Source organism: Geodermatophilus sp. SYSU D00708, assembly GCF_054050115.1.
In genome coordinates this window covers 1-57,525 of record NZ_JBJGYS010000027.1, presented here as the reverse complement: position 1 = coordinate 57,525, position 57,525 = coordinate 1, and the positions used below count along the sequence as shown (strand labels likewise).

The window sequence follows — 57,525 nt, the reverse complement described above, 5'->3', positions numbered from 1 at the left end:
GCGTTGTGCTGGTCGCCGTCGCTGCCCCAGACCACCGGGCCGACCGCCGGCTCGTCCGACGGGCCGAGCACCGCCGCGCCGGCGCCGTCGGCGAAGATCACCGCGGTCGACCGGTCGGTGAGGTCGGTGACGTCGGTGAGGCGCTCGGCCCCGACGACGAGCGCGTGCCGCGCCGACCCGGTGCGGATGGCGTCGGCGGCGACCCCGAGCGCGTAGCAGAAGCCGGCGCACCCGGCGTTGAGGTCGAACGACCCCGGCCGCGGGATGCCCAGCCGGTAGGCGACCTGCGGGCCGATGCCCGGGATCGGCGCCCGCAGGCTGGCGCTGGCGACGATCACCAGGTCGACCTGGTCGGGGGACAGCCCGCTGGCGGCCAGCGCCTTGCCCCCGGCCGCGACGGCCATCTCGACGAGCGACTCGTCCTCCGAGGCCCAGCGGCGCTCGGCGATGCCGACGCGGGTGCGGATCCACTCGTCGTTGGTGTCCATCACCTGGGCGAGCTCGTCGTTGGTCACCCGCCGGCGCGGGCGGTAGGCACCCAGGCCCAGCAGCCGGGCGCCGGGCGCGCCCTCGCGAAGCGTGATGGTCACTCCGACACCTCCGGGTAGAGACGGGCGATCGGGTCGCCTGCGTCGACCAGGTCTCCCTCGTGCACGAGCCACTCGGCGAGTACCCCGTCGTACCCGGCTGAGACGTTGACCTCTTCGCGGCGGCTGCGGATGCGGCCCAGCGGGGTGCCGGCCGGCAGCCGGGTGCCCTCCGCGACGTCGGCGGGGCTGACCGTGCCGCGCACGGGGGAGACGACGACCCGCCAGTCCGGCAGGTGCACGGCCTCGGCCCGGCCGCGCTCGGCCTCGATCAGCTCGCGGGCGCGGTCGAGGTCGGCCGGGCCGCTGATCGCCAGGACGTCGATGCCCGCGCCCTTCCACTCCCGCTTGGCCAGCCCGGCCAGCGCCCCGGCCGGCGGCAGCTCGATCGCAGCGGTGACGCCGAGGTCGCGCAGCGTCGCCAGGCAGGCGTCGAACCGCACCGGGCTGGTGACCTGGCTGACCAGCCGGGACAGCGCCTCGCTGCCGGAGGTCACCGCCGCGCCGTCGGCGTTGGACAGCAGCAGCCGGCTGGGGTCGGCCGGCCGCAGCCCGCCGACCAGGCCCTCGAGCTCGGCGCGGGCGGAGGCCATGTACTCGGTGTGGAAGGCGCCGGCGACCGACAGCGGGACGATCCGCGCCTTGGCCGGCGGGTCGGCCTTGAGGGCGGCCAGCCCGTCGAGCGGGCCGGCGGCGACGACCTGGCCGCCGCCGTTCACGTTGGCCGGGACCAGGCCGTGCACGTCCAGCGCCTTGACGACCTCGTCGGGGTCCCCGCCGAGGACGGCGGACATCCCGGTGGGCGTCTGCGCGCAGGCGGCCGCCATGGCCCGGCCGCGGACGGCGGTCAGCGCGATCGCCGCCTCGACGCTGAGCACCCCGGCCAGGGCCGCGGCGGTCAGCTCCCCGACGCTGTGGCCGGTGATGACGACGTCCCGGCCGGCCTGCGGCGTGTGCGCCACGGGGCCCGGCAGGCCGCCGAGCTCCTGGGCGATGAACAGGCTCATCGCCACCACGAGCGGCTGGGTCACCGCGGTGTCCTTGATCGCCTCCGCGTCGCCGGTCGTGCCCAGCGTGAGGAGGTCGGCGTCGGCGATGGCGCCGGCCCATCGGAAGAAGGACTCGGCGCCTGGGAGCTCGAGCCAGTCGGTGAGCATCCCGGGCTTCTGGGCACCCTGTCCGGGGGCGAGGACGGCCAGCACGTCCCTCACCGTTGCAGACGAGGCCGGGTGACGCGGTGGTGAACGGCACGAAACCACCGGGCTGCTCTTTGGAGGGTTCCTACAACGGAAGCGGGATCCCGGGCGCGTTCTGCGAGAGCCCGTGGTGGGAACCACACTGATCCGGACGGCTCAGTGCCAGAGGGAACGGTCCTCGTCGAGGGCGGCGAGGGCGAGGGCGACCTGCAGCGTCCAACCCCCGCGGGGGTCGGTGGCCGACATCCCGGTGAGCTCGGTGGCCCGCCGGAGCCGGTACCGGACGGTGTTCGGGTGGACGAAGAGGGCCCGCGCGCTGGCCTCGAGGTTGCCGCCGCTGGCCAGCACCGCCCGGACCGTCTCCAGCACCTCGCCGCCGGCGGTCTGCAGGGGCAGCGCGACCCGCTCCCGCAGGGTGGCGCGCGCCGTGGGGTCGCCGTCCAGGGCGCGCTCGGGGAGCAGCGCGTCGGCGGGGACCGGGCGGGGCGCCCCGGGCCAGGCGCGGGCGGCGCGCAGGCCGGCGAGGGCGGCGGCGGCGGAGTCGCCGGCCCGGCCGAGTGCGTCGACCACCGGCCCGGTGACCACCGGTCCGGGGCCGAACTCGTCGCTGACCCGCTCGGCGACCGCCTCCAGGTCCTCGGTCCCCCCGAGGACGACGACCAGCTGGTCGGCGTGCACCCCGACGAGGACCTCGCTGCGCATCTGCCGCGCGGCCCGGCGGGTGGCGGCGTGCGCGTCCCCGTCCGGCGGGGCGGCCCCCACGACGACGGTGACCGGGCTCATCGCCGCCCAGCCCAGGGCCGAGGCCCGCCCGGACAGCTCCTCGGTGCGCTCGCCGCGGACCAGCGCGTCCACCACGAGCGCCTCGAGCCGGGCGTCCCAGGCGCCCCGGCTCTCGGCGAAGGTCGCGTAGACGTGCGCCGTCGCGAAGGCGACCTCCCGGCTGAACTGCAGCACGGCCAGGCGCAGGGCGTCGGCGTCCCCCGGCTCGGCGACGGACTCCACGAAGTCGTCCATCACCTCCACGGTCACCTTGATCAGGTCCACCGTGTGCTTGAGCGGGACGACGCGGGCCAGCTCGCGCGGCGCGGCGCCGAAGACCTCGCCGGTCAGCCGCGGCGGCCGCGTCGGGGTGCGGCACCACTCCACGAGCGAGGCGATGCCGGCCTGCGCCACGAGCATCACCCACGAGCGCTGGTCGGCCGGCATGGTGCGGAACCAGGGGAGGACCTCGTCCATCCGCGCCACGGCGCGGGTGGCGAGGGAGCCGGAGGCACGCTCCAGCCGCCGCAGGGTCGCGGCGGACGGCGGGCGACGGTCGTCCCGGTCGGGCACGGACCCACCTTGTCACGGGGGTCGGACACCCCGGAGGGGAAGGTGGTCACGTCGTCCCCCGGTCGGGGACAGTGGGGGACGTGGCGGTGCTCCGGGCGGACAGGGCGGGGACCGCCCGCCGGTGGGCGCTGGCCGCCGTCGGCGGGTGCGTCGCCGTGGTGGGCGCGCTCGGTGCCGGCGTGCTGGTGGGCTTCGCGCCGCAGGTCCGCCTGGACGAGGCGGTCAGCCGGGCGCTCTACGCCGGCGACGACCGCTCGGCGGCCACCGACCTCCTGCTCGCGGTGCTCACCACGCCCGGCGTGGTCTGGTTCCGGGTGCTGGTCTCCCTACCGCTGCTCTTCTGGCTCGGGGCCCGTCGCGCCTGGTGGACGGCGGCCTTCGTGGTCGCCGCGAACGTGACCGTCAGCCCGCTCACCGTGCTGCTCAAGGACCTCGTCGGCCGGGTGCGGCCGGCGTTCGAGAACGGCGGGCTGCACTACGGCGGCCTGAGCTTCCCCAGCGGGCACTCCTCGGGCATCGCCACGCTCGTGACGGTCGCCGTGCTGCTGGCCTGGCCGCGGCTGTCCGCGCCCGCTCGCCGGTGGGCGCTGGCCGGCGGGGCGGCCCTCGTCGTCCTCGTCGGGCTGACCCGCATGTGGCTCGGGGTGCACTTCCTCTCCGACGTCGTCGGCGGGTGGGCGCTGGGGGTGGCCTGGACCCTCGCGCTCGCCCTGGCCTTCGGCGCGCTGCCCGGCGGCCGCGCCGCCCTGCCGCCCCGGGAGGGGGCGTGAGCCTGGAGTCGCAGGTGCTGCTGGAGCCCGACGACGGCTCGCTGGGGCCGCTGCTGCGGATGGCGCACGACCGGCTGACCGCCGGCGCGGGCTACGGCCGGCACCCGCACCGGGCGGTCGACGTCGTCGCCGTGGTGCTCGAGGGCTCGCTGCGCCACGGCTGGGGCGACGGCGCGGACATGGCCGCCGGCGACGTGGCGGTGCTGCGGGCGGGGACCGGCCTGGAGCACGACGAGGTGGCCGGGGACGCCGGGGCCCGGGTGCTGCAGACCTACCTGCGCAGCGCCGCCCCGTCGTCCGCCCCCGCCCACGTCGTCCACCCGGCAGCCGACGGGTGGGTGGACCTCGCCCGCACCGACGCCCGGCTGTGGGTGGGCCGCGCCCCCACCGAGGTGCCGGCCGGGCTGCTCGTCGTCGTCACCCCCGACGGCGTACGGGCGGAGCGGCAGGACGGGGGAGCGGTCGAGGAGGCGGGCACCGCCCTGGTCTGGCAGCTGGACGCCTCCCGCCCGGCCTGGGCCTCGTAGGAGCACCGCCTCGGGCAGAGTGGGGGCATGCCGACCTCCGCGCCCGAGTTGCTCGCCGCGGCCCGCGCCGACGCCGACCGCACCGTCGACCTGCGCCGTCGGCTGCACCGCCACCCCGAGATCGGGCTGCACCTGCCGACCTCGCAGGCCGCCGTGCTGGCGGAGCTCGCGGAGCTGCCCGTGGAGGTGACGGTCGGGAAGACGACGAGCTCGGCGGTCGCCGTCCTGCGGGGGGCGCGCCCGGGGCCGTCGTACCTGCTGCGCGCCGACATGGACGCCCTCCCCGTCCACGAGGACACCGGCCTGCCGTTCGCCTCCGAGGTGCCCGGGGCGATGCACGCCTGCGGCCACGACCTGCACGTCGCGATGCTCCTGGGTGCCGCCCGGCTGCTGGCCGAGCGCCGCGACGAGCTGGCCGGCCAGGTCGTGCTCATGCTGCAGCCGGGGGAGGAGGGCTTCCACGGGGCGCGGTACATGCTCGAGGAGGGGCTGCTGGACGCCGTCCCCGAGGCTCCGGTGTCCGGCGCGTTCGCGCTGCACGTGTTCGCCACGCAGCCCAGCGGCGTGGTCAGCGTGCGCCCGGGGCCGATGATGGCCGCCGCCGACCACTGGCTGGTGACCGTCCGCGGCCGCGGCGGCCACGCGTCGATGCCGCACGCGGCGGCCGACCCGGTGCCGGTCGCGGCGGAGATCGTGCTGGCGCTGCAGGCGGCGGTGACCCGGCGGGCACCGGTCTTCGACCCGGCGGTGCTGACCGTGGCCCACCTGTCCGCCGGGTCGACCGACAACGTCATCCCCGACACGGCGTTCCTGGAGGGGACGATCCGCACCCTCTCGGGGGAGCGGCGGGCGGACATGGTGGCGTCGGTGCGCCGGGTGGCCGAGCACGTGGCCGCCGCGCACGAGATGACCGTGGACTTCGAGCACCGCCGCGGCTACCCGGTGACCGTGAACGACGCCGCGGTGGCCGAGCGGGTGCGGGCGACGGCAGCGGCGCTGCTCGGCGCCGACCGCAGTGTGCTCGCCCGGGAGCCGCTCATGGGCGCGGAGGACTTCGCCTACGTGCTGGAACGGGTGCCCGGCGCGATGGCCTTCCTCGGCGCCTGCCCGCCCGGGGAGGACCCGGCCACGGTCGCGGGCAACCACTCCAACCTCGTCGTGTTCGACGAGGACGTGCTGCCCGACGGTGCCGCCCTCTACGCCGCGATGGCGCTGGAGGCCCTCCCCGGCTGATCGGAGTGCCACGGCGCGGAGAACGCGCCCGTGCTACTCCGCTCGGACCAGGGCGGCCACGTCGGCGGCACAGCCCCAGGAGAGGGTGACCCCCGAGCCGCCGTGCCCGTAGCAGGCGACCACCGGGCGGCCGTCCACCTCGATCCGCTCGAGCCGCACGGTGGGCCGGCCCGGCCGCAGCCCGACGGCGCGGGAGAGCACCGGCGCGTCGGCCAGCGCGGGGACCAGCGCCCGCGCCCGCGCCAGCAGCGCCGCCTCGACGTCGGGGTCCGGGTCGGTGCCGGTGGCCCCCTCCACCGCGGTGCCGCCGCACACGACGTCCGACCCGCGCGGGATCACGTAGGTGAGGCCGGCGGGGTCGTCCTCGTCCAGCACCCAGCCGGGCAGCCCCGGGTCGGCCAGCCGGACCACCTGCCCCTGCACCGGCGTCAGCGTGTCGTCGCCGGCCAGCTCCCCGGAGGCCAGGCCGGCGGCCAGGACGACGGCGTCCCCGGGGACGTCGGCCAGCCGCTGCACCCGGCCCGGGACGACGTCCACCCCCGCCGCCCGGCAGGCGCCGACCAGCCACGGCAGGTAGCGGCCCATGTCGGCCACCGGCAGGGTGCAGCGGGTGCCGGCCGTCGCTCCCGGCGGGAGCTCCCCGGGACGGGCCGGCCGGTGCCCCGGCACGGCCGGTGCCCACCACAGGTCCGGCTCCGGGGTGCGGTGCACCACCGTCCCGGGCCGCAGCGCGACGCCGGTCGCGGGGTCGTCGGCGAGCCGGGTGAGGACCGCCAGCGTCGCCGCGCCCCAGCGCAGCACGGCGTCCGCTGGGGCGGCCCTATAGGGGAACCACAGGGCCGCGGCCAGCGCCGAGGTGGTCGCCTCCGGCGGGTCCGCGGTGTGCACCCGCACCCGGGAGCCGGCCCGGGCCAGCTCCAGGGCGCAGGTCAGCCCGACCACCCCGCCGCCGACGACGGCCACGTCCCGTGGACCGCCGCCGGCGGGGAGCGAGGGGTCCTCGCTCAGGTCGCCGGGCTGGGGTCGGACCGCTCCTCCTCCGGCGCGGCCTGCACGTCCCGGACCTGGTACTTCTCCACCGCCTGCCGGACGACGTCGCGGTCCACCTCGCCGCGCTTGGCCAGCTCGCCGAGGGTGCGGACGACGATCGACTCGGCGTCCACGTGGAAGTGCCGCCGCAGCGCCGGGCGGGTGTCGGACAGGCCGAACCCGTCGGTGCCCAGCGTCGCCATCCCGCCGGGCACGTACGGCGCGATCAGGTCGGGCACCGCCCGCATCCAGTCCGACACCGCCACGACCGGCCCCGGGGCGTCCTGCAGCTGCTGCGTGACGTAGGGGACCTGCGGCTCCTCCTCCGGGTGCAGGAGGTTGTGCTCGTCGGCCTCGTCGGCCTGCCGGCGCAGCTCGGTCCACGAGGTCACCGACCACACGTCGGCCGAGACGCCCCAGTCGTTGGCCAGCAGCTCCTGCGCCCGCAGCGCCCACGGCACCGCGACGCCGGAGGCGAGCACCTGCGCCTTGGGGCCGTCGCCCTGCCCGGGGGCGTAGCGGTACATGCCCGCGAGCAGGCCCGCCACGTCCAGGCCCTCCGGCTCGGCCGGCTGGCTGTAGGGCTCGTTGTAGACGGTCAGGTAGTAGATGACGTCGGGGCTGCGCGAGCCACCCAGCGGGGCGCCCGGGTCCTCGCCGTACATGCGGGCCAGCGCGTCCTTGGTGATGTGCCCGACCTCGTAGCCGAACGCCGGGTCGTAGGTGACGACGGCGGGGTTGGTGTGCGCCAGCAGGATCGAGTGGCCGTCCTCGTGCTGGAGGCCCTCGCCGTTGAGCGTCGTCCGGCCGGCGGTGGCGCCGAGCAGGAACCCGCGGGTCATCTGGTCGGCGGCGGCCCAGAAGGCGTCGCCGGTGCGCTGGAACCCGAACATCGAGTAGAAGATGTAGATCGGGACCATCGGCTCGCCGTGGGTGGCGTAGGACGTCCCGACGGCGGTGAACGACGCCGCCGAGCCGGCCTCGTTGATGCCCTCGTGCAGGATCTGGCCCTGCTCGGACTCCTTGTACGCCAGCATCAGCTCGCGGTCGACCGCGGTGTAGCGCTGCCCGTGCGGCGAGTAGATCTTCTGCGTCGGGAACAGCGAGTCCATGCCGAAGGTGCGCGCCTCGTCGGGGATGACCGGCACGAACCGCGGGCCGAGCTCCTTGTCCTTGAGCAGCTCCTTGAGCAGGCGGACGAACGCCATCGTCGTCGCCACCTCCTGCTTGCCCGAGCCGCGGCGCAGGACCTCGAACGCCTTCTCCTCCGGCGCCTTGAGCGTCTTGAACTCCGACCGCCGCCGCGGGACCGCCCCGCCCAGGGTCCGGCGCCGCTCGAGCATGTACTGCATCTCGTCGGAGTCCGGCGCGGGCTTGTAGTACGGCGGCAGGGTCTTGTCGAGCGCCTCGTCGGGGATCGGCAGGTAGAGCCGGTCGCGGAAGGCGGCGAGGTCCTCCGCGGTCAGCTTCTTCATCTGGTGGGTGGAGTTGCGGCCCTCGAAGTGGCTGCCCAGCGTCCAGCCCTTGATGGTCTTGGCGAGGATGACGGTCGGCTGCCCCTTGTGCTCCACCGCGGCCTTGTAGGCGGCGTAGAGCTTGCGGTAGTCGTGCCCACCGCGGGAGAGCGCCCAGATCTCCTTGTCGCTCATGCTCTCGACGAGCTTGCGGGTGCGCGGGTCACGGCCAAAGAAGTGCTCGCGCACGAAGGCGCCGTCCTCGGCCTTGTACGTCTGGTAGTCCCCGTCCGGGGTGACGTTCATGAGGTTGACCAGCGCGCCGTCGCGGTCGGCGGCCAGCAGCGGGTCCCACTCACGGCCCCAGATCACCTTGATGACGTTCCAGCCGGCGCCCCGGAAGAACGACTCGAGTTCCTGGATGACCTTGCCGTTGCCGCGCACCGGGCCGTCGAGCCGCTGCAGGTTGCAGTTGATGACGAAGGTGAGGTTGTCCAGCTCCTCGCGGGCGGCCAGGCCGATGGCGCCCAGCGACTCCGGCTCGTCCATCTCGCCGTCGCCGAGGAAGGCCCACACGTGCTGGTCGGAGGTGTCCTTGACGCCCCGCGAGTGCAGGTAGCGGTTGAACCGCGCCTGGTAGATCGCGTTGATCGGGCCCAGGCCCATCGAGACGGTGGGGAACTCCCAGAAGTCCGACATCAGCCGCGGGTGCGGGTAGCTCGACAGTCCGCCGCCGGGGTGGCTGACCTCCTGGCGGAAGCCGTCCATCTGCTGTTCGGAGAGCCGGCCCTCGAGGAAGGCGCGGGCGTAGATGCCGGGGGAGGCGTGCCCCTGGAACCAGATCTGGTCGCCGCCGCCGGGGTGGTCCTTGCCGCGGAAGAAGTGGTTGAAGCCGACCTCGTACAGGGAGGCCGACGACGCGTAGGAGGAGATGTGGCCGCCGACGGCGATCCCCGGCCGCTGGGCGCGGTGCACCATGATCGCGGCGTTCCAGCGGATGTACGCGCGGATGCGCCGCTCCACGTGCTCGTCGCCGGGGAACCACGGCTCGCGCTCGGGCGGGATCGTGTTGATGTAGTCGGTGCTGCGGAGGGACGGGACGCCGACCTGCTGCTCGCGGCTGCGCTCGAGCATGCGGAGCATCAGGTAGCGGGCTCGCCCTCGGCCGCCGTTCTCGATGGCCGCGTCCAGCGACTCCAGCCACTCCTGGGTCTCGTCCGGATCGATGTCGACCAGCTGGCTGGGCAGCCCGTTGGTGATGACCGCTCGGGCCTGGCTGGCATCGCGGGCGGGGTCGCCGTCCGGCTGCTGCGGTGCGCTCATGCGCACATCGTCTCTCTTCGCTTCCCTCCACGTCACGCGGAGGCTCACATGTCGGGACGGCGGGTCGGAACGGCGCCGTCCTTCGAGCGCTTGCACCTGACCAGGCATGCCCTACGCTTCCGCCATCGCCGGCCGGGTACACCGGGCGGTCGAGCGCCCCAGCACCAGGGGCAGGGAGACCGGAACGGACGGAAGGGGTGACATGACCAGGCTGCGGGGACCGTTCCCGCCGGTCGTGTCCGCCGCCCGCCGTCTCCCCGCGCGCACCAGGACTTCCCCAGGAACCCACCGCCGGACAGGGCACGATCGTGCGCACCGGCCACCAGTCTCGAAACCGATGGAGGAACAGCAGGGATGAGCGTCGACTCGGGCAGCGCCAGCATGGCGGCCCGGCTGGGCATCAAGCCGGGCATGGTCGTGCAGGAGCTCGGCTGGGACGAGGACGCCGACGAGGACCTGCGGGACTCCATCGTCGAGGTGTCCGGCGGCGAGATGGTCGACGAGGACACCGACGAGGTGGCCGACGTCGTCCTGCTGTGGTGGCGCGAGGACGACGGCGACCTGTTCGACGCCCTCACCGACGCGCTCGCCTCCCTCGCCGACGACGGCGTGGTGTGGCTGCTGGTCCCCAAGTCGGGGCGGCCCGGGCACGTGGAGCCCAGCGACGTCACCGAGGTCGCGCCCACCGCAGGGCTGACCCAGACCAGCAGCGTCTCCGCGGCCAAGGACTGGTCGGGGATCCGCCTGGTCACCCCGAAGACCGCCCGCTCCCGCCGCTGAAGGACCCTGGTCCCGGAGCGCGCCGCGGGTGCGGCACGATCGGCTCCATGAGCCTCACCGTCGGCGACGTCGCGCCCGAGTTCAGCCTCCCCGACCAGGACAAGCAGGTCGTCTCCCTCGCCGAGCTGCGGGGCACCCCCGTCCTGCTGGTCTTCTACCCCTTCGCCTTCTCCGGCATCTGCACCGGCGAGCTGTGCCAGCTGCGCGACGAGCTGGCCACCTACACCGACGCCGGCGTGCGGGTGTTGGCGATCAGCACCGACCCGGTCTTCAGCCTCAAGGCGTTCAAGGCGCAGGAGGGCTTCGATTTCCCGCTGCTGTCGGACTTCTGGCCGCACGGTGCGGTGGCGCAGGCCTACGGCGTCTTCAACGAGAAGGCCGGCATGGCGGTGCGCGGCACGTTCCTCGTCGACGCCGAGGGCAAGATCGCCTTCGCCGAGGTCAACCAGCCCGGCGACGCCCGCGCGCAGCAGGGGTGGAAGGACGCGGTGGCGGAGCTCGCCGCGTGATCCGACGGGGCGGGGTGGCCGGACGCGCCGGCCGCTCCGCCCCGTCCCGGCGCCCGGGGGCACATACCCTGGGTGAGCGGGGCGCGTAGCTCAGCGGGAGAGCTCTCGCCTTACAAGCGAGCGGTCGCAGGTTCGATCCCTGCCGCGCCCACCCCGTCCCCGCCCAGGGCCGATGGCCCCTGGGCCGCTCCTTCGGGTACTCCCTAGTGTCGCTGGACGCGCCCGCGGTCGCTCACGCCGGGGAGGTCCCCGTGGCCGACGAGTTGCTCAACATGCCCACCTGGGTGGTCTTCGTCCTGCTGGTGGTCGTCCTGCCCGCCGTCGTGCTGCTCATGCAGTGGGGGATCCGCCGCCGGTGGCCGGCTCTGGCGGAGGGCGACCACAACGAGGTGGTCGGGTTCATCATCGCCGTCGTCGGCGTCATCTACGCCGTGCTGCTCGCCTTCGTGGTGATCGTCGCCTGGGAGAACTTCACCTCCGCGGAGCGGATCGTGGGGCAGGAGGCCAGCGCCCTGCGCGGCATCTACCGGCAGAGCCTCGCCTTCCCTCCGGAGACGCAGGCGGAACTCGGCGCCCTGGTCCGGCAGTACGCGGACGGGGTCATCGAGCTGGAGTGGCCGCGGATGCGCGAGGGGGAACCGGGGGACCCGCGGCTGGGTGACGTCCTGGACGGGATGACGAGCGCGATCGCCGCGGCGCCCGCGGCCACGCCGGCCCAGCAGGAGTTCGTCGGGGCCGAGGCCGAGCGGCTGGCCGAGCTGGTCAGCCTGCGCAGCCAGCGGCTCGACTACGTGGAGCGGACCATCCCCGCGGTCCTGTGGATCGCGCTGATCGTCGGCGCGGTCGTGACCATCGGCTTCGCCCTGCTCTTCGGCCTCCGGCGGGCGGCGCTGCACGCCCTGATGCTCGCGAGTCTGTCGGCCCTCGTCGGCGTCCTGCTGTTCGTGGCGGTCGAGATGGACCACCCGTTCTCCGGCGGCGTCCGGATCGCCCCCGAGCCGTTCGAGCGGGTGCTGGTGGACTTCGACCCCTGACCGGCCGGGGGGGTCAGGCGGCCGCGGCGCGCCGCGGAGACGAGGGGACGTCGGGGCGCGGGAAGGCCGGGCGCAGGAACAGCGGTGCCCGGAACGGCCGCCAGCTGCCCTCCGGCTGCGCCAGCCGGTCGGCGATGGCCCAGATGGCCGCCGGGTGGTGGCCCAGACCGAGGTGGCTGGCCAGGACGGCGATGTTCTCGCAGCGTTCGCCGGGGGTGTCCAGGCAGGTCTGCCAGTGCACGATCCCGTCGAAGTGCGAGTAGATCGACGTGGCCGGCACCGTCAGCGGGCTGTCGTCGGACTCCAGCGGCAGGGTCCGGTGCTCGACGTGCAGGTGCGAGTACCGGTCGAAGGCCCGCGACGCCCGGCTCTGGCTGTGCCGGGCCAGCCGGAACGGTGTGCCCAGGGTGATCACCTGCCGGACCGAGTCCGGCGTCCGGCGGGCCAGGTCGCGGGCGAAGATGCCGCCCAGGCTCCAGCCCACGAGGCTCACCGGGCGGCCGTGGCGGTCGCTGAGGTCGTCGAGCCGGTCACGCATCCCCTCGACGCAGGCCGCGGTGGGGCCGATGTTGCGCCCCAGCCGCCAGCCGTGCACGCGGTAGCCGAGGTGGCGCAGGACCGAGCGCAGGGCGCGGGTCGAGGTGTCGTCGGCGAGGAGGCCCGGCAGGACCAGCACCGGGTGCCCGTCCCCCTTCGGCAGCCGCTGCATCAGCGGGCGGGCGGCGAGGAACAGCCCGAAGTCGGCCGCACCGCGGGCCGGCTCGGTGAGATAGAGCGGCAGGGCCGGGCCGTCGCCCCGGAACCGTTCCCCCTGCGGTCGTGACACGTCGTCCTCCTCGCCGTCGCGGCCCTCCTGGGCCCTCCTGCTCGGTACCACTCTGCGAGGGCGGTCACACCTGACTGTTGCGACGCGCGGGACGAGCGGCCGGTGGCTGTGGCCCTCGTCGCAGGAAACGCACAGGCCCCACGGGTCGTGCCCGCGGGTCGCGTGGCGGCCCGGGCATGCTCGGGAGAGCGTGGGACCCGGTCCGAGCCGGCGGGAGGGGTGTCGTGGGAACCGAGGACGACGGACTGCGCGGGCGCAGCCGCACCGTGGACCTCGACGGTCCGGTGCACTGCGTCGACTACGGCGGGAACGACGCCGGCCCGACCGTCGTCCTGGTGCACGGCCTGGGCGGGTCGCACCTGAACTGGGACCTGTTCGCCCCGCTGCTCACGCCGCACGCCCGGGTGCACGCACTGGACCTGCCCGGCTTCGGGCGCAGCGAGCCCGGGCACCGGGTGGCCTCGGTGCGGGCCAACGTGGCCGTCCTCGACCGGTTCGTCCGCGAGGTCGTGGGTGGCCCGGTGGTGCTCGTCGGCAACTCGATGGGCGGGATGATCTCGATCCTCGAGGCGGCGCGGTCCCCGGCGAAGGTCTCCGGGCTGGTGCTGGTCGACCCCGCCGTCCCCGGGCCGCGCGGCCGCCCCGACCCGCGGACCGTGCGCACCTTCCTCGCCTACGCGCTGCCCGGCGTGGGGGAGCGGTACCTGGCCGCCCAGCGCCGCGAGCGCGGGGCACGGGGGTCGGTCCTGGACATGCTGGAGCTCTGCGGAGTCGACCCGGCCGCCGTGCCGCCCCAGCTGATCGAGCGCTCGGTGGAGCTGGTCGACCAGCGGCAGGACGTCGCCGGCATGGACCGGGCCTTCCTCACCGCGGCCCGGTCGCTGCTCCTGCTGCTGGCCGACCCGCGCCTGCTGCGCCGGGCGATGGCGGGCATCGAGGTGCCGGTGCTGCTCGTGCACGGGGACCGCGACCGGCTGGTGCCGGTCAGCGCGGCGCGCGACGTCGCCCGCCGGCACCCGCGGTGGCAGTACGTGGAGATGGCCGACGTCGGGCACGTGCCGCAGCTGCAGTGCCCCGAGCAGCTGGCCGAGCACGTCCTCGACTGGCTGCCGGCCGTCGTCGGCAGCCGGTGACTCAGGCCAGCGTGGCCCGCAGGGCCTCCAGCCCGGTGTAGCGGGGCCGCCAGTCCAGCAGCTCCTTGGCGCGGGAGGTGTCCATGATCGCCGGGCGGCTCGCCGCCTCCACCCACTCGGCGGCCGGCGGTAGGAACGGCAGCCGGGTCACCGCCCGGGCGGCCAGCTCCGCGGGACCAGCGGGCACCGGGATGGGCAGCCCGCCGAACTCCCGGACGACGTCGACGGTGGTCAGGACGCCGTCCCCGGCGACGTTGTAGGCACCGGGCGGGCCGGCCGCGACGACGCACTGCAGCAGGGCGCTGCCGACGTCGTCCTCGTGGACGAACTGCAGGGGGAACTCCGGCGCGAGCACCGGCACCGGGACCGGCAGCCGCCGCGGCCGGGCGAACAGCCGGCGGCCCAGCGGCGCCAGCGGGCCGGGGAGCACGTCCTTGGCGCCCACGGCGTTGGGCCCCAGCACCACCGACGGGCGCAGCACGTACAGCCCGAGGTCCGGCGTCGCGGCGGCCTCGGCGGTGAGCAGGTGCTCGAGCTCGGCCTTCTCCTGGGCGTAGAACAGCCGGGCCGCCGGGCGCACCGGCCAGTCCTCGGGGATCCGCTCGGGGTTGTCCCGGTGCCATCCGTAGGCGGCGACCGACGAGGCGTACACGAACCGGCGCGCGCCCACGGCGGCCGCGGCGCGGAAGGCGTTGAGGGTGCCGTCGACGTTGATCGCCCGAGTGGTCCGCCGGGAGGCGTTGCCCGTGACGAGGAAGGCCAGGTGGACGACGACGGCGGCGCCGTCGAGGGCCTCGCGCAGCGCGCCGAGGTCCCGGACGTCGCCGCGCCGGTAGGTCAGCTTCGTCCACCCGCGCTCGGCCGGGTCGAAGGGACGGCGGGCGATGCCGACGACCCGGCCGATCCGGTCGTCGGCCTCCAGCAGCGGCACCAGCCCCGCGCCGAAGGTGCCGGTCGGGCCGGTGACGGCGACGGTCAGATCGGGATCGGAAGCGGGCACTGCCTCACTCTCCCAGCTCATCGGCCCGTCCCGAGGCTCGCCGCGAGCTCGCGAGCGGCTTCGGCCCCGTCCAGGGCACCGCCGCGAGCTTGCGAGCGGCGGGGAGGACGGGGTCCTTCTCGGGGTCCTCCAACCGCTCAGCCGGCCGCGGCGCTCCTCCCGGCGGCGACGAGCTCGTCCACGCCGCGCCGGATGCCCCCGGCCAGGACGTCGACGTCGGGGAAGGCGTCGAAGTCGGCGTTGATGCCGAAGGTCATCGTGTCCAGGTAGCTGAAGATGCCGATCGAGACGCGGGTGCCGCCGGCGATCGGCACGTAGGCGTGCGTGGAGCACATCCTCCGGCCCAGCACGTAGAGCGGGACCCGCGGACCCGGCACGTTGGTGGTCACCGCCTGGTACCACGTCGAGGACGCGGCCACGCCGGCGCGCACGCCCAGGGCCAGCAGCGTGGGGGCCACGAAGTCGCCCATCGCGATGATCGAGCGGGCGTCGACGGCCGACATCAGCCGCTTGTGCTCGTCCATCTGCCGCCGGACCGACGCCAGCCGCGCCATCGGGGCGGGCTCGGCCACGGGCAGGTCGACGAACACCGGGGCCACCCGGTTGCCCAGCGTGCCCCGCTCCCCGGCCTGGCGGACCGACACCGGCACCATCGAGCGCACGACCAGCCCCTCGGCGAGGGCCCCGCGCCGCTCCAGCAGGTCGCGGAAGCCTCGGGTGATCGCGGTCAGGACGAGGTCGTTGACCGTGCCGCCCAGCGCCCGTCGCGCGCCCTTGAGCTCCTCGAGCTGCGCCTGGGTCCAGGCCCAGCGGCGGTGCGGGCCGATGGGGCCGTTGAGCGAGCGCGCGGTGCGGGTGGTGACCTGCCGGGCGACGGTCGGCACGTTGGCGGCCAGCGAGCGACCGGACCTCAGCGCCCCCTTGGTCGCCGTGCGGACCCCGCCGAGCCGGGGCAGCCGGGAGAGCTCGCGCAGCGGGTGGGTGACGGCGTCCTGGACCGCGCCGGCCACCACCTCGACGGTCGACGGGGAGCGCTGCGGCGTCCAGTCCGCCGGCTCCGGGTGGGCGGCGTCCGGGGACAGGTCGAAGACCAGCTGCATCAGGTCGGTGCCGGCGATGCCGTCGACCATGCAGTGGTGCACCTTGGAGATCAGGGCCCAGCGGCCGTCGGCCAGCCCCTCGACGAGGTAGAGCTCCCACAGCGGCTTGGCCAGGTCGAGCCGCTGCCCGAGGACCCGGCCGGCCAGGTTGCGCAGCTGCTCGTCGCCGCCCGGCTGCGGCACGGCGGTGTGCCGCACGTGGTAGAGGATCTGGAAGTGCGGGTCGTCGACCCACAGCGGGCGGCCCAGGTCCATCGGCACCCGCCGGACCCGCTGCCGGTAGCGCGGCACGAGGGGCAGCTTGGCCAGCAGCAGCCGGACGACGTCCCCGTAGGACGGCGCCGGCCCCTCGAACACCGCGACCGCTCCCACGTGCAGCGGGGTGTTCTCGCTCTCCGCGAAGTAGAAACCGGCGTCGGTCGGGCTCAAGCGGTCCACGGTCAGCTCCTCGGTGCGAGACGGACGGCGACAGCCGACCACGCGGTCGCGGGCGCGTCCACCGGACCTCACCCTGCTCGGCGGTGCTCCAGGCCGGACTCCACCCGCTCGAGCAGCTGCAGGAACGCCTCGTCGACGACCTCGCGGCGGGTGAGGTTCACGCTGTGGCCCGCGCCGGGGACGACGACCAGCTCGGCCGAGGCGCCGATGCCGGCGGCCAGCCGGTGCCCGTGGCCGGCGGGGGTGAGCCGGTCGTGGGTCGCCGCGACGACGGTGACCGGGACCCCGCCCAGCACGGGCAGGGCCGCGGACTCGTCGTGCTCGAGGAAGGTCGCGTAGAAGGCCATCGTGACCGGCAGCGGCGTCTCCTCCAGCAGCTCCTGGACCATCCGCACCTGCGTCGGGTCGGCGTCGTCCCGGCCGAACAGGTAGCGGCGGGTGTACCAGCGGCCGACCGCCGTCCCGCGCCGGCGGAACCGCTCCAGCAGCGGCGCGAGCGTCTGCAGCAGGCGCAGGTAGGCGGGCAGCAGGCCGAGCCGGCGCAGGAGGCGGACGCTGAGGCCCACCAGGCCGGTGCGCACCAGCCCGCCGGCGGAGGTGGCGAGCAGGAAGACGCCCACCACCCGGTCGCCGAACAGCTCCGGGCGCTGCCGCGCCAGGGCCAGGATGCTCATCCCGCCCATCGAGTGCCCGGCCAGCACCACCGGACCGGAGGGGACGACGGCGTCGAGCACCTGGCCGAGGTCGCGGCCGGTGCGGTCGATCGTCGCCCGGGTCAGCGGCGTCCACCCCGACCGGCCGTGGCCGCGCTGGTCCCACAGCACCAGGCGGGCCCGGGAGCGCAGGGTCGCTCGCTGCAGGGCCCACTCGGCCAGCCGGGCGGTGAACCCGTGGCTGAGGACGACGGTCAGCCGGCTCGCCGCCTCCCCGTCCACCTCGACGTGCAGGTCGACGCCGTCGTCGGTGCGGACGGTGCGCGACCCGGGCGGAGGCGGTCCGGGTGGCTGAGGGGTGGCGGTCACCGGGTCATCGTCCGCTGGTCAGTCCTCGTCGGCCCGCGGGCGGCCGGGGGCGGCGTCGCGGACCAGCCGGCGGGCGGCGTCCACCTCGCGGGCGACCGGGGCGAGCACCCCGTCGGCGTGGATCTCGGCGTCGTCCGGGGGCCGGTGCGCGCGGATGTCGGCCTCCAGCTCGCGGATCGCCCGGCGCAGGACGGCGACCTGCGCGAGGTCGGGCGCGGGCTCGCCGTGCCGGGTGGCGATGACGGCCTCGGTGACCGCGTCCGACGTCCGCTCCAGCTGCACGATGACCGGCCAGAACGCCGCCGCGCGGGTGCTGACCGGCGGCGGCTCGGCCAGCCGGCGCTGCAGCTGCGTGTGCAGCTCGGTGAGCGCGCGGTAGCTCCGCCGCCGGGCCCGGCGGCGCTCGGCGGGGCTGCCGGTGAACGCCGCCTCCACGAAGGCGTCGAGGGCGAGGGCGGCGGCGCGCAGCGCCTCGTCCAGCGGCGCCCGCCAGGTCTGCGGCCACAGCAGGTAGCCGAAGACCAGCACGATGGCGCAGCCGATCAGGGTGTCGAGCAGGCGGGCGCCGACCAGGCCCGGGCCGCCGGGCAGGGCGAGGTCGAGCAGCAGGATGATCACCGGCGTCTGGAAGACGGAGAACAGGCCGAAGTTGGCGTTGCGCGCCCACGGCAGCAGCGCCGCCGCGGCGGCCATCGCGACCAGCACCCAGGCGTTGCGGGGCAGCACCGCCAGCAGCAGCGAGCCGATGAGGACGCCGAGCAGCGTGCCCGCGCCGCGCTGCACGGCCCGGGTGAAGACCGAGCCGAAGTCGGGCTTGAGCACGATCGCGACGGTCAGCAGCACCCAGTAGGGACGCTGGATGGGCAGGTACTGGCGGGCGACCTCGGCGATCGTCATGCACAGCGCCAGGCGGACGGCGAACGCCCGGCTGTCGGGGCTGCCCACGGTGCGGTCGACGAGGTCGCGCAGCCGCGTCCGCAGGTCCGGCCGGAGCGGGGGCACCGCGGCACCGGCCCGCTCCTCGGGGTCGCCCACGACGTTCCACGCCAGCCGGACCCCGTGGCGCACAGCGCGCCGGGTGGGCTCGCCGGACTCGAGGGGCTCCGGGCGCTGCTCGGGGAGCTCGCGTCCGGAGTCGACGGCGGCGGCGAGGGCGTGGACCGCGGTGATGTCGTGCGGGTCCGCCGGCACCCCGGCGCGGGCGGCAGCGACCGTGCCCTCCACCAGCGGTGCCGCCGCGTTCAGCACCCCCGCCAGCTCGGAGAGCTCCTTGCTCCGCCCGGCGGTGCGGCTGCGGCTGCGGATCACCCGGTCGTAGGCGGCGTTGAGCGCGGTGGTGAGGTCGCGGCGGGCCTCCTCGGTGCCCGGCGTCCCGACGGCGGAGAGCAGCTCGCCGATGCGGGTGAAGACGGTGGCGACCGCCGTCCGGTCGGGGTCGGCGGTCTCGGTGGCGTACTGCACCAGCGTGGTCAGCGTCGCCCAGGCCGCGCCGGCGACGAAGAAGCCGACCTCCGCGGCCGCCGGCAGCGGCGTGGTCAGACCCGAGCCCAGGGCCGTGTAGACCAGCAGCTGGAGCGCGCCGAGGGAGAGCGCCGAGTTCACCGCGCTGATCAGCGCGGCCAGCGCGGACATGACGGCGATGACCAGGACCGGCAGCCAGCCGCCGCCGGAGGCGTACTGCCCCACGACCAGCCCCACGCCGCCGAAGACGGTGGCCGCGGCGGTGCGGCGGAGCCGGTCGCGCAGCGGCCCCGCCTGCGGGGCGAGGCTGCCCGCCAGCGCGCCGGTGGTGGCGAAGACGCCGGCGCCGAGGACCGGTCCCGGCTCGATCCCACCCTCGACGGCGACGGCCACCGCCAGCGGAGCGGGGATGGTGACGGCGAAGCGGACGACGTCGCGCCAGGGGACCGGGGGAGGCGTGGTCCGGACCAGCTCCTCGAGCCAGGCCGGCGCGCGCAGCCCCCTCTCCGCCACGGCTCCCGAGCTTTCCATCCCGCCAGGTCACCCGCGCGCACCGGCACTCGGCCCCGCTCCGCCAGGGTGCGCTCGACTCCGCCGTTCCGTTACGGCTTGGCCGCGCCCGCCGACGGGGGCAGGCTGGGGGTGTGCCTGGGGAGGCGCCGCTGGTCGCGGCGGCGCGGGGGAGGGCCGCGCAGCACGGCGGCACCACCGCGCTGCCCGTTCCCCTGGCCTCCCTGGTCGGTCGCGCCGCCGACCTGGAGACCGTGGCCGGGCTGCTGCGCCGCGCCCGGCTGGTCACCCTGGTCGGGGCCGGCGGGTGCGGCAAGACCCGTCTGGCGATCGCCGCCGCGCAGCGGGAGCGGCAGCGGGGGACGGCGGTGGCCTGGTGGCCGCTGGACCCGCTGCGGGAACCGGCCCTGGTCGCGCCGTCCCTGGCCACGGCCCTGGGCCTGGCGCACAGCCGGGCCGACACCGCCGCGCTGGCCGGTGCGCTCGGCGACCGGGAGGTCCTGGTGGTGGCCGACAACTGCGAGCACCTGGCCGCTGCGGTCGCCGACCTGGTGCTGGCGCTGCTGCCGGCCTGCCCGGGTGTGCGGGTGCTGGCGACCAGCCGCCAGGCCCTGGAGGTCGCGGGGGAGCACGTGTGGGAGGTCCCGCCGCTGGGCCTGCCGGCGTCCACGGACAGCGACGCGGTCCGCGTCGCCCCGGCGGTGCAGCTGTTCCAGGAGCGGGCGGCCGCGGCCGGCGCGGCGTTGTCCGCCGACGACCTCCCGGTCGTCGGCCGGCTGGTCCGCCGCCTCGACGGGATGCCGCTGGCCGTGGAGCTGGCCGCGGCCCGCACCGCGGTCATGGCGCCGGCCGAGCTCGACGAGCAGCTCGACGACGCGTTCCGCCTGCTCGTCGACGTCCGGCTCGGGGTCCCGCCGCGGCAGCGGACCCTGCACGCGACCCTGGCCTGGAGCCACGACCTGCTGGGGCCGGCCGAGCGCACGCTGTTCCGGCGGCTGGCGGTCTTCGCCGGCCCGTTCGACCGGGAGGCCGCCACCGCCGTCGCCGGCGACCTCGGGGCCGGCCCGGACGACGGCGTCCCCGCCGTGCTGGAGCGGCTGGTGCGCCGGCACCTGGTCCGGGTGCAGCCCGACGCGGGACGGCGCAGCCACCGGCTGCTCGAGCCGGTGCGCCAGTTCGCCGCCGCGCGGCTGGCCGAGTCCGGCGAGGCCGAGGAGGTGGCCTGGCGGCACGCCCGGCACCACCTGATCCTGGTCCGGCGGCTGGCCGCGGCGCTGCCCGGGCCCAACGGCGCCGGGGTGCAGCAGCGGACCCTCGACCACTTCGACTCCCGCAGCCCCGACCTGCGCGCCGCCCTGACCTGGGCGCGGGACACCCCCGGACAGGCCGAGCTGCTGGTGGACCTGGTGGTGCCGCAGTGGTGGGTCTGGTGGCGCCTGGGCCGCTTCGCCGAGGGGCTCACCTGGCTCCGGGCGGCGCTCGACACCGGCGCCGGCCGGCCGGTCGAGCGCGCCGAGCTGCTGCACGGCCTCGGGTGGCTGGCCCGCCACCAGGACGCGCCGGAGGAGGCGCGGGCCGCGCTCACCGAGGCGCTGCGGCTCTACGACAAGCTCGGCAACGACACCGGCGCCTCCTTCGTGCTGCACCGGCTGGCCGCGCTGCGGCTCGACGCCGCCGTGCTCGCCGGGCCCCAGGCGCTGGCAGACGGCCGGGCGCTGGTCGAGGCCAGCGAGGCGCGGGCACGGGCCGCCGGTGACGTCTGGGCGCTCGGTGCGGCGACGTACTGGCACGGGTTGTTCGCGCTGACCGAGGGGGACGTCGACACCGCCACCCGGCTGCTCGTGGAGGCGCGCGGGGCGTTCGTGGTCGCCGGCGACCAGTGGGCCGTCGGGCGCACGACGGGGATGTCGGCGCTGGCCCTGATTCGGGCCGGCCGCCTCCGGGACGCCGCCACGGTGCTGCGCGAGGCCGAGCGGACCGGCGCCGAGGTGCGCGACCGCTGGGGGCTGGCGCGCTGGGCGCTCCACGACGCCGAGTGGCACCTGCGGGACGGCGACCCGCGGGAGGCGGCCCGCGCGTGCGCCCGGTCGGCCGCCGGCTTCGCCGAGCTCGGCGACGGGCTGCGCGTCGTCGAGGTCGCCCGGGTCTGCGCCGACGCGCTCACCGCGCAGGGCCGCGCCGCCGAGGCGCTCCAGCTGCGGGCGACCGCCGACGCCGCCGCGGCGCGCCCCGGCTCGGGCGGTGCCCGGCTGGCCGACCAGGTCGCCGAGCTGGCCGCGACGCGCGCGCCGCCGGAGGTCCTGACCGAGCCGCTGTCCGCCCGCGAGCTGGAGGTGCTCCGGCTGGTCGCGCAGGGCCGCACCGACGCGGAGGTGGCCCGGGCGCTGTTCCTCAGCGTGCGCACCGTGGGTGGCCACCTCGGCTCGGCCTACCGCAAGCTCGGCGTCCGGTCGCGGACGGCGGCCGTCCGGCGGCTCGCCGAGCTCGGGCTGGCGGCGGACGGGTAGTCGGTCGGGTAGTCCTACGCATCTGCCCGGCCGCTCCCGTCACGACGCTGGGGCGCGAGCGGCCGCCCGAGGGGAGGCGGCCCGTCCGGAGGTGGTCATGTCCCTTCCTCACCCGGGCCGGCTGGACACCGCCGTCGTCATCGGGGCCGGGCTGGCGGGACTGCTGGCGGCGCGGGTCCTGTCCGAGCACGTCGACCGGGTGGTGGTCCTCGACCACGACACGCTGCCCGAGGAGGCCGTCCCGCGGGGTGGGGCGCCGCAGTCGGCGCACGCGCACGCGCTGCTGTCCCGTGGCCGGGCGGCCCTCGAGGACCTGTACCCCGGGCTGACCGCCGACCTGGTGGCGCGGGGGGCCGTGGTGGGGGACCCGCAGGCGGACTCCCGGTGGGTCAACGACGGCTACACGATGGCGTCCGGCCCCTCCGGGCTGATCGGGATCCTGCTCAGCCGGCCGCTCCTCGAGCGGGAGGTGCGCCGCCGGACCCTCGCCGACCCCCGCATCCAGCTGTACCAGCGGGTCGACGTCCGGACGCTGCTCCACGACGCCGACGGCCGGGTGCTCGGGGTCGCGGCGGTCGACCGGGACGGCGCCGGGCAGCGGATCCGGCACTGGGAGGCCGACCTCGTCGTCGACGCCAGCGGACGTACGTCGCGGATGCCGGAGTGGCTGGCCGCGCTCGGCTTCGAGCCCCCCGCTGAGGAGCGGGTGGAGGTCGACCTCGCGTACTCGACCCGGCACTACCGGCGCGAGCCCGGACACCTGGACGGCGCCGTCGGGGCGCTCGTGTCCGCCTCGCCGGACTGCCCGCGGGGCGGCGGGCTGCTCGCGCAGGAGGGCGACCGGTGGATCTGCACCGTCGCCGGCTTCTTCGGGGACCGGCCGCCGGTCGACCCCGAGGGCTTCGAGGCCTACGCCGGGACGCTGCTCTCACCGCTGCTGCACGAGGTCGTCAGAGCCGCGGTGCCGCTGGACGAGCCTCGGCGCTTCCGGTTCCCCGCCTCGGTGCGCCGGCGGTACGAGCGGCTGACGCGCGTGCCGCTGGGCCTGCTGGTCGTCGGCGACGCGATCTGCAGCTTCGACCCCGTGTACGGCCAGGGGATGACCGTGGCCGCCGTGGAGGCGCTCGCCCTCCGGGAGCTGCTCGCCGGAGGCCTGGACCGGCCGGGCCTCGCGGCGCAGTTCTGGCAGGTGGCGGCCACGACGATCGACAACCCGTGGCACATCGCCGTCGGCGGGGACATGCGGCTGCCCGGCTACCGTGGCCCGGTCGACCGGCGGACCCGGGTGGTCAACGCCTACCTGGCGAAGGTGCACCGTGCGGCCTCGTCCGACCCCGTGGTGGGGACGGCGTTCATGCGGGTGGCGCAGATGGAGGCGCCGCCGTCGAGCCTGATGTCGCCGGGGGTGATGGCGCACGTGCTGCGCGGCTCCCGGCGCGCCGTGGCGGACTTAGAGGAGCTCGGGCTCCCCGCGTGAGGGGGGAGCTCGAGCTCCCCGCGTGAGGGCGGTGCCGCCGAGGCGACACGTCGGCAGGTCGACGTGTCGCCTCGGCGACTCCTCGCGCTGCGGCCGCTCCGCCGTTGGCCCGGCTGGGTGATCGGTCCTCCGCCCGCGCTCTGGAGACCGGTCGAGCTCCGGTCCGCCGGCTCGCTCTTCTGAGTTCTTCTCGTCTTCCCTGCTCAGGCGCCCGGAAGTGTCGTACCCCCGGCCTGGGTTGAGGGCATGTTCGGTGGCGGCGGGTTCGGGGTGGGGCTGACGGTGGCCCCGCTGGAGCTGCCCGCCGGCGTGCCGGTGGATGCGGTGCCGGTGCAGTTGTCCGATGCGTCGCCGGTGCACGCGCGGACGGCGGAGGAGAAGGCGGCCGAGTTGCAGCGGCTGCAGCAGCTGGAGGCGATGCTGGCCGCCTACGAGCTGGATCTGGTCGCCGGGCTGACCGCCGACCGCCCGGACAGCTTCGATCGCAAGCCCGGCCGGCCCGGTGCCGCCGCCGACGCCCAGCGCGGGCCGGGGCCAGCGCGCTGATCGACCAGGCCGCGGCGCTGACGCAGACGTTGCCGGGCACGCGGGCGGCGCTGGCTGAGGGGCGGCTGGACTGGCCGCGGGCCCGGGCGATCGCCGCCGAGCTGGGGTGGAAGGCGCGGGCCACCGACCCGGCGATCCTGGCGGCCGTGGAGGCCGCGGTGCTGCCCCGCGCCGGGGAGCTGTCGATCCGCCGGCTCAAGGCGGTGGTGGCCGCGGCGCTGACCGCGCGGGACGCGGCCGCGGCCGACCGGCGCCGGAAGGATGCCGAGCGGGGGGCGAACGTGGTGATGCGCCCGGTCGGGGACGGCATGTCCGAGCTGGTGGCCACGATGCCGCACGAGCTGGCCACCGCCTGCCGGGCCGCGGTCGACGGCCTGACGCGGGCGGCGAAGTCCGCCGGTGAGGACCGGCCGCTGGGCATGCTGCGGACCGGTGCGCTGGCCGACCTGGTGCTGCGCCCCTGGGCGGCGGGGCGGGAGCCGGTGACCGCGCAGCTGACCGTCACCGCCCCGCTCGACGCGCTCACCCCCGCCCGCTTCCTCGCCGGCGGCGGCCCGGCGCCGGCGGCGTGGGCGCGGCCGCAGACCGACGACGACGGCAACGCCGGTGCGCCGGCGTGGGCGCGCCCGGGCGCGGTGGCGGCGCCGACCGGCGAGGTCGACGGGCAGCCGATCACCGCCGCCCACCTGCGGGAGCTGCTGGCCCAGTTGGACGCGGTCTGTCCCGGCGGACTGCAGCCCCCCACCGGCGGCACGCTCACCGTGGCGCTCACCGACACCGCCGGCGGACTGCTGGCCACCACCACCCGCGCCGAGCTGCAGCGGCTGGCCCGCCGCGGCTGCCCCACCCACCCCACCGACGGCCCCGAAGCCGGCGACTGCGGCTGTGCGCTGCTGGGCCGGCCCCCGGCGACCGACGGCTACGCCCCCACCGCCGCCCAGCGCCGCTCGCTGCAGACCCGCGACCGCACCTGCCGGCACCCCGGCTGCGCCACCACCGCTGGCTGGGCCCACCTGGACCACGTCATTCCCCACGCCTGCGGCGGACGCACCGCGTGCGAGAACCTGTGCTGCCTGTGCCGGCGCCACCACCGGCTCAAGACCTTCGCCCGCGGCTGGACCTACGCCCTGACCCCCGACGGCGTGCTGACCGTCACCACCCCCAGCGCCGTCACCCGCACCAGCCGGCCACCCGGCACCGACCGGCCCGCACTGCCGTCGCCCCACCGCGGCGCCCGACCGCGCCGACCTAGGCTGCGGCGGGTGACCGTGACCCTGGGGGAGGTCGTCGCCGCGCTCGAGGCGCGGTACGACCCCGCGCTGGCCGAGGACTGGGACGCCGTCGGGCTGGTCTGCGGCGATCCGGAGGAGCCCGTGGAACGGGTCCTGTTCGCCGTCGACCCGGTGGCGGCGGTCGTCGACGAGGTGGTGCAGACCGGCGCCCAACTGCTGGTCACCCACCACCCCCTGTTCCTGGGCGCCGTCCACGGGGTGCCGGCGAGCGACCCCAAGGGCCGCCTCGTGCACCGGCTGATCCGGGCCGGCGCCGGCCTCTTCGCCGCCCACACCAACGCCGACCGGGCACCCGACCACGGCGTCAACGACGCGCTGGCCGACGTCGTCGGCCTCACCGGCGCCGTCCCGCTGGAGCCGACGACGGCCGACCCGCGCGCCGGCCTCGGCCGCGTCGGGCGGCTCTCCGAGCCGACGACCCTGCGCGCGTTCACCGCCCACGTCGCCGCCGTCCTGCCGGGCACCGCGGGTGGCGTCCGCGCCGCCGGCGACCCCGACCGGCGCATCGAGACCGTCGCGGTGTGCGGTGGCAGCGGGGGCTCGCTGCTCCCCGCCGCGGCAGCCGCCGGCGCCGACGTCCTCCTGACCAGCGACCTGCGGCACCACCCGGTCTCCGAGGCGCTCGAGAACAGCGGTCCGGCCCTGTGTGACGTGGCACACTTCGCCTCCGAGTGGCCCTGGCTGCCGGTCGCGGCGGACGTGCTGCACCGCGACCTGTCCGGGCGGGTGGAGGTGGCCGTCTCCCGGCGCCGCACCGACCCCTGGACGTGGCACGCCGCGGGCGACGGGGACCCGGCCGCGGCCGCGGCCGGCTGAGGCCCGAGGGGCGCTGCGATCCCTCGGGGGAGGGGGGTCGCGATGACCAGCACGCCCACACCGCCCCCGGACGCCGGGGGACCGGGAGGCATCCCGCGCCGCAGCGACCGCAGCCCGTGGAACTGGCTGCTGCTCGTCCCGATCGTGCTGCCGCTGATCGTGCCGCTCTACAACCGCGTCGATCCGACCCTCTTCGGCTGGCCCTTCTTCTACTGGGCCCAGCTGGCGTTCGTCGCCGTGGGCGTCCTGACCACCGTCGCCGTCTACCGGGCGACCCGGCGGAGCAGGACCGAGCGGGACGCCGCCCGCGAGGCCCTCGCCCGGGACCGGGAGCGCTGAGCCGTGGACGGGGTCAACGTCGTCGAGCTGGTCATCGTCATCGTCGTCTTCCTCGTCGTCACGGTGATGGGGTTCGTCGCCGCCCGGTGGCGGCGGGCCGAGAGCCTCATGCACCTCGACGAGTGGGGGCTGGGCGGCCGCAGCTTCGGCACCTGGGTCACCTGGTTCCTGCTCGGCGGTGACCTCTACACCGCCTACACCTTCGTCGCCGTCCCGGCGCTGATGTTCGGCGCGGGCGCGGCCGGCTTCTTCGCCGTCCCCTACACGGTCGTCATCTACCCGCTGGTCTTCCTGGTGATCATCCGGCTGTGGTCGGTCAGCCACGTGCGCGGCTTCGTGACGCCGGCCGACTTCGTCCGCAGCCGCTTCGACTCCCCGACGATGGCGCTGCTCGTGGCCATCACCGGGATCGTCGCGACGATGCCCTACATCGCGCTGCAGTTGGTCGGCATCGAGGCCGTGCTCAAGGCGATGGGCGTGGAGGGCGAGCTGCCGCTGATCGTCGCCTTCGTCATCCTGGCGCTGTACACGTACAACTCCGGGCTGCGGGCCCCGGCCCTGATCGCGTTCGTCAAGGACACGCTGATCTACCTGACGATCATCGTCGCGGTGATCGTCATCCCCGTGCGGCTGGGCGGCTGGGAGGCGATCTTCGGCGCCGCGGAGGAGAAGTTCTCCGGCACGTCCGGCGTGCTGCTGCCGGCGTCCGGCCAGCTCGGGTACGCCACCCTGGCGCTGGGCTCGGCGCTGGCCCTGTTCCTCTACCCGCACTGCATCACCGGCGTGCTGGCCGCCAGCAGCCGTGACGTGCTCAAGCGGAACATGAGCGCGCTGCCCGCCTACAGCCTGGCGCTGGGCCTGATCGCGCTGCTGGGCTACATGGCCATCGCCGCGGGGGTGCAGCCGATCGGCGGGGACGGCAACACCGTCGTCCCGGTGCTGTTCCAGCAGATGTTCCCCAGCTGGTTCGCCGGCATCGCCTTCGCCGCGGTCGGCGTCGGCGCGCTGGTCCCGGCCGCGATCATGTCGATCGCCGCGGCGAACCTGTTCACCCGCAACATCTACAAGGAGTACCTGAAGAAGGACGCCACCCCGCGCCAGGAGGCCCAGGTCGCCAAGGTGGCCTCGCTGGTGGTCAAGGTCGGCGCGGTGGCGGCGATCCTCTTCATCGACCCGCAGTTCTCCATCGACCTGCAGCTCATCGGCGGCGTGATCATCCTGCAGACGCTGCCCGCCGTGGCGCTGGGGCTGTACACGCGCTGGCTGCACCGCGGCGGGCTGGTCGCCGGCTGGACGGCCGGCATGGCCGCGGGCCTGCTGATGCTCTACAACATCCCGCGGCTGGGCCCCGACGGCTCCGTCGTCCGGGAGCACTTCGGCGGCTCGTCGTTCCCGCTGGCGAAGCTCGGCCTGGACACCACCTGGAGCGTCTACGCCGGCATCCTCGCGCTGCTGGCCAACCTCGTCGTGGCCGTGGCGGTCACCCTGGCGCTGCGGGCGGCCAAGGTGGACGACGGCGTCGACGGGACGGCGGAGACCGACTACACCGCCGAGCGGGAGGACCCGACCTTCCGGGACCTGCCCGACCCGCTGGCGTCGGCCCCGCCCGCGGCGCCGGGGGAGCGGCCCGCGCGCAGCCGGTAGTTTGGCCGGGTGAAGGCCGACCACTTCGACCAGCAGAAGCTGCTGGCCCTGGCCGCCGAGGACGTCGCGCTGTCCCAGCTGGCCCACCGCAAGCGCACGCTGCCCGAGCTGGCCACGGTGGAGTCCGCGGCCGAGGCCGAGCGCGGATACGCCGAGGCGGTCGTGCGCGCCGAGACCGAGGTGCGCGACCTGCAGCGGCAGGTCAAGCGGCTCGAGGACGACGTCGAGACCGTGCGGAACCGGGCGGCCAGGGACCAGAAGATGCTGGACTCGGGCTCGGTCGCGGCCAAGCAGATGACCGACCTCCAGCACGAGCTGCAGTCGCTGGCGCGGCGGCAGTCCGACCTGGAGGACACCGAGCTGGAGCTCATGGAGCAACTCGAGACCGCCGAGGGCACCCTGCGGGAGGCCCAGGAGGGCAAGGACCAGGCGCAGGCCGAGCGGGAACGTGCCGAGCAGCTGCGCGACGACGCCCTGGCCGACATCGCCGACGCGACGGCGCAGCACGAGAAGGCCCGCCAGGAGGCCGCCGCCGCCGTCCCGGGCGACCTGCTCGCGCTCTACGAGCGGATCCGCACGCAGACCGGCGGGACCGGTGCGGCCATGCTCAAGGCCCGCCAGTGCCAGGGCTGCCGGATCGAGCTCAACGGCCGCGAACTGGCCGCCGTCCGCAACGCCGACCCCCACGAGGTCGTGCGCTGCGAGAACTGCGGCCGGATCCTCGTACGCACGGCGGAGAGCGGGCTGTGACGACGAGACGCCGGTTCGTCGTGGAGGCCGACGGCGGATCCCGCGGCAACCCCGGCCCGGCCGGCTACGGCGCCCTGGTCCGCGACGCGGTCACCGGCAAGGTGCTCGCCGAGCGGGCCGAGTCCGTCGGCCGGGCGACCAACAACGTCGCCGAGTACGGCGGCCTGGTCGCCGGGCTGCAGGCCGCCCTGGACCTCGACCCGAGCGCCGAGGTCGAGGTCCGCATGGACTCCAAGCTGGTCGTCGAGCAGATGTCGGGTCGCTGGAAGGTCAAGCACCCCGACATGCAGAAGCTCGCCCTGCAGGCCCAGCAGATCGCCCGTCAGCTGCGCGGGGTCCGCTACACGTGGGTGCCGCGGGCGCAGAACGCCGCGGCCGACGCGCTGGCCAACAGCGCCATGGACGGCCGGCCGGTCCGCCGCGACCTCGCCGCCGAGCCGACCACGGCCGAGGACGACGTCCAGCCGGTCGCCGAGCCGGCGCCGGTCACCACGACGGTGACCCACCTGCTGCGGCACGGGCGCACCGAGCACACCCCGGAGCGTCGGTACAGCGGCCGCAACGACCTGCCGCTGTCGGCGACCGGCCGGGCGGAGGCGCAGGCGGCCGCCAAGCGGGCCGAGGAGCTGGGCATCGAGGTCGTCGTGTCCTCGCCGCTGCGCCGCGCGCGGGAGACCGCCGAGGTCGTCGCCGGCGTCCTCGGGCTGGACGTGCAGTACGACGACGACCTGGTGGAGCTGGACTTCGGCCGGCTCGAGGGGCTGACCGCCGACGAGGCCCGCCGGGCGCACCCGCTGGCCACCCGCCGGTTCGCCGAGGACGTCACCGTCGCCGCGCCCGGCGGGGAGTCGGTCGCCGACGTCGCCCAGCGGGTGGGTCGCGCCCGCGCCCGCATCCTGCGCGAGCACGCCGGGCGGACCGTGCTGGTCGTCAGCCACGTGACGCCGATCAAGCTGATGCTGGCCGCCGGGCTCGACGTGCCCGACGACGTCGTCCACCGGGTGTTCCTCGAGGCCGCGTCGTTCTGCACGGTGGCGTGGAGCTCGGACGGGCGCTCGTCGGTGCGGCTGGTCAACGACACCGGCCACCTGCGCTAGCGGGCCGGGAAGGCCGGTTGCGGGGACGGCGTTGCACGGGGTGCCCCGCGCCGCCGCCGGCCCGCGCCGCAGGGGATCATGTGGGCCGCCCGCCCGACCCGAGGAGATCCGTGACCGCGACCATCGCGCCCGCCACCGCTGCCGTCACTGGCGACGAGCGCACCCTGTCGCCCGCCGAGTACGAGGCCTGGGCCGCCGAGGTGCGGCAGCTGGCCGAGGAGCGTGGCGCGGTCATCCTGGCGCACAATTACCAGGTGCCCGAGATCCAGGACGTCGCGCACTTCACCGGCGACTCGCTGTACCTCTCCCGGGTCGCGGCACAGACCGACGCCCGCGAGATCGTCTTCTGCGGCGTCCACTTCATGGCCGAGACGGCGAAGATCCTCTCGCCGGACAAGACGGTGCTGCTGCCCGACCACGCCGCGGGCTGCTCCCTGGCCGACTCGATCACCGCCGAGCAGCTGCGCGACTGGAAGGCCCAGCACCCGGGCGCCGTCGTCGTCAGCTACGTCAACACCACCGCCGCGGTGAAGGCCGAGACCGACATCTGCTGCACGTCGTCCAACGCCGCCGACGTGGTCCGGTCCATCCCGGCGGACCGGGAGATCCTGTTCTGCCCCGACCAGTTCCTCGGCGCGCACGTCAAGCGGGTGACCGGCCGCGAGAACATCTCGATCTGGGCGGGGGAGTGCCACGTGCACGCCGGGATCAGCCCGTCCGACGTCCGCGCGCAGGTCGCCGCCCACCCGGACGCCGAGATCCTCGTGCACCCCGAGTGCGGCTGCACGACGTCGGTGCTCGACCTGGTCAGCCACGGCGACCTGCCCGCCGACCGCACCCGGGTGCTGTCCACCGGGGGCATGGTCGAGGAGGCGGCGCGGACGCAGTCCCGCGAGGTGCTGGTCGCGACCGAGGTCGGCATCCTGCACCAGCTCCGGGCGCTCAACGCCGGCACGCAGTTCATCCCGATGAACGCCCGCGCCGCCTGCCGCTACATGAAGATGATCACGCCGGGGAAGTTGCTGCAGACGCTGCGCACCGGCGAGGGGGCCGTCGACGTCGACCCCGAGACCGCCGCCCGCGCCCGCCGCGCGGTCGAGGCGATGATCTCGATCGGCGAGCCGGGCCGCGGCGGCGAGTAGGAGGACCCCCTGCCCCCACCCCTCGCAGGCTCGGGGCGGGACCCTGCAGGGGGCCGGGGACCGGACGTGGGCTCCCCGACCGGCGGTTACCTCCGGACGGCGGTGGAGAGGTCGGCGACGATCGCCTTGAAGGTGCGGGTGTCCACCTCGTCGTCGACGGTGACGCGCACGATGTCGGAGACCTGCTGCTCGGAGGTGGGCCGGACGGCGGCCACGCGGGCGGCGGCGACCAGGTGCAGCTGCTGCGCCCGGGTGGCGGCGTTCGGGACCGGGGGAAGTCGGTTCTCGCGCATGGGACGACGGTAGGCAGCGGCGGCCGCCGGGCCGGGCAGCGCGGACGCGTGTCCCGCACCGGGTGGACCCGTCCGTCACACCCGTCCAGGGCGTCAGACCTGTAACGCAGCCCACAGGGCGGTGGTGGCGGCCAGCAGGGTGAGCGGCACCGTCGCCAGCCCCACCAGGCTGAACCGGGCGCCCGACGGCGCCGCACCGGCCAGCGCCCGGCGCCACAGCAGGTTGGCCAGCGACCCGGCGTAGGTCAGGTTGGGGCCGACGTTCACCCCGATGAGCACCGCCAGCGCGGTCCCCGGCCCGGCCGCCGCGGCGACCGGCAGCAGGGCCAGGGTCGCCGGCAGGTTGTTGAGCAGGTTGGCGCCGATCGCGGCCACCCCGGCCACCGCCAGCAGTGCGAGCAGGCCCTCGCCGCGGGGCAGCACCGCCGCCACGACGTCCTCCAGGCCGCTGCGCCGCACGGCGAGGACGACGACCGTCAGGCCCACCACGAACAGCGCGAACGGCAGGTCGGCCGCGCGCACCAGCTCCGCGACGGTGCTGGTGCGCGCGGCCAGCCGCCGGGCGGCCAGGACGGCGACCCCGGCGGCGGCCGGCCAGGCGGGGGAGAGGCCGAGCGGGGAGACCGCGGCGAACCCGGCGACGGTCAGCGCCACCACGGCGAGCGCGACGACCGGGACAGGGGGCACCGCGGCCGGGACGGCGTCCCCGGCGGCGGCCAGGTCGGCCCGGAACAGCCGGCGCAGCAGCAGGTACTCCACGGCCACGGCGGCCAGCCACGGGGCCAGCATCAGCCCGGTGAAGTGCAGGAAGGTCAGCCCGGTGGCGGCGAACGCCAGCAGGTTGGTCAGGTTGGACACCGGCAGCAGCAGCGACGCGGAGTTGGCCAGGTGGCCGGTCGCGTACGCGTGCGGCCGGGCCCGGACCCCCAGCCGCGCGGCGGTGGCCAGCACCACGGGGACGAGCAGCACGGCCGTGGCGTCCAGGCTGAGCACCGCGGTCACCGCCGCCGCCAGCAGCACCACCCGGGCCAGGAGCCGATCGGGGGAGGCCCCGGAGCGGCGGGCCGTGACCGCGCCGGCCCAGGTGAACAGGCCCTCCCGCTCGGCGAGGTGCGCCAGCACCAGGATCAGCACGAGGAACCCGACGGTCGGCGCGACCTCGCGCACGGCCTGCGCGGCGTCGGGCAGGCCCACGGCGCCCACCCCGAGCAGGAAGCACGCCCCCGGGACCGCCACCGCCGCGGGCGGCAGCCGACGGCCCCCGGTCACGGCGGCCACCAGGGTGGCGACGAGGACGACGCCGGAGACGGTGAGGGCGAGCGGGTCCACGCGGGGTCAGGCCGGCGGGTCGAGGACGGCGGCGGCCACGAGCGGCGAGCCTACGACGGCAGCAGCGCCGCCTCCCGCGCAGCGGCGCCCGCCCGGTCCAGCCAGCGCTCGAGCTCGGCGGCCGGCAGCGGGGCGGAGTGCAGGTAGCCCTGGCTCTCGTCGCAGCCCAGCGCGGCCAAGTAGGCCAGCGTGGCGGGGTGCTCCACGCCCTCGGCGACCACCCGCAGGCCCAGCCGGTGGGCGAGGGCGACCGTGCTGGCCACGATGGCCTCGGTGCGGGCGTCGGTGAGCAGGTCGGCGGTGAAGGAACGGTCGAGCTTGAGCTCGGCGACGGGCAGGTGGCGCAGGTACGACAGCGACGAGTAGCCGGTGCCGAAGTCGTCGATGCTGACGGTGACGCCGAGGTCGGCGAGCCGGCCGACGACGGCCAGGCTGCGCTCGGGGTCGCTGAGCAGCACCGTCTCGGTGACCTCGAGGACCAGCTGGTCGGGCCGCAGGTCCGCGCCGTCCAGGAGGCAGGCGACCCGCTGGGGCAGGTCGGTGTCGAGCAGGTTGCTGGCCGACAGGTTGACCGACACGCGCAGGTCCCGCCCGCTGCGCCGCCACGCCGCCGCCTGGTCGACCGCCAGCCGCAGCACCTCGTCGGTGACCGACCGCATGAGGCCGTGGATCTCGGCCTGCGGGAGGAACTCCGCCGGGCCGAGCAGGCCGCGGACCGGGTGCGCCCAGCGCACCAGGGCCTCGACGCCGAGCGTCGTGCCGGTCGCGACGTCGACCTGCGGCTGGTGGTGCAGCACCAGCTGGCCGGCGGCCAGGCCGGCGCGCAGCTCCTCGACCAGGGCCAGGTGCCGGCTGCTCAGCCCGTGCCGGGCCGGGTCGTAGACGGCCACGCCGGCGCCGGTCCGCTTGGCGTCGTACATGGCCGCGTCGGCGTGCCGGAGGAGGGTCCCGGTGGTGCCGTCCCCGGAGCTGGTGGGGGCCGGCCCGCTCCAGCAGGCCAGGCCGACGCTGGCGGCCACGTGCACCGACATGCCGCCGACCCGGAACGGCTCGGCGAGCTCGGCGAACAGCCGCGCGCCCAGCGCGGCCGCGGCGTCCTCGGGGGCGACTCCGTGCTCGCCCAGCGCGACCACGGCGAACTCGTCGCCGCCCAGCCGGCCGAGCAGGTCCCCGGAGCGCAGCAGTGGCTCCAGCCGGGCGGCGACCAGGCGCAGCAGCTCGTCACCGGCGGCGTGGCCGAGGCCGTCGTTGACCTCCTTGAACTTGTCCAGGTCCAGCAGCGCGAAGACCAGCGGCGTGCCGGCGCGGGAGAGCTCCGCGGCCCGGCGCAGGACCGCGCGGCGGTTGGCCATGCCGGTCAGCTCGTCGGTGAGCGCCTCGCGCCGGGTCACCGCGAGGACGGCGAGCTCCCCGACGTTCACCAGCAGCCGGACACTGGAGCCGAGGGCCGCCAGCGCCGCGCACCAGGTGGCCGAGGCGGGTGCCCCGATCAGCCCGCCCACGGCCAGCACCGCGGTGGCGGCGATGAGCACGACGAACGCGCCCAAGGTCGACGCGGTCGGGTCGGTCGGCTGCGGAGCGGAACGGGCCGAGCGCAGCGTGGCGGCGAGAGCCAGGCAGACCAGCCCGGCCCCCTCGGCGGCGGCCGCCCACCACGGCTGGGAAGCGGTGACCAGGCCTCCGGCGCTGCCGGCCAGGAGCCCGCTGAACGCCGCGGTGACCAGCCACAGGCGGGGGTCGCGGGCCATCGAGCCGAGCGACACCAGCGACATCGCCGTCCCGACGAGGACGAAGCCGACCGCGCCCTGCGCCAGCAGCGGCAGCAGCCACTGCCAGGGGGCGTCGGCCAGGTCGCTGCCGGTGTGCGCGAGGACCACGTCGGCCACGGCGACGACGGCCAGCACCGCCGAGAGGCCGTTGAGCACGTCGCTGGGGTCGGCCAGCGTCGTGCTGTAGCGGTTCCAGCGGACCACGGCGCTGTAGAAGAGCGGGAAGGCCAGCACCGGTGCCCACAGCAGCGCCGGACCGGCGACCGCCCGTGTGGCAGGGACGGCGGCCAGCACGGTGAGGGCGCCGGTCGTCGTCGCCAGGACCACGCCGCCGAGCGCCAGCCGCAGCCAGAAGGCGCGCTCGTGCGGGACCCGCCGGGCCCGCCAGACGAGGATCCCGGCAACCAGGCCGTACGGGGCCAGCCCGGCGAGCAGCCGGATCGGGTGCGCAGTGCCGGCGTCCGTCGCCGTCGCGGCGACCTGGACGCACACGAGCACGGCCAGGACCGCGAGCGCCCGGCGGGGGGCGCCGGGGAGCAGCCGGGCGTGCGCGGGGGAGGGCATGCCCCTGGATCGGCTGCCGACCACCCGGGGTGAACCCCTGACCTGCTGGTTCACCCCTCGGGGGCAGGTGCTCAGAGGCGGGTGAACAGGTAGGCGGAGACGGCGACGCCGAAGAGCACGATGAACACGCGCAGCGGCGTGGTGGGGATCCGGGTGGCGATGCGGGCGCCCAGGAAGCCCCCGAGCAGGCTCGCGGGGGCGGCGACGGCGACCACGAGCCAGGCGACCGGCCCGAACAGGCCGAACACCACGAGGGTGACGGTGGCGGTGACCGCCGACAGCGCCGACTTCAGCGCGTTGGCCAGCTTCAGCCGGTGCAGCCCGACGCCGAGGACGCCGACGAGGATCACGCCGAGCGCGCCGCCGAAGTAGCCGCCGTAGACGGTGGCCAGGAACAGCGCGGCGTAGAGCCAGACCGGGTCCCGGCGCGGACCCTCCTCCTCGGCCTTGCGCAGCCGCCGGGTCAGCAGCGGCTGGACCGCCAGCAGCAAGCTGGCCAGGAGCACCAGCACCGGGACGACGACGTCGAAGGCCGCGGTCGGCGTGGTGAGCAACAGCACGCTGCCGGCGGTGCCGCCGAGCAGGGCCACGGTGCCGAAGCGCAGCAGCCGGCCGCGCTGACCGGCGTACTCCCGGCGGAAGCCCAGCACGCCGCCGAGGTAGCCGGGCCACTGGGCGATGGAGTTGGTGACGTTGGCGGCGACCGTCCCCAGGCCGAGCGCGACGAGGGTGGGGAAGAGGATCAGCGAGCCGCCGCCGGCGATCGAGTTGACCGCACCCGCGAGGAACGCGACCCCCGCGGCGATGGCCAGGTCGAGGGCGGACACGGACGGCGAGCCTACGGCGACCCGGCGGGTTGCGCCCCGGTTGGTTGCGCTGCGCACCACACGGGCACCCTGGGCCGGTGCGCAAGTGGCTGCCGCTGGTCGCGATCTGTACCGGCACCTTCATCCTGCTGATCGACGTGACCATCGTGAACGTCGCGCTCCCCGAGATGGCCCGGGACCTGTCGACGTCGTTCGACCAGCTCCAGTGGGTGGTCGACGTCTACGCGCTGGCGCTGGCGTCGCTCGTGCTGGGGGCCGGTTCGGTGGCCGACCTCTACGGGCGGCGGCGGGTGTTCCTGGCCGGGCTGGTCGTCTTCGCGCTGGCCTCGCTGGCCTGTGGGCTGGCGCCGAGCGCGGGCTGGCTGATCGCGGCGCGGGGCGTGCAGGGGATCGGTGGGGCGGCGATGTTCGCGACCACGATCGCGCTGATCAACACCAGCTACGAGGGCCGGGACCGGGGCACGGCGTTCGGCGTGTGGGGCGCCGTCGTCGGGGCGGCGGCGGCGCTGGGGCCGATCCTCGGCGGTGCGCTCACCGAGCTGTCGTGGCGGTGGATCTTCTACGTGAACCTGCCGGTGTGCGTGCTGGCGGTGGTCCTCACGCTGACGGCGGTGGAGGAGTCCCGGCAGGCGTCGGCGCCGCGGCCGGACGTCGCCGGGATCGCCCTGTTCACCGTCGGCGCCGGCGGGGTGGTCTTCGGTCTGGTGGAGGCCGCGGCGGACGGCTGGGGCGGGCCGGCGGCGTGGGCGCCGGTCGCCGCGGGGCTCGTCGTCCTGGTGGTCTGGGTGGTGGTGGAGCTGCGGCGGCCGGCACCGATGCTCGACGTCCGGCTGTTCCGGTCGCGGTCGTTCACCGGGATCATGGCCGGCGGGCTCCTGCTCAACGCGGCGGCGTTCTCCGAGCTGATCTACGCCTCGCTGTGGCTGCAGTCGATCGAGGGGATGACCCCGCTGCGCGCCGGGCTGGTGTTCATCCCGCTGTCGTTCATGAGCTTCGCGGTCGCCGCCGGCGCCGGCCGCGTCCTGCAGACCCGCCCGCCGCACCTCGTGCTCGGGACCGGGCTGGCGCTGGTGGGCGCCGGCGCGCTGCTGCTCGCCCTGGTCGACGCGGGGTCCACCTGGACGGTGCTGATCGCGGGCCTGGCCGTCATGGGCACCGGTGTGGGGATGGCCAACCCGACGCTGGCCTCCGCGGCGCTGGCCGCGGTGCCCCGCGACCGCAGCGGCATGGCCTCCGGCGCGGTCAACACCGCCCGGCAGCTGGGCCTGGCCCTCGGGGTGTCGATCCTCGGGCTGGTGTTCACGGCGGGCGCCTCCGGCGTGCTGCGGGACGGCGGCGCGCCCGACCCGGCCGGGACGGCGTCGGCGCTGTCCGCGGGCCAGGCGCCGGCGATCCTCCAGGGCGCCGACCCGGCCGCCCGGCCGGCGCTGGCCGACCTGCTGACGGCCGCCTACACCGACGGGCTGCGGGGCGCGTTCCTCGCCTGCGGCGTGGCCGGGCTCCTCGGCGGGGCGCTGGTGCTCTGGCTGGTCCGCGCCGAGGCGCCCGGCGCACCCCGCCGGCCGGCCCCGGAGGGGACCCGGGACGCGGCCCCGGCACGATGAGGCGATGACCGACCTCGTCCTCGTCCACGGAGCCTGGCACGGCGCCTGGTGCTGGCGCCGGGTGCTGCCCGCGCTGCACGCCGCCGGGCACCACGTCGTCGCGGTGACGCTGTCGGGGCTGGGGGAGCGGGCGCACCAGCTGTCGCCGTCGATCACCCTCGGGACGCACGTCGAGGACGTGGTCACCGCCGTGCGGGCCGCCGAGTGCCGGGGGGCGGTGCTGGTCGGGCACAGCTACGGCGGGATGGTGGTCACCGGCGCGGCCGACCGGCTGGGGGAGGAGGTCGACCGGCTGGTCTACGTCGACGGCGTCGTCCCGACCCCCGGGGAGAGCTGGTCGACGCCCAACCCGCCGGAGGTACGGGAGGAGCGGCGGGCGGTCATCCGGGAGACCGGGGTGATCCCGCCCCCGCCCGCGTCGGCGTTCGGGCTGACCGGTGCCGACGCCGCGTGGGTGGAGCGGCGGCAGACGCCACAGCCCGGCGGTGTCTACGACGACCCGCTGCCCTTCGACGGCGGACGCTGGGCGGCCCGGCCGCGCACGTACGTCGACTGCAGCGTCCCGGCGCTGCCGAGCATCGAGCCCTCCCGGGTGCGGGCGCGCACGCAGCCGGGCTGGGAGGTGGTAAAGCTGGCCACCGGGCACGACCCGATGGTGAGCGCCCCCGACGACCTGGCCGCGGTGCTGCTGGACGTCGCCGGGCGATGACTCCCGGGCGATGACTTCCCCGTGCCGGGCGGGTCTGCCCTGTCATGGCACGCATCGTCGTCACCCAGAACACCACGCTCGACGGCGTCGTCGAGGCCCTCGACGGGTGGTTCGACCCGCAGGGCGAGACGGCGGACACCTCCGACGTCCTGGCCGTGGTGCAGGAGCACATGTCGGGGCAGCCCGGGTTCCTCGTCGGGCGGCGGACCTTCGAGGACATGCGCGCCTTCTGGCCGGCGCAGACCGACGACCGGACCGGGATCACCCGGCACCTGGACGAGGTCCGGAAGTTCGTCGTCTCCCGCACGCTGGGTGACCCGGGATGGGCGAACAGCCAGGTGCTGGCCGGCGACCCGGTCGAGGAGGTGCGGGAGCTGCGCGCGTCGGTGGACGGCGAGATCGGCGTGACCGGCAGCATCACGCTCTGCCACGCGATCATCGCCGCGGACCTGGTCGACGAGTACCGGCTGTTCGTCTTCCCGCGGGTGCTCGGGCGCGGCCGCCGGCTGTTCCCCGACGGGGTGGACGTGCGGCTGCAGCGGGTCGCGGCCCGGGAGTTCCGCTCCGGGACCACCCTGCTCACCTACCGGCCGGTGCGCGGCTGACCCTCCCCGGACGCCCTCCTCCCGGAGCACACTGCCCGCCATGGCCTCCCTGCCGATGCCCGACGACTGGCAGCGCGCCCTCGTCGTGGCCGCCCACCCCGACGACATCGAGTACGGCGTGGCGGCCGCGGTCGCGGTCTGGACCGCGGCCGGCAAGGAGGTGCACTACCTCCTGGCCACGCGCGGGGAGGCCGGCATCGCCGGGATGACGCCGGCCGAGGCCGGGCCGCTGCGCGAGGAGGAGGAGCGCCGGTCGGCGGCGGTCGTCGGGGTGTCGGAGGTGGAGTTCCTCGGGCACCGGGACGGCGTGCTGGAGACGGGGCTGCCGCTGCGCCGCGACCTCGCCGCGGCGATCCGCCGGCACCGGCCCGAGCTCGTGGTGACCATGCACGGCGGGGACACCTGGACCCCGCCGGGGATCACGCCGGGCGCCCTGAACTCGCCGGACCACCGGGCGCTGTCCCGCAGCGTGCTGGACGCGGTGGCCGACGCCGCCAACGAGTGGATCTTCCCCGACCTGACCGAGCCGCGGTGGACCGGCGTGCAGTACATCGCCGTCCAGACGGTGGGGGAGGAGCCACCGCACGTGGTCGACGTGAGCACCGGGGTGGAGAAGGCGGTGGCCTCGCTCAGCGAGCACCGCCGCTACCTGGAGGTGCTGTCGGACGAGCCGGTCGACGAGCAGGCACGTCGACAGATCGACATGGCGACCCTCACCGAGGAGGGGGAGCGGCGGGTCGGGTTCCGGCTCTACTGGGGCTGAGCACGAGGTCGCCTAGACTGGGCGGACGACGGACGAGTCGGCTGGGCGGTCGCGTCGGCGGGGGCAACCCCGTCGCCGAGGAACGTCCGGGCTCCACAGGGCAGGGTGGTCGTTAACAGCGACCCGGGGTGACCCGCGGGACAGTGCCACAGAGAACAGACCGCCAGCGGTTCGCCGCTGGTAAGGGTGAAACGGCGGTGTAAGAGACCACCGCACACCGGGTGACCGGTGTGGCTCGGTAAACCCCACCCGGAGCAAGGTCGAGAGGGACGGCGGCGACGTCGTCCTGCGCAGGCGTTCGAGGGCTGCCCGCCCGATGCCTGCGGGTGGACCGCTCGAGCCTGCCGGCAACGGCAGGCCTAGATGGATGACCGCCCATCGGGAGGCCGCGAGGCCCCCGTGGACAGAACCCGGCGTACAGGCCGACTCGTCCGTCGCCCCGCCCTGACTTGGACGTGTGCGTCCAGCGGGGCCGTGTGGCCTGCGCCGATGACTTCTCCGCACCGTGCCGGTCTGTACGCCGGACACCGACTCACGGGAGGCACACGCCGTGCGGAAACTGGCCTTCGCCATGAACCTGTCCCTGGACGGCTACGTCGCCGCGCCCGGCGACGACCTCGGATGGAGCGTGCCGAGCGACGAGCTGTTCCAGTGGTGGTCCGACCGGGTGGGGGCGACCGGCCTGGCGCTGTACGGGCGCAGACTGTGGGAGGGGATGAGCTCCCACTGGCCCACCGCCGACCAGCAGCCCGGCGCCACACCGGCGCACATCGAGTACGCCCGCCGCTGGAAGGACATGCCGAAGGTGGTGTTCTCCTCCACGATCAGCACGGTCGACTGGAACACCCGCCTGGTCACCGGCGACGCGGTCACCGAGATCACCCGGCTCAAGGCCGAGGACGGCGGCCCCATGGACATCGGCGGCGCCACCCTCGCCGCGGCGGCCATGCGGGCCGGGCTGATCGACGAGTACGTGCTGGCCACCGCACCGGTCCTGGTGGGCAGCGGCACGCCGTTCTTCACGGCCCTGGACAACTGGGTGAACCTGACCCTGGTGGAGACCCGGACGTTTCCCGATGGCGTGCTCCTGACCAGGTACGAGACCAGGCGCTGAGTGCCCGACCTCGGATCGGCACCCCTCTGACGCGCTTCCCCGACCGGCCGTGCCCAGGGGAGGCCGGCGGGACCGATGAGATCCGCCGCGTCCGCCGGTCCGAGCTCCCGGACCGAGTCGTGGACCAGGAGGACGCATGCGGGAGATCGTCGTGCAGATGATGCTGTCGCTGGACGGCTACTTCGAGGGGCCCGACCACGACCTGAGCTGGCACCTCGTCGACGAAGAGCTGCACGCGCACTTCAACGAGCACCTCGCGACCATGAGCGCGTTCATCGAAGGCCGGGTCAGCTACGAGCTCATGGAGGCGGTCTGGCCGACCGCCGACCAGGACCCGGACAACCCGCCGGTCATGCGCGAGTTCGCCGGCATCTGGCGGGCGGTGCCGAAGATCGTGTTCTCCCGCACGCTGCACGAGGTCGGCCCGAACGCCTCGCTGCGGGCAGAGGTGGACCCCGACGAGATCCGCGCGCTGAAGCAGCAGCCGGGCGGGGACATGACGCTCGGCGGGGCCGACCTGGTCGAGACCTTCCGCCGGCTGGACCTGGTCGACGAGTACCGGCTCTACGTCAACCCGGTCGTCGTCGGCCGCGGTCGACGGTTGTTCGAGACCGCCGACACCCGGACCGACCTCGACCTGGTGGAGAACCGGCGGTTCGGTAACGGTGTCGTCCTGCTGCGCTACGCCGTTCGACGGCCCTAGGCGTCGATCAGGGCAGACGAACCACCACGTTCCCCGGCGAACGGGCCGGCTCGTCCGTCGCCTGCGCCTCCACCGGGTGCGCCGGGGCCGGGGCTGCTGTGGCCCCCGGGAGAGCTGTGGCGCCTGGGGCACGTGGTGTCCGCGGGCGCACCCCGGCGCCGGTCGCCGACGTTGACCGCAGTGTGATGGCCGCGACATCGACGGCTCCTCGCGCCTTCCCGAGGGCCCGGGGTGGCGCGGCGAGGCGCGGTCGTCTCCCAACTGGCGCTGCCCCGTGGCCATCGGTGGGGCAGCCGATGCGGAGGTGCGATGCGTCAGCCGAGCCCGGACACCCTTCCACGCCCGCGTGACCTGTCCGACCGCAGCGATCCGGCGGTGCTCTACGTCCGCTCCTACCTGCTCATCCGGACGGCGGTCGGGCTGATCGGCATCCTGCTGCCCCTCGTCCTGATCGCCGGGGAGAGCTGGGTCCGGGGCGACGGGCTGCACGTCGGCAGCTCGCTGAGCTCCTACTACCACACGTCGATGCAGGACGTGTTCGTCGGGGCTCTGTGCATCATCGCCGTCCTGCTGGCGACCTATCTCGCGGGACGACCGTGGACGTGGGACTTCTGGCTGAGCCTGCTCGCGGGGCTGGCCCTGCTCGGCGTGGTGTTCTTCCCGATCGGGCAGCCGGGCTCCCCTGCGGGAGCGCCCAGGTGCGGCAGCACGCCGGCCCCGTCGGGCTGCTCGCCGATGGAGCAGTTGCTCGGGGAGGTCCGGACGGAACACGTGCACCTGATCGCTGCGGGCGGGTGCTTCCTGCTGCTGGCTGCTCTCTCGTTCCTCTTCGCCCGCCGGGAGCGGATCCACGGCGGCAGCCTCACGGCGACGTGCCTCCACGGCCTGTGTGGCGGGGTGGTCCTGCTGGGCATCGCCGCGGCAGCGCTCGGGAACCACCTGGAGCTCGACCTCGGGCCGCTTCCGCTGCTGTTCGCGTCGGAGACCGTCGCCACCTGGGCCTTCGGGGCGTCCTGGCTGCTCGCCGGCCGGGACCTGTGGCTGCGGCTCCTCCGGCCGCGGCGCGGCGCCCACGGCGCCCACCGATCCGCTCCGCGCAGGAGTGTGGTGCAGCCTCTGCAGCTCGTGGACGACCGTCCGGTGGTCGTGGAGCCGGGTCCTGGTTCCCCTCCAGTCGCGCAGTGGGCTGCCGCCTCGCCTCCCCACGGCCTCCGTCCGGACCCGTCCCCCACCGAGCACCACCCCTGGACCGATCGGTGGTCCCACGGCGGCTCTCACGTCGCCGTCCCACGCCCGGTCTCCGACCCGGGCGCGGGATCCGCGGCGGGAGCGACCCACGGCGCCGGCCTCCCGCGGCCGCGGGGCGGTTCGGGGCATCACCACGACCTCCGGGGGGCCGGGAGCACGGACCGCCTGATCGAGGGCTACGGCGTCCAGCCGGTCGCAGCAGCCTCGCCGTCCGAGCAGTCCGAGCGCGAGGCGCCGGCCGAGCGACGGGACGTGGCCGAGGTCGCGCGGCTCGCGAGGCTGCTGGCCGCGTCCTGCCCCCACGGGGACCGCATCCTGCCCAGGCTCGAACGCTGGGTCGACGTCGTCGGGCTCGGCGCGGACCCGGCGTCATCCAGGCCGTGGGACGACGTGCCGGGGCAACCGATGTGGTACGTCGGCCAGTACATGTGGTCGTGGAGTTTCTCCACGCCGTGGGATGGGGCCGGTCGGACCATCTCGGCCAACCTGACGACGTTCATCGACGCGGATGGTGTGCCGGTTGCTCCGGCACGACCGGGTGCCGAGTTCCGAGGCTCGTACCGACCACTGGCCGAGGCGCTGCGCAAACGGATGGAGGAGCGCTCCGCCCGCACGTCCGTCACCGCTCTGCCGGGTCTCCGGGAGCCTGCGCGGGAGCGGCACGCGGCGACGAGTTCCGCCCTGGTGGCGACCGAGCCCGGCGCCTCCGACCCCCACATCTCTGCTCACGTGGAACAGGTGCTCGGCCTCCGCCTCGACGTGCTGCGGCTCACCGCCGAACTCGACCAGACCCGTGAAGCGCTGCAGCGACTGCTGTACCTGTACGACGAGCCCCTCGGCAACGGAGAAGACCGCGCGTGAGCCTCTTCTCGCGGTGACCCGCGTGGCTGGACGAGTTCGGGTGACGGGCAGGTGGATCGTCAGCGAGCAGGAGAGGGCCGCTACTGAGGGCCCGCGTCAGGGGGTCGGTGTCCGGGCAGGTGGACCCATGCCTCGATCTCGACCAGCGCGCCGAGTGGCAACTGGTGGACGGCGACCGCCGACCGCGCCGGTGGCGCGCCGGCGAAGACCTTCGCGTACTCCTCGTTCATGACCGCGTAGTGGTCCATGGTGACGAGGAAGACGTTGGTCTTGACCACGTCGGCCAGTCCGGCGCCGTGTGACTCCACGACCCGGCGCAGGTTGGCCAGTGCCTGTGCCGTCTGGGCACGAGGCCCCTCGACGAGGACACCGTCCTCGAGTCCCACCTGGCCTGAGATCGCCAGCCAGCCGCCGGCGGCGACGCCGGGCCGTAAGGGAGGGGGAGTGCTGCTCATGTCCACCACCATCTGCCGTCGGGGGGCCGGCTGGTGCCGGGAACCCACAGCGAGCCGGTCACGGGCGTTGCGCGCTCACGGGTGCCCCAGGGGGTACTCGCCCTCGACGTTGCCCGGCGGGTCGTAGTGGCAGACCAGGTAGTCGTTCTCGTCGTCGCTGGCCACGCCGCACCCGATCGCGGTCGAGTCGTACCAGACCATCTGGGTGTAGTGGCCGACGTCCTCCCAGTTCCCGGTGTTGGAGACGTCGGGGAACGTCTGTCCCGGGACGAAGAACGTCTCCTCCGCGGTCCAGAAGGTGACCTTCTGGGCGTCGGAGAAGACGTCCCGGGTGCCCATCCAGAGGTTCTCCCCGTGACCGGAGCCCCCGGGACCGCTGTGCTCCAGGCCGTGGATCTCCGCCAGGTGGTCCGCCCACTGCTGTGCGCTGGCCTCCAGGGTGGACGACCACTCCAGTGGCGCCGTTCCCACCTCGGCCCGTGCGGCGTTGTGCGCGTCGAGGATCTGGGCCGGGTCCACCAGCGTCGGGACGGCCGCGGTCGCCGTCGTCGCCACACACACGGGAACGGCCAACCCTGCGATCAGGCCCAGTGCCCCGAGGGTGCGAGTGCGTCCGGAGTGCATCATCTCGTCCTCCGCTTCGTGTGGAACGGCGCGACCCGGGCGGTGCGCCCGCCCGTTCGACTCCTCCTCGTCCTCGGAGGAGAGCGCGCCAGGGAGATGGGGGAGGCCGTCCCGGCAGCGTTCCCGGTGCGCTGCGGTTCGCCTCGGCCGGCGGTTCGCCGGCGTGCACCCCGCACCGGTGGACGGAACCGTCGGCCCGGCGGGATCCCCGCGACGGCGGGGGACTGCTCCGTCGGGCTCTGCACCGTCTGCGATGCGGGGTCGTTCCGCGGGGCCGGACGCTAGCGCGGACGGTCGTGCGGCAACACCGCCTCCGGACGCGGGACGGCGACGCTCCGGCGGGTCCTCGCCCTCAGGCGCCGGGGACCTCGTAGGCGGTCAGCGACGCGGCGCCCGGCGCGAGGTCGGCCCACGGCACGTCGAGGTCGAGGACGGCCACGCCGCCGGCGCGGAAGCCCGCCTCGAGGCCGCGGCGCGCCGGCGGGCTGCCGTTCCCGTCGTCCAGGAGGGCGGCGAGCCCCTGGATGGACGGGTTGTGGCCGACCAGGGCGAGGGTCGCGACGTCGTCCGGGGTCTCGCGGACGGCGGCCAGCAGCGCGGCGACGGAGTTGCCGTAGATGCGCAGGTCCACCACGGGCGACGGCGCGGCCGCGCCGGCCTGCTCCCAGGTCTGCGCCGCCCGGCGTGCGGGGGAGACCAGCACCCGGTCGGGGACCAGGCCGGTCCGCCGGAGCCAGGCGCCGATGGCCGCCGCCGCCCGGGAACCGTGCTCGGTGAGCGGGCGGTCGGCGTCCACGGCGGCGTGCGCGGCCTCGGCATGGCGGACGAGCACGAGTCGGTGCTGCACCGGCCGAGTCTGGCACTCCCGGCCGGCCCGGTCAGGCCGCGGACCGGGACCGGTGGCGCGGGCGCCGTACGACGAGGTGGTCGATCCCGAAGCGGCCCGAGCCGGTCACCGCGAGGACGAGGCTGAGCAGCCCGATCGCGATGACCAGCTCGGGGCCGTTGTGGTCCATCGCGTACAGGCCGCTGGTGTGCACGAACAGCCAGGCCCCGGCCATGTTCAGCGCCATCACCACGCCGACGACCGGCACCGCGGCGCCGACGATCATCGCGATCCCGCCGACCAGCTCGAAGAGCACGTTGGCCGGGCCGGTGACCGTGCCGAGCGGGACGCCGCTCTGGGCGAAGAGCTGCCCGACCCCGGCGAGGCTGCCGCCGAAGTCGTACTCGACCTTCGCGTGGCCGACCATCAGCACGCCCAGGCCGATCCGGGCGACGAGCAGGACGAGGTCGCGGGTGGTCCGGGTCACGGCGGTGTCCCGGACGAGCGGGGTGCGGTCGGTGGTGGTCATCGGGGAGTCCTCCCGGGTGCCGCCCGGGCGGGGTTGCCCGGGCCTCACCAGGACGACGAACGAGCGGCCCCCGGATCGACATCGCCGGGAGCCGCTCCCCGGCCGCGTACGTACCGTGGGGAGGGTGAGCGTCGCACCGGCCCCGACCGTCGTCCTGCACGACCGCTTCGCCCGTGAGCTGCCGGAGCTGGCGGTCCCGTGGCGCGCGGAGGAGGCGCCGTCCCCACGGCTGCTCGTCCTGAACGACCGGCTGGCCGCCGAGCTCGGGCTCGACCCGGCCGCGCTGCGCAGCGAGGACGGCGTCGGCCTGCTGGTGGGCACCTCCCTCCCCGCCGACGCCCACCCGGTCGCCCAGGCCTACGCCGGCCACCAGTTCGGCTGGTACTCCCCGCGGCTCGGCGACGGCCGCGCCCTGCTGCTCGGCGAGCTGACCGACGCCGACGGCCGGCTGCGCGAGCTGCACCTCAAGGGCTCGGGGCGCACGCCGTTCTCCCGCGGCGGCGACGGGCTGGCCGCGCTCGGGCCGATGCTGCGCGAGTACGTCGTGAGCGAGGGGATGCACGCCCTCGGCGTCCCGACGACCCGCTCGCTCGCCGTCGTGGCCACCGGCCGCCCGGTGCGCCGGGAGACCCTGCTGCCGGGCGCGGTCCTGGCCCGCGTCGCGAGCAGCCACCTGCGCGTCGGCAGCTTCCAGTACGCCCGCGCCACCGACGACGTCGACCTCCTGCGCCGCCTCGCCGATGCCGCGATCGCCCGGCACCACCCCGCCGCGGCGGAGGCCGAGCAGCCCCACCTCGCACTGTTCGAGGCGGTCGTCGCAGCGCAGGCGTCGCTGGTGGCCCGGTGGATGCTCGTCGGCTTCGTGCACGGGGTCATGAACACCGACAACGTGACGATCTCCGGCGAGACCATCGACTACGGGCCGTGCGCCTTCCTCGACGTCTTCGACCCGGCCACGGTGTTCAGCTCGATCGACGAGAGCGGCCGCTACGCCTACGGCAACCAGCCGGTGGTCGCCGAGTGGAACCTGGCCCGGTTCGCCGAGGCGCTGCTGCCGCTGCTGCACGAGGACCAGGACCAGGCGGTCGCCCTCGCCGTCGAGTCGCTCGGCGGGTTCCGCCGGCAGTACGGCGCCGTGTGGTCGGCGGGCATGCGGGCCAAGCTCGGCCTGCCCGAGGGGCTGGACGACGCGGTCGCCGCCGCCCTCGTCGACGAGCTGCTCACCCTGCTCCGGGACAACTCCGTCGACTACACGTCGTTCTTCCGCGCCCTCGGCGCCGCCGCCCGCGACGACGCCGAGCCCGCGCGCCGCCTCGTCCTCGACCTCGCCGCGTTCGACGCCTGGGTGCAGCGGTGGCGGGCCCTCGGGCCGGACGCCGACCTCATGGACCGGACCAACCCCGTCTACACCCCCCGCAACCACCTGGTCGAGGAGGCGCTGACCGCGGCGCACGACGACGACCTGGGCCCGCTGGAGCGGCTGCTGGAGGTGCTGGCCCGCCCGTTCGACGAGCGTCCCGGCCTGGAGCGTTACGCGGCGCCCGCTCCGGGGAACGCCGGCCGCTACGTGACCTTCTGCGGCACCTGAGCCCGGGCCCCTCGGAGGACGGTCAGTGGCTGCCGACGGCCACCTGGCCGCGGCCGGCGCGCTTGGCCCGGTAGAGGGCGGTGTCCGCCGCAGCGTAGAGCTCCTTCAGGTCCCCGGTCGCGTGCGCCACGTGGGCCACCCCGACGCTGATCGACAGGGGCAGCTCCGTGCCGTCGGCGAGGGCGATCGACCCGGCGTGCACGGCGGCCAGCAACTGGTCGCCGCGCCGCGCGGCTGCCTCCGCGGTGCAGCCCGGCAGCAGCACGGCGAGCTCGTCGCCGCCGAGCCGGGAGAGGACGGCGTCGCCGGAGCGCACCTGCCGGCGCAGCACCCCGGCGAGGTGGACCAGCACGTCGTCTCCGACCAGGTGCCCGTAGGTGTCGTTGATCGTCTTGAACGCGTCGACGTCGATGAGGACCAGGCCGGTGCCGTGGCTCGTGCGCGAGGCCAGCGCCGTCTCCACGGCGCTCTCGAACGATCGCCGGTTGGCCAGCCCGGTCAGGGAGTCGACCGTCGCCTGCTCCCGCAGCGCGGCCACGAGCCGGTCCTGCGTCCGCCCGGCGCGGGCCAGCACCAGCCCCATGACGACGAGGACGGCGCCGAAGAACACGCCGTCGGTGACCGCCTGGTGCGCGGGCACCAGCAGGAGCAGCGTGGTCAGGTCCGCCGTCACCGCCGCGGTGACCACCAGCACGACCGCCCCCGCGCGCAGGTGCGCGGCGGCCCAGAGGACCGGGAAGGCGTAGAACGCCTGCGCGGCGGCGGAGGCGTCCTCGGTCACGAGGTTCAGCAGGCACTGCAGGACGACGCCGCCGAGCCCGACGAGGACGCCGGCGCCGCGGCGGTCCAGTCCCTCGGCCGGACCCAGGGCGCAGACCGCGGCCGCGACGACCAGCACCGCCACCCCGACCCACGACGAGGCCAGCACCAGCGGCCCGCCGGTGGAGTCCTCGAAGGTGGTGAAGCCGGCCAGGGTCCCCGCGGCCACCAGCAGGATGACGGCGGCGCTGCGCAGCGACGCCCGTGGGTTGCGGGCGCGCAGCGACGACGGCAGCTTCACGCAACAGCCATCGGGTGCCGCGCGGCGAGGTTGAGCGGCCGTCACCCGTCCGGGGGTGCCGTCCGCCGGGGGCGCTCGCAGGCCCGGCCCACCGCGGCTGTGGCGCGCGTCACGATACCGGAACGCGGCCTTTCCGATACGTCGGGTCCCGACGCGCTGACCGGCGAGATCCACGCGTAGGGACTTTGGTCAGGACTTGGTCCTAGGACCCTTCCTCGGGCGTGTCGCTCGACCGTCTCATGGTCGCGCGCTCCAACAGGGGGGCGCCCGATCCGCGGGGGAACCGTGCTCGCCCAGTCCCACCAGTTCGACCGTGCCACCTTGGACCCCCCGCGAGTGCTCGTCGTCGACGACCACCGCACCTTCGCCGAACTGCTCTGCGGTGCCCTCGAGGTCGCCGGGATGGAGGTCCTGGGGACGGCGCACTCCGCCGCGGAGGCCATCGCCGTGGCCCGCGACACCCAGCCGGACATCGTGGTCATGGACATCGAGATGCCGCGGCAGGACGGGCTGTCGGCGACCCGCCGGGTGCGCGAGGTCGCCCCGGGCGCCGTCGTCGCCGTGGTCACCGCGCACCGCGACCCGGACTGGGTGGTGCGTGCGACCCAGGCCGGTGCGTCGGCGTTCATCCCCAAGGACGGCTCCCTGGCCGAGATGATCGACGTGCTGTCCCGGGTGCGGCCCGGCCAGATGCTCGTCGCCCCCTCCACGTTCACCGTGTCGTCGGCGGCCGGGAGCCGGCCGGTCCCGGTGAACGAGGAACGCCCGCGCCTGACCCGCCGCGAGCAGGAGGTGCTGGACTGCCTGGGCCGGGGGATGCAGGTCAAGGCGATCGCCCGGGTCCTCGGGATCACCCTGGAGACCTGCCGCGGCTACGTGAAGTCGCTGCACGTCAAGCTCGGCGTCCGCTCGCAGCTGGAGGCCGTGGTGAAGGCCCAGCAGCTCGGGCTGCTGGGCCCCAGCCAGGACTGACCGCCTGCCGGCTCAGGCGATCAGGCGGCCGATCACCTCGGTCCACGCGCGCCGCACGGCCGGCGGCTCGTCGGCCACGACGGCCCGGAGGTGGGCCACCGAGGGGTGGCCGTCCCGGACGACGACCTCGAAGGAGAGCCGGTACACCAGGGTCCGGATCCGCTCGACGCCGAGCCCGAGGTCGAGGAGCGGCTGCAGGACCCAGTCCGGGTGCGGTGCGGGGGAGTCCACGCCATCCCCTTCCCGAGAGCGCCCCGCCGTGGATGCAGGGGACCGGCACCGACCGCGGCCGCCCGCCCCGGGCCCGGCCGCGGACGCACTACGGTCCGGGAGGGTGACCCCACCCCGCACCCGCCCACCCGGGACGGCCGACGAACGGACCCAGCTGGTCGGCTGGCTGGACCTGCAGCGGGCGCTGGTGCACCACAAGTGCGAGGGGCTCTCCGAGGACGACGCCCGCCGCGCCCTGCTGCCCACCTCGCCGGCGATGACCGTCGCGGGGCTGGTGTCCCACCTGCGCTGGGTCGAGCACTGCTGGTTCGAGGTGCTCTTCCTCGACCGGCCCACCGACGGGAACCCGCAGTTCGGCGACGTCCCCGACGCCGACTTCCAGGTCGGTGACACCCCGCTGCGGGTGCTGCTCGACGAGTACGAGCGCCAGTGCGCCGTCTCCGACGACGTCGTCGGGGAGTGGTCGCTGGACGCCCTCGGGCGCAACGCCGAGCACTCCGCCGACGGCCTGACCCTGCGCTGGGTGCTCCTCCACGTCATCGAGGAGGTGGCCCGCCACGTCGGCCACCTCGACCTGCTCCGGGAGCAGCTGGACGGCACGAGGAGCTACTACTGAGACAGCCACCGGTGGTGGCCGCCCCGGGGTCCGCACTCGGTGCGCCGGAACGCGCGGGCGTACCAGAGCGCCGTGCCCGCGGTGGCCGCCGCCCACGCCACCAGGAGCCAGACCAGCGGGCTCACGACCACTCCTGGTCCGCGGCGGGGAGCCGGAGGGGGAGCGGCCGCTGCGCGGCGAGCGCGGCCCGCAGCCGCTCGGCCGTCCGGCGGCGCACCTCGGCCCGCTCCCGCAGCAGGGCGGCCAGCGCCGGGTCGGCCGACCGCCCCGCCCGGCGCTCCAGCACCGCCGCCGTCTCCACGTACACGGCCGCCTGCCGCAGCTGCTCGATGACCCCGCGGCCGGCGTCCGGCGTCCGGGCCGGCCGGGAGCCTCCCGGCGGGACGGAGGGGACGCGGTCGGCGCACCCCGCGGAGACGGTGGTGCGAGCGTGCCCCGACCCGCACCGCGGCAGCTGGTCCCCGTCGTCCGTGGAGCGTCGCGTCGTCACAGTCGCCTCCCCCTCGCTGGCCACCCGGCCGGTCGAGGAGGAAGACGTCGCCGACGCCCGGGGATGACGCGGGGGTCAGGAGGGGCCGCGCCGGGCCATGTCGTAGCTGGCCAGCACCTCGAGCAGGAAGGCCGACGCCGAGCGGGCCACCGCCTGCACCTCGTCGGCCGGGCTGTCCCGCAGCACCTCGATGAGGACCTCGTGGTGCACCTGCACCACCTCGAGCAGGCCGCGTCCGGCGGCCAGCGTGCGGCGCCCCAGCTGGTAGCCGGCGGTGAGCGAGGTCTCCTCGTGCCGCGACAGGTACCGCAGGAAGGCCGCGCGGTAGTCGCGCAGCAGGTCGCCGTGCGCGCTCATGCACGCGAGACCGGCGGCGCCGCCAGCTGCCGGTCGAGCTCGGCCAGACCCTCCTCCAGGTCCAGCGCGGTGGTCACCGACCCGGTGTCCATGCCGAGCTCCACCATGGTGAAGGCGACGTCGGGCTGGATGCCGACGACGACGGTCACCGCTCCACGTAGCCGGGCCATCGCGGCGATGCCGCGCAGCGTCCGGGTGCCGAAGGAGTCCAGGACGTCGAGGGCGGCGACGTCGATGACGACCCCGCGGGCGCGGTCGGCGCCGATCCGCTCGACCAGGTCCTGCTGGAACCGCAGCAGCTGCGAGTCGTCGAGGGCGGTGTGCACCGAGGCGATCAGGTAGGGGCCCTGTCGCAGGATGGAGAACAGCCGCGGGCCGGTCACGTCCCGTTGCCCCCGTCGTCGCGGGCGACCGAGTAGCCCAGCAGCCGCTCGGCCTCCTCGAGACCGCCCTGCAGGTCGCCGATCGTGTTCATCTTCGACAGGTCGACCCCGATGGTGACCAGCGTCTGGGCGATGTCCGGCGACAGCCCGGTGATGATCACGCTCGCGCCCATGAGCCGCGAGGCGTCGACGGTCCGGACGAGGTGGTTGGCCACGGACTCGTCGACGTCCGGGACGCCGGTGATGTCGACGACCACCACCTTCGCCCGGTGTGTGCGGATCCCGCTGAGCAGCTGCACGGTCAGCTGCCGGGCGCGCTCGCGGTCGAGCATCCCGATGATCGGCAGGATGAGCAGCCGCTCGCGCACCGGCAGCACCGGCGTGGACAGCTCCCGGATGCTGTCCTGCTGCTGACGGATGACCCGCTCGCGCTCCTCGACGAAGCTCACCGCGACGGTGTTGGCGATCCGGTTGGCGGCCGGCTCGTAGGCGTCGAGCACCCGGTTGAGCAGCGCGAAGTCGCGCTGGTACTTCTCGAACAGCGACCGGGCGAGGACGTCGCGCAGCAGCAGCACGATGCCGACGACCTCGTGGGTCTCCACGCCGCGCGGGATGATCCGCTCGGAGAGGTCGCGGGCGTAGTGCTGGAGCGCCTCCACGCTGCCGGTCTCCAGCACCTCGACGTAGTTGTCGTAGACCAGCGTGGTCTCGGCGGCCATCTCCTGGGAGGTCATCGCCTGCAGCAGGTGCGCCTCCTGGATCCGCTGGGCCCACTCCTGGCGCAGCCGCGTGCGGTGCTCGCGCAGGTGCGCGACGAGCTGGGGGAGCAGCACGTCCTGGTCGAGGTGCCGCGCGTCCTCGGTCGGGTCCGCGGTCACGGTCTCGGTCTCGTTCCGGCTCATGCCTCTCCCCGCCACTTCGTCATCGTCACCGTCGTCCCGCGGCCGGTCTCGGAGACCACCGCGAACTCGTCCATCAGCCGCCGGGCGCCGGGCAGTCCCAGCCCGAGCCCCGCGTAGGTGCTGTATCCGTCCTGCAACGCCTGCTCCACGTCGGGGATCCCGGGGCCGACGTCGCGGGCGACGATCGAGATGCCGCAGCGCGGCTCGCTCAGCTCGGCCACGACGACCTCGCCCGAGTCGGCGAAGCGCACGATGTTGCGGGCCACCTCGGAGACCGCGGTGGCGATCAGCGTGATGTCGGTGGGGGAGAAGCCCAGCCGGGTGGCCAGCTCACGGGCGGCCTGGCGGGCGGCGACGATGTCGGCGTCCTTGCGGACGGCGACCCGCACGTCGTCGTCCCGCGGCCGCCCGCGCCCGAGCAGCGGCTCGGCCAGCCGCGCGCAGACCTCGCACTCCAGCAGGTGGCGGGCCGCGTCGACCTCCCGCTGCCGACGCCGGTCGCCGCTGGAGAGCGCGAGCAGCACCGGCCGGCAGCGCTCCGTCGGGGGCTCCACCCGCTCGGACACCAGCAGGTACTCCACCCGGAGCCGGGCGCGGGTCCGGTTCAGCTGCGCCGCGACCGCTCCCGCGGTGGAGCCGAGCTCGGCGGCGAGGGAGCGGGTGTCCTGCCCGGCGACCTCGTGGGCGAGCAGCGTGGCCCGCTCCCGCTCGGACAGCCGGCCCAGCGCCTCGGTGACCGCCGCCCGGTCCTCCTGGGCGAGGACGTCCTCGTCGGGGGCCTCCGGGGGCCGCAGGTCGACGACCCGGTGCTGGTTGCGCCGCTGCCGGTCCTGGTCCCGCCACAGGGAGGCCACCACGTTGCGCGCGGTCACGATCGCGTAGGGCTCGAGCATGCCCGGCTCGATCCGCTCGGCCGCGGCCAGCACCCGGGTCAGCGTCTCCTGCACCAGGTCGTCGGCGGTGGCGGCGTCCGGCACGCGGGAGGCCACGATCCGGCGCACGAGCGGGATCAGGGCAGCGACGTCCGGAGACTCGCCGCCCTCCTCCGGGGCTCCCACCGGCTCGACGGCCGCCATCCGCGGGACGCTACCGCCGTCGGCCGTGCCCCGGCGCGGCGAGCGCGCCCCGTCCTCCTCCCGGGCGTGTTCCGGGGCGGCGCATCCGATCGTGTGAACGTGCCGCCCCGAGGGTGGCCGCGCTCTTGACCACAGGTCACGCAACGTGATGATTTGCGCCGGTCCGTCACCACTGGGGACGCGTGTGACCTCGTCCGTGCGTCCGTGGGACGGGTCCGTCCGTACTGTCGGTAATGATCCACGGGGGAGTCCCATATGGCGTCCAACACCGTCCCACGCACGAGGAGCAGAGCTCTGCGCCGAGCCGGCTCCACGGCCGTCTGCGGAGCGCTCACCGCCGGCCTCGTCGTCATGGGGGTGGCCACGCCCGGCACCGCCGCGGCCGACACCCGGCCCCCCGCGGGCACGCCGGCCACCGTCGCGGCGGACGCGCTGGGCACCGTGCAGGTCGACGGCGTCGTCTGGTCCATGGCGACGGTGGGCAACACCGTGTACGCCACCGGGAGCTTCAAGACCGCCCGTCCGGCCGGCGCGGCCCCGGGGGTCAACACCACGCCGCGGGCCAACCTGCTCGCCTTCGACATCCGCACCGGCGCGCTGATCACGACCTTCAACCACACGCTCAACGGGCAGGGCCGCACCGTCGTCGCCTCGCCCGACGGCTCCCGGATCTACGTCGGCGGCGACTTCACCACCGTGGACGGCGTCGCCCGCGGGCACGTCGCCGCCTTCGAGACCGCCACCGGCAGATTGGTGACCGGCTTCGCCCCGACGATCAACAAGCCGGTGTACTCCCTGCTGGCCACGAAGACGACCGTCTACGCCGGCGGTGACTTCACGACCGCGGGCGGGCAGACCCGCACCCGGCTGGCCTCCTTCAACGCCACCACGGGCGCGCTGACCGCCTGGGCTCCCACCGCGAACTCCACCGTCCGCGCCATGGTCCTCGACCCGACCGGCAGCCGACTGCTCTTCGGCGGTCAGTTCGACCAGGTCAACGGGGTCTCCGCGATCGCGCTGGCCTCGGTCGACGCCACCACCGGCGGCAACACCGACACGTGGGACTACGGGATCACCAACGCCGGTGACAACGGCGGCGTCTTCAGCCTCGAGACCGACGGCGTCCACGCGTACGCGAACGTCTACGGCTTCCAGGTCGGCAACTTCGAGGGCACCGTCGCGCTCGACCCCACCACCCTGGAGCTGGTGTGGATGAACGACTGCCACGGCGACCCGTACGACACCTGGTCCAACGGCACCGTCGTCTACCAGGCCGGGCACACCCACGACTGCGAGACCTCCGGCTACTTCCCGGACTCCGCCGTCAACTCGATCTGGAAGCGCGGCATCGCGATGTCGGTGGAGACCACCGGCATCCTCAAGGCCACCACGCAGGTGCCGCGCTACGGCAGCTGGGAGGGCCGCCCGCACCCGGCGATCCTCGACTGGTTCCCGACCATGAACGCCGGCACCGTGACCGGTCAGGCCCAGGGCCCCTGGACGGTCACCGGTGGTGGTAACTACGTCGTCTACGGCGGCGAGTTCACCACCGTGAACGGCCAGCCGCAGCAGGCCCTGGTGCGGTTCGCCGACCCGTCCGTCGCGCCGAACAAGCGCGGGCCCGAGGTCTCCGCCGCGGGTCTGCGGCCCAACGCCACCTCCACCACGGCCGGCTCGGTCCGGCTGACGTGGAACTCCGCCTGGGACATGGACAACGAGGAGCTCACCTACAAGGTCTACCGGGGCAGCGAGACCACGCCCGTCCACACCGTGACCACCCGGTCGCAGTGGTGGAACACCCCGCCGCTGAGCTACACCGACACCCGGCCCGCGGGCTCCACGGCGTCCTACCGGGTGGCGGTCAGCGACCCGTTCGGCAACACGGTGACCAGCTCGGTGTCCAACACGGTGACCGTGGCCGCGACCACGAGCGCCTACGCCACCCGCGTCCTGGCCGACGGCCCCGCCCAGTACTGGCGGCTCGGCGAGCCCTCGGGCAGCACCGCCTACGACCACGTGGGCCTGACCAACCTGACCGAGGGCGCGGGGATCACCCGCGGCACCGCCGGCGCCGTGCCCGGCGACACCGCCGTCACCGCGAACGGCACCGCGACCGGGATCGCCGCGACCGGGACCACCGTGTCCACCCCGGGCAACGCCTTCTCGGTCGAGGCGTGGGTGCGCACCACCTCGACCGCCGGTGGCGTGATCGCCCAGTACGGCGAGGCCAACCCGCCGAAGGACGACGTCGCCAACACCGACCGGGCCCTGTACGTGGACTCCGGTGGCCGGCTGTCCTTCGGGCTGACCGCCCGCGGGCAGGACCGGGTGACCCGGTACACGACCGTCCGCAGCAGCGCCCCGGTCAACGACGGGAAGTGGCACCACGTGGTCGCCACCGTCGGTGCCGGCGGGACCACCCTGTACGTGGACGGCGAGCAGGTGGCCGCCAACCCGACGCTGACCCGGGCCAACACCCGCGTGGGTCCGGCCTACTGGATGGTCGGTACCGGCATCCTGACCGGCGCTCCGGACGCGCCCTCCAGTGCGTCGCTGAACGGGTCCGTCGACGAGGTCGCGGTCTACCCGGCCACGCTGAGCGCCGAGCAGGTGGCCGCGCACCACGCGGCTGCCGACGCGGCGGCGCCGGCACCCAACGTGGCGCCGACGGCGGCCTTCACCGCGGCGGCGGAGGCTCTCGCGGTCTCGGTCGACGGCTCGGGGTCGGCCGACGCCGACGGGTCGGTGGCCTCCTACGCGTGGGACTTCGGTGACGGGGCCACCGGCACCGGCCGGACGGCGTCGCACACCTACCGGCAGGCCGGCACCTATCCGGTCCGGCTGACGGTCACCGACGACGACGGCGCGACCGCCACCACCAGCCGGCAGGTGACGGTGACCGCGCCGCCGACCGGCGGCGGGGAGGAGCCCCCGGCGGGGGCGATCGCCGCCGACGCGTTCGGGCGGACGGTGTCCGCCGGGCTGGGCACCGCCGACGTGGGCGGGGCGTGGACGGCCTCGGTGGGCGCGTCGCGGTTGTCGGTGACGCCGGGGACGGCGGTGCTGGGCCTGCCGGGGGCGGGCAACAACACCGGCGCCTACCTGGGTGACGTGTCGCTGACCGACGCCGACGTGCGGGCGAAGCTGGCGCTGAGTGCGGCGCCGGTGGGTGGTCCGGTGTCGATGTACGTGGTCGGCCGGCGGGTCGACGCGGCCAACGAGTACGCGGTCAACGTCAAGGTCGCCGCCGGCGGTCAGGTGTCGCTGCTGCTGAGCCGGGTGGCCGGCAACGTCGAGGCGTGGCCGGGCGGTGAGGTCGTCGTCCCGGGGCTGACCTACAGGGCCGGCACGGTGCTCAACGTGCGGGTGCAGGTCTCCGGTACCGGCACGACCACGGTGAAGGCCACGGTCTGGGCCGAGGGCAGCGCCGAGCCGACCACCCCGCAGCTCACGCGCACCGACACCACCACCGGCCTGCAGAAGGCCGGGTCGGTCGGCCTGGCCGCCTACCGGGCCGGCAGCTCCACCGCCGCCACCGCGGTCCGCGTCACCTCGTTCGCCGTCACCCCGGTGGGCGCGGGGAGCCAGCCGCAGAACGCCGCCCCGACGGCGGCCTTCACCGCGGCGGCGGAGGCCCTCGCGGTCTCGGTCGACGGCTCGGGGTCGGCCGACGCCGACGGGTCGGTGGCCTCCTACGCGTGGGACTTCGGTGACGGGGCCACCGGCACCGGCCGGACGGCGTCGCACACCTACGGGCAGGCCGGCACCTATCCGGTCCGGCTGACGGTCACCGACGACCGGGGCGCCACGGCGACCACCACCCGCTCGGTGACGGTCGTCGCCCCGGCCCCGCCGGCGGACCCGGCGATGATCGCCGCCGACGCGTTCGGGCGGACGGTGTCCGCCGGGCTGGGCACGGCCGACGTGGGCGGGGCGTGGACGGCCTCGGCCGGTGCGTCGCGGTTGTCGGTGACGCCGGGGACGGCGGTGCTGGGCCTGCCGGGGGCGGGCAACAACACCGGCGCCTACCTGGGTGACGTGTCGGTGACCGACGCCGACGTGCGGGCGAAGCTGGCGCTGAGTGCGGCGCCGGTGGGTGGTCCGGTGTCGATGTACGTGGTCGGCCGGCGGGTCGACGCGGCCAACGAGT

General features: G+C 75.3%; 53 protein-coding genes, 1 tRNA gene and 1 other RNA gene (1 of these 55 only partly in view). 29 read left to right on the top strand and 26 right to left on the bottom strand.

The features are described from left to right. The 3 genes from ACI79D_RS19840 to ACI79D_RS19830 form a co-directional block, all read right to left on the bottom strand. Positions 1–590 carry the 5' portion of a beta-ketoacyl-ACP synthase III gene (locus tag ACI79D_RS19840; protein WP_456920198.1) on the bottom strand. Its footprint begins 376 nt before the window's first position, so only the first 590 of its 966 coding nucleotides appear in the window; the start codon lies at positions 588–590; the stop codon falls past the left edge of the window. Continuing rightward, complete coding sequence (locus tag ACI79D_RS19835; protein ID WP_456920197.1) at positions 587–1,798, bottom strand: acyltransferase domain-containing protein; 1,212 nt, start codon at positions 1,796–1,798, stop codon at positions 587–589. Before ACI79D_RS19835 ends, ACI79D_RS19840 begins: the two co-directional genes overlap by 4 nt. A 141-nt stretch (positions 1,799–1,939) precedes the next feature. After that, a complete protein-coding gene (locus tag ACI79D_RS19830; protein WP_456920196.1) occupies positions 1,940–3,118 on the bottom strand; it encodes a PucR family transcriptional regulator in 1,179 nt (392 codons plus the stop codon). Between the two features lie 80 nt (positions 3,119–3,198). Here ACI79D_RS19830 and ACI79D_RS19825 point away from each other — a divergent pair, with 80 nt between their 5' ends. The 3 genes from ACI79D_RS19825 to ACI79D_RS19815 are packed head-to-tail and all read left to right on the top strand — an operon-like array spanning position 3,199 to position 5,648. Beyond that, positions 3,199–3,888: a phosphatase PAP2 family protein gene (locus ACI79D_RS19825; RefSeq protein WP_456920195.1), complete on the top strand. Its 690-nt coding sequence runs from the start codon at positions 3,199–3,201 to the stop codon at positions 3,886–3,888. Next, positions 3,885–4,415, top strand: coding sequence for a pirin family protein (locus tag ACI79D_RS19820; protein WP_456920194.1), 531 nt, complete (start codon positions 3,885–3,887; stop codon positions 4,413–4,415). Before ACI79D_RS19825 ends, ACI79D_RS19820 begins: the two co-directional genes overlap by 4 nt. 27 nt (positions 4,416–4,442) lie before the next feature. Beyond that, positions 4,443–5,648, top strand: a complete 1,206-nt coding sequence (locus tag ACI79D_RS19815; protein ID WP_456920193.1) for a M20 metallopeptidase family protein — start codon at positions 4,443–4,445, stop codon at positions 5,646–5,648. Between the two features lie 33 nt (positions 5,649–5,681). Here ACI79D_RS19815 and ACI79D_RS19810 read toward each other — a convergent pair whose 3' ends face one another. Both ACI79D_RS19810 and aceE read right to left on the bottom strand, forming a co-directional pair. Further along, on the bottom strand, positions 5,682–6,611 hold the full coding sequence (locus tag ACI79D_RS19810; protein ID WP_456920192.1) for an FAD-dependent oxidoreductase: 930 nt from the start codon (positions 6,609–6,611) through the stop codon (positions 5,682–5,684). A gap of 41 nt (positions 6,612–6,652) precedes the next feature. After that, a complete protein-coding gene (gene aceE, locus ACI79D_RS19805; RefSeq protein ID WP_456920191.1) occupies positions 6,653–9,454 on the bottom strand; it encodes a pyruvate dehydrogenase (acetyl-transferring), homodimeric type in 2,802 nt (933 codons plus the stop codon). Positions 9,455–9,808: 354 nt separating this feature from the next. On the opposite strand from aceE, the gene ACI79D_RS19800 reads away from it, so the two are divergent. The 4 genes from ACI79D_RS19800 to ACI79D_RS19785 all read left to right on the top strand — a co-directional run bounded on the left by ACI79D_RS19800 (position 9,809) and on the right by ACI79D_RS19785 (position 11,777). After that, positions 9,809–10,234, top strand: a complete 426-nt coding sequence (locus ACI79D_RS19800; RefSeq protein ID WP_456912902.1) for a DUF3052 domain-containing protein — start codon at positions 9,809–9,811, stop codon at positions 10,232–10,234. Between the two features lie 47 nt (positions 10,235–10,281). Next, positions 10,282–10,743 (top strand): peroxiredoxin, encoded by a 462-nt coding sequence (locus ACI79D_RS19795; RefSeq protein ID WP_456920190.1) that lies wholly within the window; start codon positions 10,282–10,284, stop codon positions 10,741–10,743. Between the two features lie 79 nt (positions 10,744–10,822). Then, positions 10,823–10,894: transfer RNA gene (locus ACI79D_RS19790), tRNA-Val, on the top strand. Between the two features lie 100 nt (positions 10,895–10,994). Then, on the top strand, positions 10,995–11,777 hold the full coding sequence (locus ACI79D_RS19785) for a bestrophin-like domain (protein WP_456920189.1): 783 nt from the start codon (positions 10,995–10,997) through the stop codon (positions 11,775–11,777). 13 nt (positions 11,778–11,790) lie between these two features. Here ACI79D_RS19785 and ACI79D_RS19780 read toward each other — a convergent pair whose 3' ends face one another. Next, positions 11,791–12,603, bottom strand: a complete 813-nt coding sequence (locus ACI79D_RS19780) for an esterase/lipase family protein (RefSeq protein ID WP_456920188.1) — start codon at positions 12,601–12,603, stop codon at positions 11,791–11,793. A 224-nt stretch (positions 12,604–12,827) separates the two neighbouring features. Between ACI79D_RS19780 and ACI79D_RS19775 the strand changes: the two genes are divergently transcribed. Continuing rightward, positions 12,828–13,736: an alpha/beta fold hydrolase gene (locus ACI79D_RS19775; RefSeq protein ID WP_456920187.1), complete on the top strand. Its 909-nt coding sequence runs from the start codon at positions 12,828–12,830 to the stop codon at positions 13,734–13,736. A gap of 1 nt (position 13,737) precedes the next feature. Here ACI79D_RS19775 and ACI79D_RS19770 read toward each other — a convergent pair whose 3' ends face one another. The 4 genes from ACI79D_RS19770 to ACI79D_RS19755 form a co-directional block, all read right to left on the bottom strand. Next, on the bottom strand, positions 13,738–14,736 hold the full coding sequence (locus ACI79D_RS19770) for an NAD-dependent epimerase/dehydratase family protein (RefSeq protein ID WP_456920186.1): 999 nt from the start codon (positions 14,734–14,736) through the stop codon (positions 13,738–13,740). Between the two features lie 137 nt (positions 14,737–14,873). Continuing rightward, on the bottom strand, positions 14,874–16,274 hold the full coding sequence (locus ACI79D_RS19765; protein WP_456920185.1) for a WS/DGAT/MGAT family O-acyltransferase: 1,401 nt from the start codon (positions 16,272–16,274) through the stop codon (positions 14,874–14,876). A gap of 68 nt (positions 16,275–16,342) precedes the next feature. Further along, positions 16,343–17,296, bottom strand: a complete 954-nt coding sequence (locus tag ACI79D_RS19760; protein ID WP_456920184.1) for an alpha/beta fold hydrolase — start codon at positions 17,294–17,296, stop codon at positions 16,343–16,345. An 18-nt stretch (positions 17,297–17,314) separates the two neighbouring features. After that, positions 17,315–19,288, bottom strand: a complete 1,974-nt coding sequence (locus ACI79D_RS19755; protein WP_456920183.1) for an FUSC family protein — start codon at positions 19,286–19,288, stop codon at positions 17,315–17,317. A 113-nt stretch (positions 19,289–19,401) separates the two neighbouring features. Between ACI79D_RS19755 and ACI79D_RS19750 the strand changes: the two genes are divergently transcribed. From ACI79D_RS19750 to nadA, 9 genes are all read left to right on the top strand, one after another. Beyond that, a complete protein-coding gene (locus tag ACI79D_RS19750) occupies positions 19,402–21,774 on the top strand; it encodes an ATP-binding protein (protein ID WP_456920182.1) in 2,373 nt (790 codons plus the stop codon). A 97-nt stretch (positions 21,775–21,871) separates the two neighbouring features. Then, positions 21,872–23,251: an NAD(P)/FAD-dependent oxidoreductase gene (locus ACI79D_RS19745; protein ID WP_456920181.1), complete on the top strand. Its 1,380-nt coding sequence runs from the start codon at positions 21,872–21,874 to the stop codon at positions 23,249–23,251. A 246-nt stretch (positions 23,252–23,497) separates the two neighbouring features. Beyond that, positions 23,498–23,797, top strand: a complete 300-nt coding sequence (locus ACI79D_RS19740) for a hypothetical protein (RefSeq protein WP_456920180.1) — start codon at positions 23,498–23,500, stop codon at positions 23,795–23,797. Positions 23,798–23,826: 29 nt separating this feature from the next. After that, the gene (locus ACI79D_RS19735; protein WP_456920179.1) at positions 23,827–25,905 is read left to right on the top strand and encodes a Nif3-like dinuclear metal center hexameric protein; all 2,079 of its coding nucleotides are present in this window, start codon (positions 23,827–23,829) and stop codon (positions 25,903–25,905) included. 42 nt (positions 25,906–25,947) lie between these two features. Further along, the gene (locus tag ACI79D_RS19730; RefSeq protein WP_456920178.1) at positions 25,948–26,244 is read left to right on the top strand and encodes a DUF3311 domain-containing protein; all 297 of its coding nucleotides are present in this window, start codon (positions 25,948–25,950) and stop codon (positions 26,242–26,244) included. Positions 26,245–26,247: 3 nt separating this feature from the next. Next, positions 26,248–27,888, top strand: a complete 1,641-nt coding sequence (gene mctP, locus ACI79D_RS19725) for a monocarboxylate uptake permease MctP (protein WP_456920177.1) — start codon at positions 26,248–26,250, stop codon at positions 27,886–27,888. A 9-nt stretch (positions 27,889–27,897) separates the two neighbouring features. Then, positions 27,898–28,638 (top strand): zinc ribbon domain-containing protein, encoded by a 741-nt coding sequence (locus tag ACI79D_RS19720; RefSeq protein WP_456920176.1) that lies wholly within the window; start codon positions 27,898–27,900, stop codon positions 28,636–28,638. After that, positions 28,635–29,735, top strand: coding sequence for a bifunctional RNase H/acid phosphatase (locus ACI79D_RS19715; protein WP_456920175.1), 1,101 nt, complete (start codon positions 28,635–28,637; stop codon positions 29,733–29,735). Before ACI79D_RS19720 ends, ACI79D_RS19715 begins: the two co-directional genes overlap by 4 nt. 110 nt (positions 29,736–29,845) lie before the next feature. Continuing rightward, entirely contained in the window at positions 29,846–30,877 is a 1,032-nt protein-coding gene (nadA, locus tag ACI79D_RS19710; protein WP_456920174.1) for a quinolinate synthase NadA, read from the top strand. 86 nt (positions 30,878–30,963) lie between these two features. Here the strand turns inward: nadA and ACI79D_RS19705 are convergent, their stop codons facing one another. The 4 genes from ACI79D_RS19705 to ACI79D_RS19690 form a co-directional block, all read right to left on the bottom strand. Continuing rightward, positions 30,964–31,170 carry a hypothetical protein gene (locus ACI79D_RS19705; RefSeq protein ID WP_456920173.1) on the bottom strand — a complete coding sequence of 69 codons (207 nt, stop codon included), beginning with the start codon at positions 31,168–31,170 and terminating at the stop codon, positions 30,964–30,966. Positions 31,171–31,263: 93 nt separating this feature from the next. Next, positions 31,264–32,499 (bottom strand): SLC13 family permease, encoded by a 1,236-nt coding sequence (locus ACI79D_RS19700; RefSeq protein WP_456920172.1) that lies wholly within the window; start codon positions 32,497–32,499, stop codon positions 31,264–31,266. A gap of 50 nt (positions 32,500–32,549) precedes the next feature. Further along, positions 32,550–34,832 (bottom strand): putative bifunctional diguanylate cyclase/phosphodiesterase, encoded by a 2,283-nt coding sequence (locus tag ACI79D_RS19695; protein ID WP_456920171.1) that lies wholly within the window; start codon positions 34,830–34,832, stop codon positions 32,550–32,552. A gap of 71 nt (positions 34,833–34,903) precedes the next feature. Beyond that, complete coding sequence (locus ACI79D_RS19690) at positions 34,904–35,659, bottom strand: sulfite exporter TauE/SafE family protein (RefSeq protein ID WP_456920170.1); 756 nt, start codon at positions 35,657–35,659, stop codon at positions 34,904–34,906. A 77-nt stretch (positions 35,660–35,736) separates the two neighbouring features. On the opposite strand from ACI79D_RS19690, the gene ACI79D_RS19685 reads away from it, so the two are divergent. The 8 genes from ACI79D_RS19685 to ACI79D_RS19650 all read left to right on the top strand — a co-directional run bounded on the left by ACI79D_RS19685 (position 35,737) and on the right by ACI79D_RS19650 (position 43,266). Then, positions 35,737–37,263, top strand: a complete 1,527-nt coding sequence (locus ACI79D_RS19685) for an MFS transporter (protein WP_456920169.1) — start codon at positions 35,737–35,739, stop codon at positions 37,261–37,263. Positions 37,264–37,267: 4 nt separating this feature from the next. Continuing rightward, positions 37,268–37,972: an alpha/beta fold hydrolase gene (locus tag ACI79D_RS19680; protein WP_456920168.1), complete on the top strand. Its 705-nt coding sequence runs from the start codon at positions 37,268–37,270 to the stop codon at positions 37,970–37,972. A gap of 44 nt (positions 37,973–38,016) precedes the next feature. Beyond that, positions 38,017–38,577, top strand: a complete 561-nt coding sequence (locus tag ACI79D_RS19675) for a dihydrofolate reductase family protein (RefSeq protein ID WP_456920167.1) — start codon at positions 38,017–38,019, stop codon at positions 38,575–38,577. A 40-nt stretch (positions 38,578–38,617) separates the two neighbouring features. Then, entirely contained in the window at positions 38,618–39,340 is a 723-nt protein-coding gene (locus ACI79D_RS19670; protein ID WP_456920166.1) for a PIG-L deacetylase family protein, read from the top strand. 33 nt (positions 39,341–39,373) lie between these two features. Beyond that, positions 39,374–39,774, top strand: an RNA gene (gene rnpB / locus ACI79D_RS19665) — RNase P RNA component class A. Between the two features lie 116 nt (positions 39,775–39,890). Further along, complete coding sequence (locus ACI79D_RS19660; protein WP_456920165.1) at positions 39,891–40,454, top strand: dihydrofolate reductase family protein; 564 nt, start codon at positions 39,891–39,893, stop codon at positions 40,452–40,454. A 136-nt stretch (positions 40,455–40,590) separates the two neighbouring features. After that, the gene (locus ACI79D_RS19655) at positions 40,591–41,157 is read left to right on the top strand and encodes a dihydrofolate reductase family protein (RefSeq protein WP_456920164.1); all 567 of its coding nucleotides are present in this window, start codon (positions 40,591–40,593) and stop codon (positions 41,155–41,157) included. Between the two features lie 309 nt (positions 41,158–41,466). Continuing rightward, positions 41,467–43,266 carry a hypothetical protein gene (locus ACI79D_RS19650; RefSeq protein WP_456920163.1) on the top strand — a complete coding sequence of 600 codons (1,800 nt, stop codon included), beginning with the start codon at positions 41,467–41,469 and terminating at the stop codon, positions 43,264–43,266. Between the two features lie 80 nt (positions 43,267–43,346). Here the strand turns inward: ACI79D_RS19650 and ACI79D_RS19645 are convergent, their stop codons facing one another. The 4 genes from ACI79D_RS19645 to ACI79D_RS19630 all read right to left on the bottom strand — a co-directional run bounded on the left by ACI79D_RS19645 (position 43,347) and on the right by ACI79D_RS19630 (position 45,700). Then, on the bottom strand, positions 43,347–43,721 hold the full coding sequence (locus ACI79D_RS19645; RefSeq protein ID WP_456920162.1) for a RidA family protein: 375 nt from the start codon (positions 43,719–43,721) through the stop codon (positions 43,347–43,349). Positions 43,722–43,796: 75 nt separating this feature from the next. Next, the gene (locus tag ACI79D_RS19640) at positions 43,797–44,294 is read right to left on the bottom strand and encodes a CAP domain-containing protein (protein ID WP_456920161.1); all 498 of its coding nucleotides are present in this window, start codon (positions 44,292–44,294) and stop codon (positions 43,797–43,799) included. A 403-nt stretch (positions 44,295–44,697) separates the two neighbouring features. Continuing rightward, on the bottom strand, positions 44,698–45,192 hold the full coding sequence (locus tag ACI79D_RS19635; RefSeq protein ID WP_456920160.1) for a SixA phosphatase family protein: 495 nt from the start codon (positions 45,190–45,192) through the stop codon (positions 44,698–44,700). 31 nt (positions 45,193–45,223) lie between these two features. Then, complete coding sequence (locus ACI79D_RS19630) at positions 45,224–45,700, bottom strand: DoxX family protein (protein WP_456920159.1); 477 nt, start codon at positions 45,698–45,700, stop codon at positions 45,224–45,226. 124 nt (positions 45,701–45,824) lie between these two features. Between ACI79D_RS19630 and ACI79D_RS19625 the strand changes: the two genes are divergently transcribed. Further along, entirely contained in the window at positions 45,825–47,288 is a 1,464-nt protein-coding gene (locus ACI79D_RS19625; protein WP_456920158.1) for a protein adenylyltransferase SelO, read from the top strand. A 22-nt stretch (positions 47,289–47,310) separates the two neighbouring features. Here ACI79D_RS19625 and ACI79D_RS19620 read toward each other — a convergent pair whose 3' ends face one another. After that, positions 47,311–48,348 (bottom strand): GGDEF domain-containing protein, encoded by a 1,038-nt coding sequence (locus tag ACI79D_RS19620; protein WP_456920157.1) that lies wholly within the window; start codon positions 48,346–48,348, stop codon positions 47,311–47,313. A 321-nt stretch (positions 48,349–48,669) separates the two neighbouring features. Between ACI79D_RS19620 and ACI79D_RS19615 the strand changes: the two genes are divergently transcribed. Then, a complete protein-coding gene (locus ACI79D_RS19615; RefSeq protein ID WP_456920156.1) occupies positions 48,670–49,320 on the top strand; it encodes a response regulator transcription factor in 651 nt (216 codons plus the stop codon). Between the two features lie 12 nt (positions 49,321–49,332). Here ACI79D_RS19615 and ACI79D_RS19610 read toward each other — a convergent pair whose 3' ends face one another. Then, positions 49,333–49,551, bottom strand: coding sequence for a hypothetical protein (locus tag ACI79D_RS19610; RefSeq protein ID WP_456920155.1), 219 nt, complete (start codon positions 49,549–49,551; stop codon positions 49,333–49,335). A 103-nt stretch (positions 49,552–49,654) separates the two neighbouring features. On the opposite strand from ACI79D_RS19610, the gene ACI79D_RS19605 reads away from it, so the two are divergent. Beyond that, complete coding sequence (locus tag ACI79D_RS19605; protein WP_456920154.1) at positions 49,655–50,167, top strand: DinB family protein; 513 nt, start codon at positions 49,655–49,657, stop codon at positions 50,165–50,167. On the opposite strand, the gene ACI79D_RS19600 is transcribed toward ACI79D_RS19605, so the two are convergent. From ACI79D_RS19600 to ACI79D_RS19575, 6 genes are all read right to left on the bottom strand, one after another. Beyond that, positions 50,161–50,292 carry a hypothetical protein gene (locus ACI79D_RS19600; protein WP_456920153.1) on the bottom strand — a complete coding sequence of 44 codons (132 nt, stop codon included), beginning with the start codon at positions 50,290–50,292 and terminating at the stop codon, positions 50,161–50,163. The two genes, ACI79D_RS19605 and ACI79D_RS19600, sit on opposite strands and share 7 nt — an antisense overlap. Beyond that, entirely contained in the window at positions 50,289–50,657 is a 369-nt protein-coding gene (locus ACI79D_RS19595; protein ID WP_456920152.1) for a hypothetical protein, read from the bottom strand. The genes ACI79D_RS19600 and ACI79D_RS19595 overlap by 4 nt, the downstream gene beginning before the upstream one ends. Before the next feature lie 75 nt (positions 50,658–50,732). Next, on the bottom strand, positions 50,733–51,014 hold the full coding sequence (locus ACI79D_RS19590) for a phosphatase RsbU N-terminal domain-containing protein (RefSeq protein ID WP_456920151.1): 282 nt from the start codon (positions 51,012–51,014) through the stop codon (positions 50,733–50,735). Continuing rightward, positions 51,011–51,397: an STAS domain-containing protein gene (locus ACI79D_RS19585; protein WP_456920150.1), complete on the bottom strand. Its 387-nt coding sequence runs from the start codon at positions 51,395–51,397 to the stop codon at positions 51,011–51,013. The genes ACI79D_RS19590 and ACI79D_RS19585 overlap by 4 nt, the downstream gene beginning before the upstream one ends. Then, complete coding sequence (locus ACI79D_RS19580; RefSeq protein ID WP_456920149.1) at positions 51,394–52,299, bottom strand: STAS domain-containing protein; 906 nt, start codon at positions 52,297–52,299, stop codon at positions 51,394–51,396. The genes ACI79D_RS19585 and ACI79D_RS19580 overlap by 4 nt, the downstream gene beginning before the upstream one ends. After that, entirely contained in the window at positions 52,296–53,375 is a 1,080-nt protein-coding gene (locus ACI79D_RS19575) for a sigma-70 family RNA polymerase sigma factor (protein WP_456920148.1), read from the bottom strand. Before ACI79D_RS19575 ends, ACI79D_RS19580 begins: the two co-directional genes overlap by 4 nt. 255 nt (positions 53,376–53,630) lie before the next feature. On the opposite strand from ACI79D_RS19575, the gene ACI79D_RS19570 reads away from it, so the two are divergent. After that, the coding region (locus tag ACI79D_RS19570; RefSeq protein WP_456920147.1) for a PKD domain-containing protein at positions 53,631–57,525 on the top strand (3,895 nt) is incomplete at its 3' end.

Coding starts and splice junctions, on each gene's coding strand:
- ACI79D_RS19670 (WP_456920166.1), top strand. CDS start 38,618: ATGGCCTCCCTGCCGATGCCCGACGACTGGCAGCGCGCCCTCGTCGTG.
- ACI79D_RS19740 (WP_456920180.1), top strand. CDS start 23,498: ATGTTCGGTGGCGGCGGGTTCGGGGTGGGGCTGACGGTGGCCCCGCTG.
- ACI79D_RS19680 (WP_456920168.1), top strand. CDS start 37,268: ATGACCGACCTCGTCCTCGTCCACGGAGCCTGGCACGGCGCCTGGTGC.
- ACI79D_RS19815 (WP_456920193.1), top strand. CDS start 4,443: ATGCCGACCTCCGCGCCCGAGTTGCTCGCCGCGGCCCGCGCCGACGCC.
- ACI79D_RS19755 (WP_456920183.1), bottom strand. CDS start 19,288: ATGGAAAGCTCGGGAGCCGTGGCGGAGAGGGGGCTGCGCGCGCCGGCC.
- ACI79D_RS19590 (WP_456920151.1), bottom strand. CDS start 51,014: ATGAGCGCGCACGGCGACCTGCTGCGCGACTACCGCGCGGCCTTCCTG.
- ACI79D_RS19675 (WP_456920167.1), top strand. CDS start 38,017: ATGGCACGCATCGTCGTCACCCAGAACACCACGCTCGACGGCGTCGTC.
- ACI79D_RS19730 (WP_456920178.1), top strand. CDS start 25,948: ATGACCAGCACGCCCACACCGCCCCCGGACGCCGGGGGACCGGGAGGC.
- ACI79D_RS19630 (WP_456920159.1), bottom strand. CDS start 45,700: ATGACCACCACCGACCGCACCCCGCTCGTCCGGGACACCGCCGTGACC.
- ACI79D_RS19745 (WP_456920181.1), top strand. CDS start 21,872: ATGTCCCTTCCTCACCCGGGCCGGCTGGACACCGCCGTCGTCATCGGG.
- ACI79D_RS19580 (WP_456920149.1), bottom strand. CDS start 52,299: ATGAGCCGGAACGAGACCGAGACCGTGACCGCGGACCCGACCGAGGAC.
- ACI79D_RS19655 (WP_456920164.1), top strand. CDS start 40,591: ATGCGGGAGATCGTCGTGCAGATGATGCTGTCGCTGGACGGCTACTTC.
- ACI79D_RS19650 (WP_456920163.1), top strand. CDS start 41,467: ATGCGTCAGCCGAGCCCGGACACCCTTCCACGCCCGCGTGACCTGTCC.
- ACI79D_RS19705 (WP_456920173.1), bottom strand. CDS start 31,170: ATGCGCGAGAACCGACTTCCCCCGGTCCCGAACGCCGCCACCCGGGCG.
- ACI79D_RS19800 (WP_456912902.1), top strand. CDS start 9,809: ATGAGCGTCGACTCGGGCAGCGCCAGCATGGCGGCCCGGCTGGGCATC.
- ACI79D_RS19645 (WP_456920162.1), bottom strand. CDS start 43,721: ATGAGCAGCACTCCCCCTCCCTTACGGCCCGGCGTCGCCGCCGGCGGC.
- ACI79D_RS19695 (WP_456920171.1), bottom strand. CDS start 34,832: ATGCCCTCCCCCGCGCACGCCCGGCTGCTCCCCGGCGCCCCCCGCCGG.
- ACI79D_RS19575 (WP_456920148.1), bottom strand. CDS start 53,375: ATGGCGGCCGTCGAGCCGGTGGGAGCCCCGGAGGAGGGCGGCGAGTCT.
- aceE (WP_456920191.1), bottom strand. CDS start 9,454: ATGAGCGCACCGCAGCAGCCGGACGGCGACCCCGCCCGCGATGCCAGC.
- ACI79D_RS19795 (WP_456920190.1), top strand. CDS start 10,282: ATGAGCCTCACCGTCGGCGACGTCGCGCCCGAGTTCAGCCTCCCCGAC.